The 55938-nt window shown below is 62.9% G+C and carries 57 protein-coding genes and 1 pseudogene (1 of these 58 only partly in view); 29 read left to right on the top strand and 29 right to left on the bottom strand.

Features of this window, described 5'->3' with window-relative positions; genetic code table 11:
- Both UP06_RS26980 and UP06_RS26975 read right to left on the bottom strand, forming a co-directional pair.
- Positions 1 to 1366, bottom strand: partial view of a molybdopterin-dependent oxidoreductase gene (locus UP06_RS26980; RefSeq protein ID WP_045006714.1) — the 5' portion only. Its footprint begins 1361 nt before the window's first position; only the first 1366 of its 2727 coding nucleotides appear in the window; its start codon is at positions 1364 to 1366; the stop codon falls past the left edge of the window.
- Positions 1363 to 2190 carry an FAD binding domain-containing protein gene (locus UP06_RS26975; protein ID WP_045006713.1) on the bottom strand — a complete coding sequence of 276 codons (828 nt, stop codon included), beginning with the start codon at positions 2188 to 2190 and terminating at the stop codon, positions 1363 to 1365. Before UP06_RS26975 ends, UP06_RS26980 begins: the two co-directional genes overlap by 4 nt.
- Positions 2191 to 2343: 153 nt before the next feature.
- Here UP06_RS26975 and UP06_RS26970 point away from each other — a divergent pair, with 153 nt between their 5' ends.
- Positions 2344 to 3693 (top strand): 8-oxoguanine deaminase, encoded by a 1350-nt coding sequence (locus UP06_RS26970; RefSeq protein ID WP_045006712.1) that lies wholly within the window; start codon positions 2344 to 2346, stop codon positions 3691 to 3693.
- A gap of 109 nt (positions 3694 to 3802) precedes the next feature.
- Here UP06_RS26970 and UP06_RS26965 read toward each other — a convergent pair whose 3' ends face one another.
- The 4 genes from UP06_RS26965 to UP06_RS26950 form a co-directional block, all read right to left on the bottom strand.
- Complete coding sequence (locus UP06_RS26965) at positions 3803 to 4879, bottom strand: BMP family ABC transporter substrate-binding protein (RefSeq protein ID WP_045006885.1); 1077 nt, start codon at positions 4877 to 4879, stop codon at positions 3803 to 3805.
- Between the two features lie 79 nt (positions 4880 to 4958).
- Positions 4959 to 5876, bottom strand: coding sequence for an ABC transporter permease (locus UP06_RS26960; protein WP_045006711.1), 918 nt, complete (start codon positions 5874 to 5876; stop codon positions 4959 to 4961).
- Entirely contained in the window at positions 5863 to 6954 is a 1092-nt protein-coding gene (locus UP06_RS26955; protein WP_045006710.1) for an ABC transporter permease, read from the bottom strand. The genes UP06_RS26960 and UP06_RS26955 overlap by 14 nt, the downstream gene beginning before the upstream one ends.
- On the bottom strand, positions 6938 to 8509 hold the full coding sequence (locus UP06_RS26950) for an ABC transporter ATP-binding protein (RefSeq protein ID WP_045006709.1): 1572 nt from the start codon (positions 8507 to 8509) through the stop codon (positions 6938 to 6940). Before UP06_RS26950 ends, UP06_RS26955 begins: the two co-directional genes overlap by 17 nt.
- 582 nt (positions 8510 to 9091) lie before the next feature.
- Here UP06_RS26950 and UP06_RS26945 point away from each other — a divergent pair.
- On the top strand, positions 9092 to 10198 hold the full coding sequence (locus tag UP06_RS26945) for a hypothetical protein (RefSeq protein WP_045006708.1): 1107 nt from the start codon (positions 9092 to 9094) through the stop codon (positions 10196 to 10198).
- Between the two features lie 175 nt (positions 10199 to 10373).
- Here UP06_RS26945 and UP06_RS26940 read toward each other — a convergent pair whose 3' ends face one another.
- The 6 genes from UP06_RS26940 to UP06_RS26915 form a co-directional block, all read right to left on the bottom strand.
- On the bottom strand, positions 10374 to 10859 hold the full coding sequence (locus UP06_RS26940; protein WP_045006707.1) for a nucleoside deaminase: 486 nt from the start codon (positions 10857 to 10859) through the stop codon (positions 10374 to 10376).
- Between the two features lie 70 nt (positions 10860 to 10929).
- Complete coding sequence (locus UP06_RS26935; RefSeq protein WP_045006706.1) at positions 10930 to 12462, bottom strand: ABC transporter ATP-binding protein; 1533 nt, start codon at positions 12460 to 12462, stop codon at positions 10930 to 10932.
- Entirely contained in the window at positions 12459 to 13142 is a 684-nt protein-coding gene (biuH, locus tag UP06_RS26930) for a biuret amidohydrolase (RefSeq protein WP_045006705.1), read from the bottom strand. The genes UP06_RS26935 and biuH overlap by 4 nt, the downstream gene beginning before the upstream one ends.
- Positions 13143 to 13153: 11 nt before the next feature.
- Positions 13154 to 14080 (bottom strand): ABC transporter permease, encoded by a 927-nt coding sequence (locus UP06_RS26925; protein WP_045006704.1) that lies wholly within the window; start codon positions 14078 to 14080, stop codon positions 13154 to 13156.
- 1 nt (position 14081) lies between these two features.
- Positions 14082 to 15194 carry an ABC transporter permease gene (locus UP06_RS26920; protein ID WP_045006703.1) on the bottom strand — a complete coding sequence of 371 codons (1113 nt, stop codon included), beginning with the start codon at positions 15192 to 15194 and terminating at the stop codon, positions 14082 to 14084.
- On the bottom strand, positions 15191 to 16303 hold the full coding sequence (locus tag UP06_RS26915) for a BMP family ABC transporter substrate-binding protein (RefSeq protein ID WP_045006702.1): 1113 nt from the start codon (positions 16301 to 16303) through the stop codon (positions 15191 to 15193). The genes UP06_RS26920 and UP06_RS26915 overlap by 4 nt, the downstream gene beginning before the upstream one ends.
- 404 nt (positions 16304 to 16707) lie before the next feature.
- Between UP06_RS26915 and UP06_RS26910 the strand changes: the two genes are divergently transcribed.
- Both UP06_RS26910 and UP06_RS26905 read left to right on the top strand, forming a co-directional pair.
- Positions 16708 to 17967 (top strand): allantoate amidohydrolase, encoded by a 1260-nt coding sequence (locus tag UP06_RS26910; RefSeq protein ID WP_045006884.1) that lies wholly within the window; start codon positions 16708 to 16710, stop codon positions 17965 to 17967.
- A gap of 98 nt (positions 17968 to 18065) precedes the next feature.
- Positions 18066 to 19439, top strand: a complete 1374-nt coding sequence (locus UP06_RS26905) for a hypothetical protein (protein WP_045006701.1) — start codon at positions 18066 to 18068, stop codon at positions 19437 to 19439.
- 10 nt (positions 19440 to 19449) lie between these two features.
- Here the strand turns inward: UP06_RS26905 and UP06_RS26900 are convergent, their stop codons facing one another.
- Both UP06_RS26900 and UP06_RS26895 read right to left on the bottom strand, forming a co-directional pair.
- A complete protein-coding gene (locus UP06_RS26900) occupies positions 19450 to 20769 on the bottom strand; it encodes a dicarboxylate/amino acid:cation symporter (protein WP_045006700.1) in 1320 nt (439 codons plus the stop codon).
- Between the two features lie 86 nt (positions 20770 to 20855).
- Positions 20856 to 21869: a formamidase gene (locus UP06_RS26895; protein ID WP_045006883.1), complete on the bottom strand. Its 1014-nt coding sequence runs from the start codon at positions 21867 to 21869 to the stop codon at positions 20856 to 20858.
- Between the two features lie 231 nt (positions 21870 to 22100).
- Here UP06_RS26895 and UP06_RS26890 point away from each other — a divergent pair, with 231 nt between their 5' ends.
- From UP06_RS26890 to UP06_RS26880, 3 genes are read left to right on the top strand one after another with little or no spacing between them, the layout of a single operon-like run.
- Complete coding sequence (locus tag UP06_RS26890; protein WP_045006699.1) at positions 22101 to 22763, top strand: TetR/AcrR family transcriptional regulator; 663 nt, start codon at positions 22101 to 22103, stop codon at positions 22761 to 22763.
- A gap of 13 nt (positions 22764 to 22776) precedes the next feature.
- Positions 22777 to 24642 (top strand): adenine deaminase, encoded by a 1866-nt coding sequence (locus UP06_RS26885; protein WP_045006698.1) that lies wholly within the window; start codon positions 22777 to 22779, stop codon positions 24640 to 24642.
- A 13-nt stretch (positions 24643 to 24655) separates the two neighbouring features.
- Positions 24656 to 26047, top strand: a complete 1392-nt coding sequence (locus tag UP06_RS26880) for an NCS2 family permease (RefSeq protein ID WP_045006697.1) — start codon at positions 24656 to 24658, stop codon at positions 26045 to 26047.
- Positions 26048 to 26055: 8 nt separating this feature from the next.
- Here the strand turns inward: UP06_RS26880 and UP06_RS26875 are convergent, their stop codons facing one another.
- Positions 26056 to 26277, bottom strand: a complete 222-nt coding sequence (locus tag UP06_RS26875; protein WP_045006696.1) for a hypothetical protein — start codon at positions 26275 to 26277, stop codon at positions 26056 to 26058.
- A gap of 351 nt (positions 26278 to 26628) precedes the next feature.
- Between UP06_RS26875 and UP06_RS26870 the strand changes: the two genes are divergently transcribed.
- Entirely contained in the window at positions 26629 to 26826 is a 198-nt protein-coding gene (locus tag UP06_RS26870) for a hypothetical protein (protein ID WP_045006695.1), read from the top strand.
- Between the two features lie 18 nt (positions 26827 to 26844).
- On the opposite strand, the gene UP06_RS26865 is transcribed toward UP06_RS26870, so the two are convergent.
- The 3 genes from UP06_RS26865 to UP06_RS26855 form a co-directional block, all read right to left on the bottom strand.
- On the bottom strand, positions 26845 to 28221 hold the full coding sequence (locus UP06_RS26865) for a vWA domain-containing protein (RefSeq protein ID WP_045006694.1): 1377 nt from the start codon (positions 28219 to 28221) through the stop codon (positions 26845 to 26847).
- Between the two features lie 5 nt (positions 28222 to 28226).
- Positions 28227 to 29174 (bottom strand): AAA family ATPase, encoded by a 948-nt coding sequence (locus UP06_RS26860; RefSeq protein ID WP_045006693.1) that lies wholly within the window; start codon positions 29172 to 29174, stop codon positions 28227 to 28229.
- Between the two features lie 146 nt (positions 29175 to 29320).
- On the bottom strand, positions 29321 to 29521 hold the full coding sequence (locus UP06_RS26855; RefSeq protein WP_045006692.1) for a hypothetical protein: 201 nt from the start codon (positions 29519 to 29521) through the stop codon (positions 29321 to 29323).
- A 225-nt stretch (positions 29522 to 29746) separates the two neighbouring features.
- Here UP06_RS26855 and UP06_RS26850 point away from each other — a divergent pair, with 225 nt between their 5' ends.
- A complete protein-coding gene (locus UP06_RS26850; RefSeq protein WP_045006691.1) occupies positions 29747 to 30721 on the top strand; it encodes a quinone oxidoreductase family protein in 975 nt (324 codons plus the stop codon).
- 137 nt (positions 30722 to 30858) lie between these two features.
- On the opposite strand, the gene UP06_RS26845 is transcribed toward UP06_RS26850, so the two are convergent.
- Positions 30859 to 31134 carry a hypothetical protein gene (locus tag UP06_RS26845; RefSeq protein WP_045006882.1) on the bottom strand — a complete coding sequence of 92 codons (276 nt, stop codon included), beginning with the start codon at positions 31132 to 31134 and terminating at the stop codon, positions 30859 to 30861.
- A gap of 106 nt (positions 31135 to 31240) precedes the next feature.
- Positions 31241 to 31849, bottom strand: a complete 609-nt coding sequence (locus UP06_RS26840) for a S24 family peptidase (protein WP_045006690.1) — start codon at positions 31847 to 31849, stop codon at positions 31241 to 31243.
- A 166-nt stretch (positions 31850 to 32015) separates the two neighbouring features.
- Here UP06_RS26840 and UP06_RS26835 point away from each other — a divergent pair, with 166 nt between their 5' ends.
- Entirely contained in the window at positions 32016 to 32549 is a 534-nt protein-coding gene (locus UP06_RS26835; RefSeq protein ID WP_045006689.1) for a GcrA family cell cycle regulator, read from the top strand.
- A gap of 54 nt (positions 32550 to 32603) precedes the next feature.
- A complete protein-coding gene (locus UP06_RS26830; protein ID WP_045006688.1) occupies positions 32604 to 33179 on the top strand; it encodes a hypothetical protein in 576 nt (191 codons plus the stop codon).
- Between the two features lie 47 nt (positions 33180 to 33226).
- On the opposite strand, the gene UP06_RS26825 is transcribed toward UP06_RS26830, so the two are convergent.
- A complete protein-coding gene (locus UP06_RS26825) occupies positions 33227 to 33583 on the bottom strand; it encodes a hypothetical protein (RefSeq protein ID WP_045006687.1) in 357 nt (118 codons plus the stop codon).
- Positions 33584 to 34072: 489 nt separating this feature from the next.
- Here UP06_RS26825 and UP06_RS26820 point away from each other — a divergent pair, with 489 nt between their 5' ends.
- Positions 34073 to 34258, top strand: a complete 186-nt coding sequence (locus tag UP06_RS26820; protein WP_045006686.1) for a hypothetical protein — start codon at positions 34073 to 34075, stop codon at positions 34256 to 34258.
- Between the two features lie 144 nt (positions 34259 to 34402).
- Positions 34403 to 34744, top strand: a complete 342-nt coding sequence (locus UP06_RS26815) for a phasin (RefSeq protein ID WP_045006685.1) — start codon at positions 34403 to 34405, stop codon at positions 34742 to 34744.
- A 191-nt stretch (positions 34745 to 34935) separates the two neighbouring features.
- Here the strand turns inward: UP06_RS26815 and UP06_RS26810 are convergent, their stop codons facing one another.
- Positions 34936 to 35766, bottom strand: coding sequence for an alpha/beta fold hydrolase (locus tag UP06_RS26810; protein WP_045006684.1), 831 nt, complete (start codon positions 35764 to 35766; stop codon positions 34936 to 34938).
- Positions 35767 to 35917: 151 nt separating this feature from the next.
- Positions 35918 to 37642, bottom strand: a complete 1725-nt coding sequence (locus UP06_RS26805) for a ShlB/FhaC/HecB family hemolysin secretion/activation protein (RefSeq protein ID WP_502691606.1) — start codon at positions 37640 to 37642, stop codon at positions 35918 to 35920.
- Positions 37643 to 37843: 201 nt separating this feature from the next.
- Between UP06_RS26805 and UP06_RS26800 the strand changes: the two genes are divergently transcribed.
- Together UP06_RS26800 and UP06_RS26795 are read left to right on the top strand one after the other, a co-directional pair.
- Entirely contained in the window at positions 37844 to 39058 is a 1215-nt protein-coding gene (locus UP06_RS26800; RefSeq protein WP_045006682.1) for a FecR family protein, read from the top strand.
- A gap of 64 nt (positions 39059 to 39122) precedes the next feature.
- Complete coding sequence (locus UP06_RS26795) at positions 39123 to 41861, top strand: EAL domain-containing protein (protein ID WP_045006681.1); 2739 nt, start codon at positions 39123 to 39125, stop codon at positions 41859 to 41861.
- Between the two features lie 3 nt (positions 41862 to 41864).
- On the opposite strand, the gene UP06_RS26790 is transcribed toward UP06_RS26795, so the two are convergent.
- Positions 41865 to 42125, bottom strand: a complete 261-nt coding sequence (locus tag UP06_RS26790; protein WP_045006680.1) for a hypothetical protein — start codon at positions 42123 to 42125, stop codon at positions 41865 to 41867.
- Between the two features lie 269 nt (positions 42126 to 42394).
- Here UP06_RS26790 and rocF point away from each other — a divergent pair, with 269 nt between their 5' ends.
- The 4 genes from rocF (at position 42395) to UP06_RS26770 (ending at position 45723) form a co-directional block, all read left to right on the top strand.
- Complete coding sequence (gene rocF, locus UP06_RS26785) at positions 42395 to 43372, top strand: arginase (RefSeq protein WP_045006679.1); 978 nt, start codon at positions 42395 to 42397, stop codon at positions 43370 to 43372.
- Positions 43373 to 43532: 160 nt separating this feature from the next.
- Positions 43533 to 44801, top strand: coding sequence for a sulfite dehydrogenase (gene soxC / locus UP06_RS26780; protein WP_045006678.1), 1269 nt, complete (start codon positions 43533 to 43535; stop codon positions 44799 to 44801).
- The gene (locus UP06_RS26775; RefSeq protein WP_045006677.1) at positions 44788 to 45330 is read left to right on the top strand and encodes a c-type cytochrome; all 543 of its coding nucleotides are present in this window, start codon (positions 44788 to 44790) and stop codon (positions 45328 to 45330) included. The genes soxC and UP06_RS26775 overlap by 14 nt, the downstream gene beginning before the upstream one ends.
- Positions 45331 to 45429: 99 nt before the next feature.
- A complete protein-coding gene (locus UP06_RS26770; RefSeq protein WP_045006676.1) occupies positions 45430 to 45723 on the top strand; it encodes a hypothetical protein in 294 nt (97 codons plus the stop codon).
- A gap of 3 nt (positions 45724 to 45726) precedes the next feature.
- On the opposite strand, the gene UP06_RS26765 is transcribed toward UP06_RS26770, so the two are convergent.
- Positions 45727 to 46941, bottom strand: coding sequence for a mandelate racemase/muconate lactonizing enzyme family protein (locus UP06_RS26765; RefSeq protein ID WP_045006675.1), 1215 nt, complete (start codon positions 46939 to 46941; stop codon positions 45727 to 45729).
- Between the two features lie 165 nt (positions 46942 to 47106).
- Between UP06_RS26765 and UP06_RS26760 the strand changes: the two genes are divergently transcribed.
- Complete coding sequence (locus UP06_RS26760) at positions 47107 to 47295, top strand: hypothetical protein (RefSeq protein ID WP_045006674.1); 189 nt, start codon at positions 47107 to 47109, stop codon at positions 47293 to 47295.
- 158 nt (positions 47296 to 47453) lie between these two features.
- Here UP06_RS26760 and UP06_RS26755 read toward each other — a convergent pair whose 3' ends face one another.
- Positions 47454 to 48701 (bottom strand): NRAMP family divalent metal transporter, encoded by a 1248-nt coding sequence (locus UP06_RS26755; RefSeq protein WP_045006673.1) that lies wholly within the window; start codon positions 48699 to 48701, stop codon positions 47454 to 47456.
- Between the two features lie 418 nt (positions 48702 to 49119).
- Between UP06_RS26755 and UP06_RS40225 the strand changes: the two genes are divergently transcribed.
- Together UP06_RS40225 and UP06_RS26750 are read left to right on the top strand one after the other, a co-directional pair.
- Positions 49120 to 49293 carry a DUF3606 domain-containing protein gene (locus tag UP06_RS40225; protein ID WP_082081624.1) on the top strand — a complete coding sequence of 58 codons (174 nt, stop codon included), beginning with the start codon at positions 49120 to 49122 and terminating at the stop codon, positions 49291 to 49293.
- 52 nt (positions 49294 to 49345) lie between these two features.
- On the top strand, positions 49346 to 49594 hold the full coding sequence (locus UP06_RS26750; protein WP_045006672.1) for a hypothetical protein: 249 nt from the start codon (positions 49346 to 49348) through the stop codon (positions 49592 to 49594).
- A gap of 63 nt (positions 49595 to 49657) precedes the next feature.
- Here UP06_RS26750 and UP06_RS26745 read toward each other — a convergent pair whose 3' ends face one another.
- Both UP06_RS26745 and UP06_RS26740 read right to left on the bottom strand, forming a co-directional pair.
- Entirely contained in the window at positions 49658 to 49843 is a 186-nt protein-coding gene (locus tag UP06_RS26745; protein ID WP_045006671.1) for a hypothetical protein, read from the bottom strand.
- A 219-nt stretch (positions 49844 to 50062) separates the two neighbouring features.
- Positions 50063 to 50656 carry a hypothetical protein gene (locus tag UP06_RS26740; RefSeq protein ID WP_045006670.1) on the bottom strand — a complete coding sequence of 198 codons (594 nt, stop codon included), beginning with the start codon at positions 50654 to 50656 and terminating at the stop codon, positions 50063 to 50065.
- 277 nt (positions 50657 to 50933) lie between these two features.
- On the opposite strand from UP06_RS26740, the gene UP06_RS26735 reads away from it, so the two are divergent.
- The 7 genes from UP06_RS26735 (at position 50934) to UP06_RS26705 (ending at position 55230) form a co-directional block, all read left to right on the top strand.
- The gene (locus tag UP06_RS26735) at positions 50934 to 51377 is read left to right on the top strand and encodes a hypothetical protein (protein ID WP_156163246.1); all 444 of its coding nucleotides are present in this window, start codon (positions 50934 to 50936) and stop codon (positions 51375 to 51377) included.
- A 214-nt stretch (positions 51378 to 51591) separates the two neighbouring features.
- Positions 51592 to 51852, top strand: a complete 261-nt coding sequence (locus UP06_RS26730; RefSeq protein WP_045006668.1) for a hypothetical protein — start codon at positions 51592 to 51594, stop codon at positions 51850 to 51852.
- Between the two features lie 115 nt (positions 51853 to 51967).
- Positions 51968 to 52366, top strand: a complete 399-nt coding sequence (locus tag UP06_RS26725) for a response regulator (protein WP_045006667.1) — start codon at positions 51968 to 51970, stop codon at positions 52364 to 52366.
- A gap of 291 nt (positions 52367 to 52657) precedes the next feature.
- On the top strand, positions 52658 to 53044 hold the full coding sequence (locus UP06_RS42210) for a response regulator (protein ID WP_245305552.1): 387 nt from the start codon (positions 52658 to 52660) through the stop codon (positions 53042 to 53044).
- A gap of 102 nt (positions 53045 to 53146) precedes the next feature.
- Positions 53147 to 53932 carry a sensor histidine kinase gene (locus tag UP06_RS42205; RefSeq protein ID WP_045006666.1) on the top strand — a complete coding sequence of 262 codons (786 nt, stop codon included), beginning with the start codon at positions 53147 to 53149 and terminating at the stop codon, positions 53930 to 53932.
- Positions 53933 to 54104: 172 nt separating this feature from the next.
- Complete coding sequence (locus UP06_RS40220) at positions 54105 to 54908, top strand: hypothetical protein (protein WP_245305551.1); 804 nt, start codon at positions 54105 to 54107, stop codon at positions 54906 to 54908.
- A 40-nt stretch (positions 54909 to 54948) separates the two neighbouring features.
- A complete protein-coding gene (locus tag UP06_RS26705) occupies positions 54949 to 55230 on the top strand; it encodes a hypothetical protein (protein ID WP_045006664.1) in 282 nt (93 codons plus the stop codon).
- A 72-nt stretch (positions 55231 to 55302) separates the two neighbouring features.
- Here UP06_RS26705 and UP06_RS26695 read toward each other — a convergent pair.
- Positions 55303 to 55814: pseudogene (locus tag UP06_RS26695) on the bottom strand (site-specific integrase).
- Positions 55815 to 55938 lie beyond the last annotated feature (124 nt).

Raw genomic sequence — 55938 nt, 5'->3', positions numbered from 1 at the left:
CGTCCGCATCGGCGCCGGCCTTGATGTGAACCCGCATCGGATGGCGCGTCGAGGTCGCGATGAACTGCTCCTCGCGGGTGAGCTCGAGCTTGACGGGGCGGCCGGTCTTTAGCGCGGCGAGCGCCAGGATGTCTTCGACGAACATCTCCTGCTTGCCGCCAAAGCCGCCGCCGACGCGCTCGCAGAACACGCGGACTTTGTCCATGGGGAGCTTGAAGATGTCGGATAGCGCACGACGGGTCAGGAACGGTACTTGCGTCGAGCAGCGGACGTTGAGCACGCCGGCGTCATCGAGCCAGGCGAGGCCGCCATGGGTCTCCAGTGCAGCATGCTGCACGCGGTGGCTGTGGAAGGTCGCCTCGTAGCTGACGGCGGATGTGGCGAGCGCCGACGCGACATCGCCGAACTCGCCATGCGTCTCTGCGACGAGGTTGCGCTGGGCGTCGGCGACACGATTTTCGGTGGTTCGGTCGGGATGAATGATCGGCGCGCCCGGCGCCATCGCCTGCTCGGGGTCGACCAGTGCGGGCAGGATTTCGTACGCAACCTTCAGTCGCCGGCACGCTTCCTCGGCTGCGGCTTCGCTCTCGGCGACGACGGCGGCGACCTTCTGTCCGATGAAGCGGACGACGTCGTCGAGGATGCGGGTGTCCTCCGGGTCCATCCAGTCCTTCTCGTGCCGCGCGGTCGAGATCAGCATTGATGGTGCATCATCATGCGTCAGTACCGCATGCACGCCGGGAACGGTCAGCGCCGCCGACTTGTCGATCGCGACGATCTTTGCGTGCGCATGCGGCGAACGGAGCAGCTTGATGTGCAGCAAGCGATCGATGGCAGTATCGAACGTGTAGCGCGCCTTGCCGCTCACGACGTCCGGACCTGCGGGCGCCGGCAAACTGCGGCCGAACGCTGCGCCGGCCTCGACGCTCTCCTCGACATTGGTCTTGCCGAGGATCGCGTCCTCGATCGCACGATAGCCGGTACAGCGGCAGATGTTGCCCTTCAGCGCCCCGCCAAGATCGGTGCGTTGTGCCTGGTTGAGCGAGGCGCAGGTGAGGATCATGCCGGCGGTGCAGAAGCCGCACTGGAACCCCTGTGCGTCGAGGAAGGCTTGCTGCATCGGATGCGCGCCGTTGTCGCCTCCAAGCCCCTCGATCGTGATGACGGCGCGACCTTCGGCGCGGAAGGCCGGGATCAGGCAGCTGTGCACCGGCTCGCCGTCGAGCAGCACCGTGCAGGCGCCGCAATCGCCGGCGTCGCAGCCTTTCTTCACGCCGAAATGGCCGAGCTCGCGCAGGAACGTGCGCAGGCATTGGCCTGCGCGCGGCTCTTGCGGAAAAATCGTACCGTTGATCTCGAGGCTCATGGTCGCGCCGTGTCCAGCAATTCGCCGCGGATCTCCTCGGCGAGCCGCAGCGTCATGTGCTTGCGCCAGAGTGGCTTGCCGTGGATGTCGGTATGGTACAGGTTGTCGGTGATCTGCTCCAAGATCGCCGCGCGAAGCGTGCTCGCGTCGGGCGCTTTTGGGAACAACAGTCGGATCGGGCGCACCGTCGAAGCGGTGACCGTCAGCGTCAGCGCACCATCGGCATCGAGGCTGCCGATCAGAAGTGCCGCCGAGCGGCCGACTGGCGCGAGCGAGATCTGGCGAAACGCCGAGCGTCGCTTCAACGACGCAATCGGAATATCGATCTGCCGCAGCAGGTCGCCTGAAGTCAGGCGGTTGCGTTGGTTACCGGTGACGAAGTCGACGACGGGAATCTTCTGCTCGCTGCCGGTTACCTTCCAGATGGTGCAGACGCCGTCGAGCGCTGACGTGAGCGAGATCATCGGTCCCGCCGGCAGCGACATGCAGAGATTGCCACCCACCGTTGCCGTCTTCCAGATCTTGAAGGAAGCGAGGAAGGCGCGGCAGCACTGACCGATCAGCGGTGCGGCGAGCCAGTCGGCCGGGCAGGCGAGCGCATCGAGTTGTGAGATCGTGCAGGTGGCGGCAATGATAAGATGGGTGTCCGTGATCGTCAGCGCCGGCCATTTCAGATCGGTGAGATCGATGAGCCTGGTCAGGTGAACTTGCGGCTCCGAGAACAGCCAGGTGCCGCCTGCGAGCCAAGCATCGCCTGACGTCCAAACGGGCAGTTGGGAGCGCGTTTGTGGATGGGCCACCGCTGTGATGGTATTCAAGTCCATGGCTGGGTAAACGCTTGCACCGAGTGATTTTCTCTGCGGGAAAGTCTTGCAAGACCAGCGCCAAGTGGCAACAACAAGTCGCAGCAATCGCGCGCTCGGGCTGGCCCCTGCCTTGCAGGCCTGTCGCCGGCGGATGTGAGGAGAAGCAGGCTCATGAGCAACGCAAAGCCGATCTGGATCAGGGATCCCCTGGCTATCCTCGCCGACGGTGCCGAGCGAGGAATCGTAGTGAAAGACGGTCGGATCATCGAGCTCGTGCCCGCCGGCGGCACGCCCGCGACTGCGGATGCCGCGGTGCTTGACGCGGGCGAGCATGTCGTGCTGCCTGGCCTCATCAACACGCATCATCATTTCTACCAGACCCTGACGCGGGCGCTGCCGGCGGCGATGGATCGCGAACTGTTTCCCTGGCTTCAGGCGCTCTATCCGATATGGGCGAAGCTGACGCCGGAGTCGCTTGAGCTCGGCGTCACCGTAGCGATGTCCGAGCTGCTGCTCTCGGGCTGCACGACGACGACGGATCATCACTACGTATTCCCGGCAGGGCTCGAGGAGTCCGTCGATATCGAAGTCGGGGTCGCAAAACGGCTCGGCGTACGGGTGCTGCTGACGCGTGGCTCGATGAACCTGTCGCAGCGCGACGGCGGCTTGCCGCCTGACAGCGTCGTGCAGGACGAGGACACGATTCTCGCCGACAGCGCGCGCGTGGTCGCAAAACATCACCAGCGCGGCGCGGATGCGATGGTGCAGATCGCGCTCGCGCCGTGCTCGCCGTTCTCGGTGACGACGTCCCTGATGCGCGCCACGGCCGATCTTGCCGACAAGCTCGACGTGCGGCTGCACACCCATCTCGCCGAGACCGAGGATGAGAACAAGTTCTGCCAGCAGATGTATGGCTGCCGTCCGCTCGATTATCTCGAGCAATGCGGTTGGCTCAACGCACGGACCTGGCTAGCCCACGGCATTTTCTTCAACGCCGACGAGATGAAGCGGCTCGGCAAGGCCAAGACCACTATCAGCCATTGCGCCTGTAGCAATCAGCTCCTGGCGTCCGGCTGCTGCCCGGTGTGCGAGATGGAAGAGGCCGGTGTCGGGATCGGCATCGGCGTGGACGGCTCAGCCTCGAACGACGGATCGAACCTGATGCAGGAGGTGCGGGCCGCCTTTCTGCTGCAACGAGCGCGCTACGGGGTGACGAAGGTCAGCCACAAGGACGCGTTGCGCTGGGCGACCAAGGGATCGGCGGCCTGTGCCGGCCGGCCGGAACTCGGCGAGATCGCCGTCGGCAAGGCCGCCGACCTTGCGCTGTTCAAGCTCGACGAACTGCGTTTCTCTGGCCATGGCGATCCGCTGGCCGCATTGGTGCTGTGCGGGGCGCATCGGGCCGATCGGGTGATGGTGGCGGGGAAATGGGCCGTGGTCGACGGCGCGATTCCGGGGCTGGACGTCCCGGACCTCATCCGGCGTCACAGTTCCGCGGCGCGGGCCATGCAGGCGGGATAATCCAGGCAGAATAGAAAGAGGGGGCGACCACAAGTGCCGGGTGCTTCTGGCCACCCCCTCCGAACCTCCTCCGGGAGGAGCAGGTGATTTTAGTAAAGCAAGAAGCGTGCTACTTGCCCGGCAGCTTGTCGTCGATGCCCTTGACGTAGAAATTCATGCCGAGGATCTGGCCGTCGGCAAGATTGGCGCCGCCCTTGCACTCGATTTCCTTGCCGTCCTGCCCAATGACCGGGCACTTGAACGGATGCAGCTTGCCGGCGGTGATCGCCGCCTGGGCATCCTCGGCGATTTTCTTCACGTCGTCAGGCATGTTGGTATACGGCGCCATCGCGAACATGTGGCTGTCGAGGCCGCCCCAGCTGTCCTCCGACTTCCAGCTGCCGTCGAGCTCGGCCTTGACGCGGGCGATGTAGTAGGGCGCCCAGGTGTCGAGGATCGAAGTCAGCTGGGTCTTCGGCCCGAATTTGATCATCTCGGAGTCCTGGCCGAAGGCGAACTTGCCGCGTTCGCTGGCGATCTGCATTGCCGCCGGCGAATCCGTGTGCTGCATGATGACGTCGGCGCCCTGATCGATCAGCGCCTTCGCCGCGTCGGCTTCCTTGCCCGGGTCGAACCAGGTGTTGGCCCAGATGATCTTGACCTTGATGTTCGGGTTGATGGTCTGCGCCGCTAGGATCGTCGCGTTGATGCCGGAGACGACCTCGGGAATCGGGAACGAGCCGATATAGCCGAGCACGCCGGACTTCGACATCTTGGCCGCGATCAGGCCCTGGATGTAGCGGCCCTGGTACCATTTGGCCGAATAGGTCGACATGTTCTTGTCGCGCTTGTAGCCGGTGGCGTGCTCGAAATGCACGTTCGGATATTTCTTGGCGACCTTCAGCGTCGGATCCATGTAGCCGAATGACGTCGTGAAGATCAGCTTGTTGCCGGCACGGACGAGCTGCTCGATGGAGCGCTCGGCGTCGGGACCCTCGGGCACGTTCTCGAGAAAGGTGGTCTCGATCTTGTCGCCGAGCTCCTTCACCAGCGCCTGTCGGGCGAGCTCGTGCTGATAGGTCCAGCCGAGATCGCCGACCGGGCCAAGGTAAATGAAGCCGACCTTCAGCTTGTCGGCGGCGGAGGCTGCACTGACGCTCCCGGCAAGCAAAAGCCCGGCAGCCAGCGCAAGAAGTGTTTTCCTCATCATCAATCTCCAAACAGTCGGGGATAGCTACGATCCGCAACATGCGCGCCCCATCGCGCACGCCGCGGAAATGAAAACTTTAACGGTCAGGCACGAATACGGTGCCGAGTGCGGCCGGCGCAGTCGAGCCGCCGGTGCGCGCACGGGAGAGCAGGACCAGAACGATGACAGTCGCGAGATAAGGCAGCGCCGACATGAACTGCGAGGGAATGCCGACGCCCCAGCCCTGCGCGTGCAATTGCAGGATCGTCACCGCGCCGAACAGGTAAGCGCCGATCACCAGCCGGCCCGGCCGCCACGACGCGAAAACGACGAGCGCCAGTGCGATCCAACCGCGGCCCGCGGTCATGCCGGGAATGAAGAACGGCGTATAGGCGAGCGGCAGATAAGCGCCGGCAAGCCCGGCGCAGGCGCCGCCGAACATCACGGCGAGCATCCTGATCTTCAGCACGGGATAGCCGAGCGCATGCGCGGAGACATGATTGTCACCGCACGCGCGCAGGATTAGTCCCGCACGCGTGCGATAAAGGAACCACCAGACGCCGATGATCAGCGCCAGCGAGAAGTAGACGAAGGCGTCCTCGCCGAACAGGATGCGCCCGATCAGCGGGATGTCGGTGAGGCCGGGAATATGGAGATGCGCCGCCGGCGTGATGCGCTCGCCGACGAAGCGTGCGCCGATCAGGCCGGAGAGACCGACGCCGAGAATGGTTAGCGCTAGGCCCGTCGCGACCTGATTGACGGCGAGCCCGAGTGCCATCAGCGCGAAGACCAACGACATCAGTGTTCCCGCGACGATGCCGAACAGCGCGCCGATGAAGATCGAGCCGGTTAGCCACGCGCCGCCAAAACCGCAGGCCGCGCCGACAATCATCATGCCCTCGACGCCGAGATTGAGCACGCCGGAGCGCTCGGTCACGAGCTCGCCGGTCGCCGCAATCAAGAGCGGCGTCGATGCGGCAAGCACCGACAGGATGATGGCTTCAACCAGTTCCACGGGCCACCTGACGGTTCGGGAACACCAGCTTGAAGCGGTAGAGGATGAGGGAATCGCAGGCGAGCACGTAGAACAGCAGAATGCCCTGGAAGACCTTGGTGACGTCCAACGGGATCTTCATTGCGATCTGCGCCTGTTCGCCGCCGATAAAGGTCAATGCGAGAAAAAGGCCTGCAATTAATATTCCAATCGGGTTCAACCGGCCGAGGAAGGCGACGATGATCGCGGTAAAACCGTAGCCGGGCGAGATGCCGGGCTGGAGGTGTCCGACGGGACCAGCGACCTCGATGATGCCGGCAAGACCCGCGAGCGCGCCCGAGATCGCGAAGGTCAGGAGGATCAACTGGTTGGAATTGAAACCGCCGAACCGCGCCGCGCGCGGTGCGGCACCGACCACGCGGATTTCAAATCCCTTGATGGTTCGCCCGAGTAGGATCGCTGCCGCCGCGACGACCAGCAGCACGATGATTGAGCCGAGATGGAGCCGGCCGCCTTCGATCAGAAGAGGGACCGTTGCCACCGGATCGAACTCGGCCGTGGTCGGGAAGTTGAAGCCGTTCGGATCGCGCCAAGGCCCGCGCACGAGATAATCGAGGAAGAGGTCGGCGACATAGACCAGCATCAGGCTGGTCAGGATTTCGCTGGCGCCGAACTTCACCTTGCAGATCGCCGGGATCAGCGCATAGAGCGCGCCTGCGGCTGCCGCGAGCACGAACATCGCCGGCAGCACCCAGGCACCGGCATCGGTGCCTTGCGTCTTCACCGCGATCCAGCTTCCGGCGACCGCACCGATTAGGAATTGTCCCTCGGCGCCGATGTTCCAGGCGTTGGCGAGATAGCAAAGCGACAGCCCGATCGCGATCATCACCAGCGGCGTCGCCTTGACCGCGATCTCCTGGAGCGAATAGCTGTCGGTGAGCGGTGCGATGAAATAGGCTTGCAGCGCGAGCAGCGGATTCTTGCCGAGGATCGCGAACAGGATCGTCATGGTGACGATCGTCAAGCCGATCGCGATCAGCGGCGAGACCAGCGCGATCGTGTTGGAGCGCTCGGCGCGCTTCTCAAGCACCAACTGCATGCGCGGCCTCCTTCGGCTCCAGGCTGCTGCCGCCCATCAACAGGCCGAGCTTTTCACGTGTTGCATCGCGCGTGGCGAGCGGCTCGGACAAATGGCCGTGGAACATCACGGCGATGCGGTCGGCGATTTCGGCGAGCTCGTCGAGATCCTGGCTGGTGACGAGCACGGCCGCGCCCGCGGTTGCCAGATCGAGCAGCGCCTGGCGGATGACGGCAGCAGCGCCGGCGTCGACGCCCCAGGTCGGCTGGCTCACCACCAGCACGGCCGGGTTGCGCAGGATCTCGCGGCCGACGATGAATTTTTGCAGATTGCCGCCGGAAAGGCTTGCCGCTTCCGGATCGCGCTTGGCCTTGCGGACGTCGAATGTTTCGGTGGCGCGGTCGACGGTCTTCAACGTGGCCGCGGTGTCGATGAAGCCGCGATGGACCATGCCGCTGGCGGCGTGTCCCGTGAGCAGCGCGTTCTCCGACAGCCTCATGCGTGGCGCTGTGCCGTGGCCGAGCCGCTCTTCGGGTACGAAGGCAGCGCCGAGCTTGCGCCGCTTGGTGATTGAGAGGTGGCCGGCGGCGATGCCTTCGATCACCACCGTGCCGGGGTCTTTCGAGAGCCGCTCGCCAGACAGCGCGGCGAACAGCTCGTCCTGGCCGTTGCCGGCAACGCCAGCGATACCCAGGATCTCGCCGCCCTTCAGCTCGAACGAGATATGCTCGAGCCGCACGCCGTGCGCCTCGTCCGGTGCGAGCGAGAGATCGTTGACGACCAGTCGCGGTATCGTGGTCTGCCTGCCGGCGGCAGCTTTCACTTCCTTGATCTCGCCGCCGACCATCATGCGCGCGAGCGAGGCAGCGGTCTCGAGCCGGGGATTGCAGGTGTCGACTTTCTTGCCACCGCGCAGAATTGTGGCGGTGTCGCAGAGGCGTTTCACCTCCTCGAGCTTGTGGCTGATGTAGAGAATGGCCCGGCCTTCGGCCTTGAGCCGCTCCAGCACGATGAAGAGCTGGTCGGCTTCCTGCGGTGTCAGGACGGCGGTGGGCTCGTCCAGGATCAGGAATTTCGGGTCCTGCATCAGCGCGCGGACGATCTCGATGCGCTGGCGCTCACCGACCGACAATTGCCAGACCTCACGTCTGGGATCGAGCGGAAGACCGTAGGTCTTCGACACCTGCTCCAGCCGGGCCGACATGTCCTTGAACGATTCCTTGCCGTCGAGGCCGAGCGCGACATTCTCGGCGACGGTGAGATTGTCGAACAGCGAGAAATGCTGGAACACCATGCCGATGCCGCGGCTGCGAGCTTCCGACGGACCTGACAGCACGATCGGCTCACCCTGCCAGCGGATATCGCCGGCGCTGGGCTGGATCAGTCCGTAGATCGCCTTGACCAGCGTCGACTTGCCGGCGCCGTTTTCGCCGAGCAGGGCGTGGATTTCCTTCGGCCAGATGTCGATGTCGATGGAATCGTTAGCGAGGAAATCCCCATAGCGTTTGCTGAGCCCGAGCGTTTGAAGCAGCGGGGACTCGCCGGAATGCAGGCCGTTAGGCGTCGGATCTAACATTCGCGGATACGCTTGCATGAGATGAAGTGCCTTAATTGTGGGCTAGTTTGAACCGTCGCGTAAGGTGTGAAAAAGCGTCATCCCTTGCTCAACGCTTCGGCAGGTACGCCGGCGTTGCGAGTCGCTGCTCTCGTCGGGCGACGATTGTCTCCAACCGTCCTTTCGACCGTCGTTGTGGCCGCGTCCTGCGAGCAACGGCTGTTGCAAATTTGTGACGGTTCAAACCAAATCGGAACTCGCTATGCAGAGTTGACGTGAAGTTGAGCAAAAGCAGCGCCACTGCTCGTATGCATCTCCGGACAGCGATGACGTCTTCAGTGACGATCGAGTCCGCGTTCTCCGCTCGGCGCGAAAGCCAAGCAAAATCAATCGGGAATGTCTGGCAATAACCAGGCTTGCTTTGCTGCTTGCCGACTGGGGCGAGACGCAGAAATCCTCAAAATTCCGCGGTGAAGTGCGGCTTGCTGCTGAAACATGCGGCACGCCTTGAAAAAAGTTGAGGCTTCTCACACCGGGAGTTCGGCGCAAGTGTCGCACCAAGGGACGTTCATTTTTACGTGTCCAAACTTGGGGGTATTCAGGATGTCGTTTCGTTTCAAAGCAATTGCAGCCGCGGCGCTGTCACTTGCTACGCTCGCCACCGGTGGCTTGGCGCAGGCAGCGGATTTGCCGGTCAAGGCTGCCAAGAAGGCTCCTGACCTCCCGTTCTTCCTTGTGATCGACGACCGTGTGTCGTTCTCCTGGATGCCGAAGGGCACCGACCCCGGCATGTGGAGCGTCCGCCCGGATGGCAGCATCAACGGCACCACCGCCAAGCAGGTCTACTCCTTCACCCACTTCGACCTGTGGGCCTACGGCACCAACTTCTTCACCATCTCGATGTTCAAGTCGGGTCATAATGATCCCGCCTCGCCTTGCTCCGCGCCGGGCGTGACCATCACCGGCGGCGCCGCGGACTGCGCGGGCGCAACCGAGATTTACGGCCTGTTCCGCTCGACCTTCGGCTGGAACGAGATCTTCAACACCAAGGCCTTCACCATGGGGCCGCTGCACAACATCTCGTTCGAAGTCGGTATGGATGCCAACACCGAGAACAACTTCCTCGCGCCCGCCAAGCGCGACGTCGTCGCCGGTCTCCAGTTCGCCTTCGACCTTCCCTACAAGGGCTATATCAACGTCGCTCCGTTGATGTACTGGGAGTTCTCGAACCACAACGCCTTCACCCAGTGCGGCTTGTTCGCGCCGGGCGTTGCGGGCGTGACCTGTAACTCCGACGGCAACGTCAGCTACAACCCGACCTGGGCCGTCGAAATCAACTACTACATGGACCTCGGCTTCCTGCCGCCGAACATGCAGTTCTGGTCGATCAGCGGCCGCGCTGGCTGGTACGGGCCGAAGGGTGACTCGAACGGTACGCCTGCACTCTCGGGCGTGGGCATCTTGAGCACCAAGTCCAAGACCGAGCTGAACAGCGAACCGATCCGCCTGACCTTCGACGCCTCGAAGGCGGTCTGGGGTGACAAGTACTCGCACTTCGTCGACCTCTGGGTTGCCTATCGCTACTGGCAGAACAAGTTCGGCCTCGACCACAACGCCATGGCTGGCGTCTGCACCATCGCCCCGACCGGCCAGAGCACCAAGAGCTGCACCGAGTCCACGGTTTACGGTGGTGTGACTGTGAAGTTCTGATCGGCTGACGGTCTCCAAGTTCGAATGGCGCCGCGCATGTCCCGCGCGGCGCCATTGGCGTTTGCGTAGGGTGGGCAAAGGCGCAACGCGCCGTGCCCACCATTTTCCCAGACGGTTGGCTATGGTGGGCACGCTTCGCTTTGCCCACCCTACGAAGTTGAGTTCTTGGGGCGAGTTACTTCGTCCACACGCCGTCGTGCAGCGCTGCGGCCTCTTCCTCGAGCAGCGGGCCGACAACCTCCGTCGGGCGCTGGCCGCTGGCAAAGACCTCGCGGCAGGGCAGGTCGAGGGTCGGGTTCTCCGGGTGATTGCCGGTGACGCCGCGCAGGCGGTGTTCGCTGAGGCCGTAGACCACGCGGCCGATGCCGGCCCAGTAGATCGCGCCGGCGCACATCGCGCAGGGCTCGGCGGAGGAATAGAGCGTCGCCTTCGCCAGCACCTCGCGGTCCAGCGTGCGGCAGGCCTGCGTGGCCGCCAGGCGTTCTGCATGCGCGGTGCCGTCATGATCCGGCATGTAGCCGTTCTCGGTCTCTATCAGCACCCGGCCACCCGCATCGACGACGATGCAGCCGAAGGGGTGGTTGCCGTGGGTGAGAGAACGGCGGGCGACCGCGAAGGAGAGGCGCAGAAAGTGTTCGTCGCGTTCGGATGCGCCGTTCATCGTTGCTCCTGGACCATGATCCGGAAAAGTGTGCAGCGGTTCTCCGAAAAGATCATGCTCAAACGATTCGTTAGTGGCCCGCCATGTGCCGGCCGACCACGGTGAGATCGGCCTCGCTGGTTCGTGCTTCATACACGAATTCGCCGTGGAACATCACCACCAGCCGATCGGAGAGTTCGAGCAATTCGTCGAGGTCTTCGCTGACCAGCAGCACGGCGGCGCCGCGGTTGCGCGCGGCCATGATCTCGGCGTGGATCTGCGCCACTGCCGCGAAGTCGAGCCCGAAGCAGGGATTGGCCGCGATCAGCACCTCGACGTCACCGCCGAGCTCACGTGCGAGCACCGCGCGCTGCACGTTGCCGCCCGAGAGCGCCGAGATCGGCGTATCCGGCGTGCGGGTTTTGATCTTGTACTGCCCGATCTTCTTCTTCGCATCATCGCGGAAGGCGCCGCGGTTGAGCCACCAGCCGCCGCTGGCGAAAGGCGCGCGGTCGAATTCGCGGAAGGCAATGTTGTCGGCAACGCTCATGCCGCCGACACAGGCGTTCTTCAGCGGTTCCTCGGGCAGGAGCGACATCTTGTGGCGACGCATCTCCTCGCGGCTGGCGCAATAGGCATCGCCGGCGACGCGGATTTCGCCGCTCTCGGATTCGCGCTGGCCCGCCAGCACCTCGACGAGCTGGCGCTGGCCGTTGCCGGAGACACCCGCGATGCCGACGATCTCGCCGGCGCGCACGGTGAGCGAGACGTCGTGCACGGCGATCGCGCCGGCATCGTCGAGCGCGCGGACCTTTGCCAGCTCCAGCCTGGCCTGACCGGCTTCACCGGTGCGTGGCGGCTGCACCGTCAGCTCCTCGGCGCCGATCATGGTGCGCGCCATCGCATCCGGCGTCAGCTCGGAAACCTTGCCGGCACCCGCAAGCTTGCCGCGGCGCAGGATGGTGACGTCATCGGCGAAGGCCATGACCTCGCGGAACTTGTGCGTGATCATCAGGATGGTCAGCTCGCCTTTGACGACCATGTCGCGGAGCATGCCGAGCACCTCGTCGGCCTCCGCCGGCGTCAGCACCGAGGTCGGTTCGTCCAGGATCAGGAAACGGCGCTTCAGATAGAGCTGCTTCAGGATCTCGCACTTCTGCCGTTCGCCGGCTGAGATGTCTGAGACCTTTGCGCTGAGCGGTACCTTGAAGGGCATCCGCGCCAGGAAGGACTCGAGCTCCTTCATTTCCTTTGACCAGTCCACCACGACCGGCACGTCGTCGCGGGCAAGTACGAGGTTCTCGGCGACCGTCATGGCCGGCACCAGCGTAAAGTGCTGGTAGACCATGCCGAGGCCGAGCGCGTGGGCGTCCTTTGGATTGGCGATCGCCTGCTCGCGATCGCCGATGATGATGTCGCCTTCGGTCGCGTGGTAATAGCCCATGATGCATTTGACCAGCGTCGACTTGCCGGCACCGTTCTCGCCGAGCAGCGCATGGAACGAGCCCGGCCGTACCTTCAGCTCGACATTGTCTAGCGCCAGGAAGTCGCCGAAGCGCATGGTCATGGCGATGGCGTTGACGCCGAAGGCGCCTGACGGCGGGAGAGGCTCGCCGACGATCACGAAATCGCTCCGATGAAGGCGTCGGAGGTCGAGACCGCGCCGAACACGCCGCCCTGCATCTTGATCATCTTCAGTGCGTGCTCGTGGTTGCTCTTGTCGGTCGCGCCGCAGCAATCGTGCAGCAGCACGCATTCGAAGCCGCGGTCGTTGGCCTCGCGCATGGTGGTGTGGACGCAGACATCGGTGGTGATGCCGGTCAGCACGATATTCTCGATGCCGCGCACGCGCAGGATCAATTCGAGGTCGGTGGCGCAGAACGAACCCTTGCCGGGCTTGTCGATGATGGGTTCGCCCGGCAGCGGCGCCAGCTCCTCGATGATGTCCCAGCCGGGCTCGCCGCGCACCAGGATGCGGCCGCAGGGGCCGGGATCGCCGATGCCGGCGCCGATCTGGCGCGAGCGCCAGCGCTTGTTGGCGGGCAGGTCGGAGAGATCGGGGCGATGGCCTTCGCGGGTATGGATGATGTGGAAGCCTTGGCTGCGCATCGCCGTCAGCAGTTTCTTGATCGGCTCGATCGGGGCCCGCGTCAGCGAGAGATCATAGCCCATCTTGTCGACATAGCCGCCGACGCCGCAGAAGTCGGTCTGCATGTCGATGATGATGAGCGCCGTGTTTTCAGGACGCAGATCACCGTTGTAGGGCCAGGCATAGGGCTCGGACTTGATGGTGCGCTCGGGCATGATTTCGCTCTCTAGCGGGTAATCGACAATTCGGCCGGGGCTCCGGTCAGCGTGCGTTTCGGCGAGCAGGTTATGATCATGATCGCCAGCGTCAGGATGTAGGGCGCGGCGTTGAAGAGGTGATAGCCGGAGGTGACGCCGACCGATTGCAGCGCCGGCCCGAGCGCGGCGGCGCCGCCGAAGGCCAGCGAGGCCCACAGGCACAGCAGGGGATCCCAGCGCGCGAAGATCACGAGCGCCACGGCGGTAATGCCCTGACCTGAGGACAGGCCCTCGTTCCAGCTACCGGGATAGAACAGCGACAGGAACGAGCCGCCGATGCCGGCAAGGAAGCCGCCGACCATGGTGGCACGCAGCCGGATCAGCAGCACGGAATGGCCCATCGCGCGTGCGGCGTCAGAGCTTTCGCCGGCGGTACGGATGAGAAGGCCCCAGCGCGTGGTGCGGAAGGCCCAATAGAGGATCGGCGCCAGCGCAACGCCGATCAGGAAGAGGACATTGACCCGCAGTGCTGCACGGACCTGCGAAATGTCGCTCCACCAGCCGAAATCGATCGCTGGCAGGCGTGGCGCGGTCGGCTCGATCAGTGGCTTTCCGAGATAGAAGGCGAGACCGGTACCGAACAGCATCAAGGCGATGCCGACCGCGACGTCGTTGACGCGCGGCAGCGAGCAGATGCCGGCATGCAATGCGCCGAGCAGCGCGCCGGTGATGCCGGCCGCGAGCACGCCGAGCCAGGGCGAGCCGGTGAGATAGGAGATGCCATAGGCGCTCATCGCGCCCATCACCAGCGTGCCTTCGAGGCCGAGATTGATCCGGCCTGAGCGCTCGGTGATGCATTCCCCCAAGCTCACGAACAGGAACGGGGTGGAGACGCGAATGGCGCCGCCGAGCACGGCAAGTGGGACGGTCCAGAGTCCGATCGATCCGTCTGCCATCTCAGGATTTTCCCTTCAGGAATCCGATGCGGCCGTAGAGCGCATCGCTGGCCAGCACGAAGACGAAGATGATGCCTTGGAGCACCAGCACGGATGCATCAGGCAGGCCCAGGCGGCGCTGCAACAGGCCGCCGCTGGCACTGATGCCGCCGAGCAGGATCGCGACGGGGATGATCGCGAGCGGATTCTGCCGCGCCAGGAAGGCGACGAGAATGCCGGTGAAGCCATAGCCCGCCGCGAGATTGGCGTTGGTGCGCCCCTGAACGGCAGCGACCTCGACCATGCCGGCAAGGCCAGCTGCGCCGCCGGCCAGGAAGCAGATCGTGAGGATGAGCTTGCTGACACCGAGACCGACGATCTTGGCCGCGCGGATGTTGCCGCCGGCAACCCGCGCGGCGAAGCCGAACACGGTGTGATAGATCAGGATGTAGGCGGCGATCGCGGCGATCAGGCCGAAGACCAGGCCCCAATGCACGTCGGTGCCGGGGATGGAGCCGATCATGTTGGCGGCGCCGATCTCGCGCGTCGACGGCTTGTTGAGGCTGGCCGGATCCCGCATCGCGCCTTCGACGAGATGGTTGAGGATCGCGAGCGCGATGTAGACCAGCAGAAGGCTCGAGATTGTTTCGTTGACGCCGCGATATTGTCGCAGCGCGCCTGCCAGCATGATCCACAAGCCGCCGCCGATCACGCCGGCGCAGACCATGGCGATCTGAACGATGAACGGTGGCATGCCCTGAAGCGCGAGCGCAGCGCTCGTCGCCGAGAGTGCGCCGATCAACAGCGCACCTTCGCCGCCGATGATGACCATGCCGAGCTGCGCCGGCAGCGCGGTGCAGAGTGCGGTGAGGATCAGGGGAGCCGCGCGCGTCAGCGTGTTCTGCCAGGAGAACCAGGTGCCGAAGGCGCCGTAGTACATATAAAAATAGAGATCGAGCGGATTCTTGCCGAACATCGCGACAAAGATGCCGAAGACCACGAGCGCGCCGGCCAGCGCCGCGCCCGGGATCAGGATGTACTCAATTGTCGCGCCGTGGCGCTGGAGGAAACCGGGATCGGCGGCCGGGGCAATTGCCCCGACCGTTTCAGTGGGATCCGCCGCTTCCGTTGTCACGAAGTCGCTCCGATCACGCCCTCGACGAGATAGTCCATCTTCTCCAGTTCGGGATCCTTCTGGCCCCGATCGGTGCCGGCTGGGATCACCGTCTTGCCCTTGTTGTCGACCAGTCCTCCCTTGAAGATGGCGTAGCCCTCGGCCGACAGGAACTTGGCCTTGACCTCGTCGGCGTGCTTGCGCGCCTCGGCGGAGACAGCCTCGCCATAGGGCGAGGTCTTGACGATCTCTTCCTTGAGGCCGCCGCGATAGAAATTCGGGATGGTTTCGCCGGCGGCGATCATCTTGACGAATTTCGGATAGAGCGCTTCCCAATTCCACTCGGCGCCGGTGAGATAGGCCTTCGGTGCCAGCGGCGACTGGTTGACGTGATAGCCGCAGACCATGGCGCCGCGGCGTGCCGCGTTCTCGACCATGGTCTTCGGTCCGTCGACGTGGCAGGTGAGCACATCGACGCCCTGGTCGATCAGGCTGTTGGTGGCCTCGGCTTCCTTGACTGGCATCGACCAGTCACCGGTGAAGATCACCTGCGTGGTGGCCTTTGGGTTGGCGAGCTTGGCGCCGAGCGCGAAGGCGTTGATGTTGCGCAGCACCTGCGGGATTGGTTTCGCCGCGACGAAGCCGAGCTTGCCGGTCTTGGAGCTGTAGCCCGCAATGATGCCCGAGATGTACTGAGCCTCATCGATGTAGCCGAAATAGCTGCCGGCGTTCTTCGGATCCTTGTCGCTCCACAGGCCACCGCAGTGCTCGAAGCGCAGCTTCGGGAACTTGTTGGCCATCTTGATCATGTGCGGATTGTAGTAACCGAACGAGGTCGGGAAGAGCAGGCTGGCGCCGTCGAGATTGATCATGGACTCGATGGTCTTCTCGACCGCATCGGTCTCCGGCACCTTCTCTTCCTCGACGACCTTGAGACCGGGAATCTTCTTCAGTGCCGCCGCGCCCTGCGCATGCGCCTGGTTGTAGCCGTAGTCATCGCGCGAGCCGACATAGATGAAGCCGATGGTGGTATCAGCCGCGAAAGCCGGGCGGGCGCCGGCCGCCGCGCCGAGGGTGAGGGCCGCGCCGCCTTGCAACACATGCCGTCGTGAAATCCTGCCAAAATCCATTGGTTGCTCCCTTGGCGGCTGCACCGCCGTGATTTCGCGGCTGCACCGGTCTGGCGGAGCCCGGAACAAGATGTCGCAAGCTTCGTGCCAGAGGCTAGGAAGTGTGCACATATCTATAAGTATTTGAATTATGTAAATTATATTCCGCGATCGAATCTTGATGAGGAAATCAGCAGATCAAATTTTGAGCAGTATCTTATCATTGTATGCAATGGAGTTAAGCAGCCTTAACCAGCACGCGTGTGCATTGCGATGCCCAGGCCGTCTGCCGCTTGGCGCATTCATGCTAACCAGTCGCTGATTTGGGACGGGCGCTAGCCGAGCGATTTTCGCTGGCACCGAACTTGTATCGATTGTCGTCACGATCGCCGCGCGCGGTCTCCAGGATGGAAAGCTCGACCGAGATGGGTGCTGCTACCGCCGTTCAAGATGCATCGCTCGGCAAGGAAATCGTTCGCCGCATCAACGAACTCGGTGCGATTTCGGAAGAGCCCGGCAAGCTTACCCGCATTTATCTCAGCAAGGAGCTGCGTACGGCTTCGGACCTCATCCTCGGCTGGATGCGCGAGGCCGGCATGAGCGCGCATCTCGACGCGATCGGCAATGTCTGCGGCCGTTACGAGGGCGAGCGGCCCGGGGCGCCTTGCCTGATGCTCGGCTCGCATTACGACACCGTGCGCGATGCCGGCAAATGGGACGGGCCGCTGGGCGTGATCACGGCGATCGCCTGCGTCGCCGATCTCAACCGCCGCGGCAAGCGCCTGCCGTTTGCCATCGAAGTCGTCGGCTTTGCCGACGAGGAGGGCGTGCGCTTCGCCTCGACGCTGATTGGCAGCCGCGCGCTGGCCGGCACCTTTGATGAGAGCGCTTTGAGTACGCGCGACCGCGACGGTGTCTCGATGCGCGATGCCCTCGTGCAGTTCGGCCTCGATCCTGATCATATCGGCGCAGCGGCGCGGGCTCGGCGCGAGCTGCTTGCCTATCTCGAATTGCACATCGAGCAGGGGCCGGTTCTCGAAGCACAGAATCTGCCGGTTGGCGTGGTCACAGCGATCGCGGGCGCGACGCGGCTTGCGGCGCGGCTGACCGGCATGGCCGGCCACGCCGGCACGGTGCCGATGGCGCTGCGCCGTGACGCGCTCGCCGGCGCGGCCGAGTGCATTGGCGCGATCGAGCAGTTCTGCCGGACCGACAAGGGCGGGCTGGTCGGCACTGTCGGCTACATTCAAGCGAGGCCCGGTGCGACCAATGTCATTCCAGGCGAGGTGTCGTTCACCATCGACATGCGCGCGCCGACCGACATGCATCGCAAGCGCGCGGTGGCCGATGTCGTCCGCCAGATCGAGGCGATCGCAAAGCGTCGGCAACTGGCGCTTCAGCTCGACGTCACCCATGAGAATCGCACCGCGCCTTGCGCGCCCTGGCTCAAGGAGCAGATCGCACAGGCGATCGCCGCGGAAGGTTTTGCTGTGTTCGAGCTGCCGAGCGGGGCGGGGCATGACGGCATGGCGATGATCGACATTGCCGACGTCGGCATGATTTTCGTGCGCTGCCGCGGCGGCATCAGCCATCACCCGGACGAGCACGTCGAGCTCGCCGACGCCGATGCCGGCGCACGGATGCTACTCAGGGTGATCGAGAATTTCAGGCCGCGGGAAGCGTAAGCCGGGCCCGCAAGTCACCGGGTAGAGATACGAATCAGGCAGGTCTAGAATAGTGACGGCTCACCGCCGCGATCACGAGACATCATTCGACGACGCACATGAACAGCGACATCCCTTTTTCATCCCATCGCGATAACCGGTTTTACCAGGGCTTGACGGCGACCTTCGTCGCCAACGCCCTTCAGGCGGTCAATTTTCTCGGCGATCGATTCCTGAGAAAGCCGCATCATGTATCGTCGGCCATCGAGGACCTTTACCGGCACTCGATGGACAGCGCTTTTTCGGTGACTGAGTCCTTTCTCGTCACGGGGGCGCCGCACGCATCCGCATATTACCCGCGCGACTTCGCCTGGTTCTATCCCGACGTCCTCGACCCCGCGACCATCATGGATGCGCAGGACGCGGTCCGGCGGGCCCGGCTGCTCGAAAAGAGCGTCCGTCTCTTGCTGGAGGCGGTTCGCGCCAACGTCGTCACGACGACCATCGTTCCGGCGGGACGCGGCCTGTATCTTGGCGTGAACTATTTCTCGCGCCCCTCGGATACGCTGCTCGGCATTCTTGCCGGTCTTCAGCAGATGATTTCTGCCGACCAGAGAGCGTCGTCCTATCTGGCGATGTCGCAATGCGCGCATGCCGGCCGTCTGTTGCTGGCCGAATATGGCGTCGACCTGAAACGGGCGATATTGCAGCTCGCCGGCGAACTCGAGCCGTTCGATCATGACGGCGCCAGGTATCTACTTTGCGATGTCAACGCGCCTCGTTCTGCGGCAACTGACACCCGGGCCGAGCGCAGGCGTTTTGTCACCAATGCCTGCGTCTACACGACATTTGCGTGGGGCGTGCAACTCGGTGTCGTCGACGAGAACGAGCTGAAGCGTCTGCTCGGGCGCGAACTCTCACAGTACAAGCAAGAGCTTCTCCGACTGTTCGGCAAGGACGGTTATGTCAGGCATTCCCTGGATGGCCCGACGGGGTCGCCGACATCGTCCATTGCCCTGGATTTCGTCAGCGTGCATCGCGGATTTTGGGATCTGAGCGAGGCTAGCGAGCGTGCGCTGTTCGCGGTCACGACGGATTTGGTCATCGCCGAGCCGCGGTTTCGCATACCCGGAACATCCCACTTTCTGGTGTCTGCGGATAATCCGCGCAACAAGATGATTCACAAGATTGCGGCGCCTGCCTACCAGGGTCGTTCTTCCTGGCCGACATTCAATGTCGAATTTGCCGATCGCATGCTGGACTTCGATGAATTCTCGGGGAGCGATACCTATCGTGCCTACGCCCAGGGAATATTGAAGGACATTCAAACATCGACCGAGGTCCACGGCGGATATCAGGAACTGTTGTCGGAACAGGGGCTGAAATATCGCACCTGGGCCTACAAGGGCGCCGTGGCGCACTCCTGGTTTCCGCGTTTCTTGTCCGTCTGGAGCAGGGCGTTTGGAACGCCCTTGCTCCATTGGAATGATTGACCCGCGAACGCTACCCCGCCGTCACGTCGACCAGCTCGCCGCCTTCGAGCACCTTGGCCGCCTTGGCGCGGTCGAGGTCGCCCTCCCAGGCGGCGACAACGACAGTCGCCACGCAATTGCCGATGAGGTTGCCCATGGCGCGGGCCATGCCGATGAACCAGTCGACCGAGAGCACCAGCACGAGGCCGATCGCGGGAATGCTCGGCACGGCGTTCAGTGTTGCAGCCAGGATCACGATCGCCGAGCCCGGCACGCCATGCGCGCCTTTCGACGTGATCAGGGACACGCCGAGCACCAGCAGGAGATCGCCGAACGACAGCGGCGTGTTGGTCGCCTGCGCGATGAACACGACGGCCAGCGTCAGGTAGATCGAGAAGGCGTCGAGATTGAAGGAATAGCCGGTCGGAATCACGAGTCCGACGACGGAATCCTTCACGCCCATCCGCTCCAGCTTCTTCATGATCTGCGGCAGCACGGCGTCGGAGGACGCGGTCGCGAGCACGATGGTCAGCTCTTCGCGCAGGTAGGAGAGGAACTTGAGGATGTTGATTCCGGCGAGCGCCATCACGCTGCCGAGCACGCCGAGCACGAAGATGCCGACCGAGACGTAGAACAGCATCACCAGTGAGACGAGCTGCTTCAGCGAGCCGATGCCGTATTTGCCGACGGTGTAGGCGACCGCGCCGAGCACGCCAAGTGGTGCGACGCGAACGATAAGCCCCATGACTCGGAACAGCACGGTCGAGGCGGCGTCGATGATCGAGGTGATGAGCTTGCCCTTCTCGCCCCCGACCAGCGCGAGGCCGACACCGAACAGGATCGCAAAGAACAGCACCTGGAGCACGTCGTTGCGCGACAGCGCATCGAACGAAGTGCTGGGGATCACGTTGAGCAAGAAAGCGCCGACGCCCGCGCCTTGCAGCTTGTGGGCGTTGTCGGCGTAGGTGTTGAGCGCCTTGGCATCCAGCGTCGACGTATCGATGTTCATGCCGTGGCCGGGGCCGAAGATGTAGGCGAGGATGAGCCCGACCACGAGCGCCACGGTGGTCATCACCTCAAAATAGAGGAGCGCCTTGACGCCGACCCGGCCGACCTTCTTGAGGTCGCCGGCGCCGGCAATGCCGTGCACGACGACGCAGAACACGATCGGCGCCACGATCATCGAGATCAGCTTCAGGAAGGCGTCGCTGAGGACCTTGAGGCTGATGGCGAAATCCGGCGTGGCTACGCCGAGAATGATGCCAAGGATCAGCGCTGCCAGAACCTGGACGAACAGCGAAGTGTAGAGCGGCTTGCGCTCGGCGGCCGGGGCCGCGGCAATGGTCGACATGGTGACTCCCCCGTTTCAACGACGTCCTGAACGGCAAAAAGGAGCAACAACCGTGCCAGAATGTCGCGGGATTTGCCGAAAATGGCCTATTCGGCCGCTTTCGCGGTCCTGCCGAACATCCGCGTCGGCGCCGGGAAGCCACAGGACGTCCCGTCGGTGACCTTGACCTGATCTTCCCACGGCAGGCGGAAGGTGCCGGCGACCATGTCCTGCATGAAGGTGTAGGGGCAGTCCATCGCGCCGCCCTTCACGGCGACATAGCCGCGGTGCCAGAGCTGGTAGATGTTGTTCTCGACGCCCCAATTGATGCGGGCCTCGCGCACCAGATCTGGCCGCACCTCGGCGGTGATGATCTCATCGGCGCGGCCATTGGTGCCGTGCGCGAGCACGCTTCCGTCGAAATTGACGATCATGCCTTCGCCCATGGAATCGAACGAGCCGTCAGAGCCGCACATGCAGACATTCGCGGTCACCATCAGGTTCTGGAACGAATTGGCCTGATTGGTGAAGCGCCAGGATTCGCGGATCGGCGCGGTATAGCCGGCGGTGCGGATCATGATCTCCGCGCCCTTGTAGGCGCATTCCCGCGCCATCTCCGGAAACATGCCGTCATGGCAGATGATCAGCGCGATCTTCGCGCCATTCGGCCCCTCGATTACGGGAATGCCGATGTCGCCAGGCTCCCACGGCTCGACCGGAATCCAGGGATGGAGCTTGCGGTAGTAGAGCTTGATCTCGCCGTGGTCGTCAATGATCAGGCCGGAATTGTAGGGATTGCCGTGCGGGTTGAACTCCATGATGGAGAAGCAGCCCCAGATCTTGTTGTCGGTGCAGGCTTTCTTGAACGCCGCGACCTCGGGCCCGTCGAGCCGGCACATGATCTCGGGGTTGGTGTCCATCGAGAGGCCGTGCAGCGAATATTCGGGGAACACCACCAGATCCATGGTGGAGAGATTGCGGCGGGCCTTGCCGACCATCCAGACGATGCGCTCGGTCTGCTTTGCGAGATCGGCCCGGGTCACGACGTTCGGCAGTTGCAACTGCACGAGCCCGATGACCACGCCCTCAGGCGATTTGTTCAATCCGCCAAGTCCGTTCATGATCTGCTCCCTTGCCGTCCGCGCGGCGCCGCTGCGCGCTATTCGTTCGCGGACGAGCAAATCCGATTTTGGCGGCATGCAAAAGTCCATTTTTCAGGCTGGCAGGCGAAGTCGACCGTGCCTGCGCGGACCGTCGGTCGTCCCCGAAGCATGCCGACGCCCATTGTTGCAGCGCCGCGTGCCTCAAGACTCGGCTTGACCATCCAAATCGTCTGGTGTCAGACTTATGACATGAGTACAGCAAAGCGACATATCGCCAGCCTTCGCGACGAATATGCCGAGATGACGCGGCAGCGCATCATTGCCGCCTTTGTCGAGACGCTGGAGGACGAGGCGGCTGACGACATCTCCATTGCCGCGGTGGCCAAGCGCGCGAAGGTGGCTGAACGAACCATTTATCGGCACTTCAAGACCCGCGCGGAGCTGTTTGCGGCGGCCGGCGAATGGATCGAAGACAATGTCTTCAGCTATATTCCCTTTACGTCGCCCGACGAGCTGCCGGATATCTTCCGCAAGCTGTGCAAGCGGTTCGATCGCCATCCACATCTGGCGCGCGCCATTGCGATGACGCGGGCGGGCCGGCGGGTGCGCGCCGGCTTCCGGCGGCACCTGATAGACCAGCATCACAAGGCGATGGCGCCGCTGGTGCGGCATCTCCCCGCGAAGGAAGTCCGCCAGGCAGAGGCGGTCGCGTCTTATCTCAACAATGTGCTGGCCTGGAATGCGATGCGCGAGGACTTTGGCATGTCCAGCGCCGAGATCGCCGACGCGATCGAGTGGGCGCTCACGACGCTCTTGAAGGACGTCCGTCAGCGCGATGCCGCTGCGGCCCGCAGCGGCAAGACCGGCAAATCGCCGCGCAAGCGAAGCACGGCTGCGAAAGAGCAGGCGTAGAGGGGGGAAGGCGATGAACGCGATACCCGACGATCTCCTGATCAACGCGCCCGACGAGGTTCTTATCCGTCAGGATCTGGTGCTGACGGCGCTCGGCCGCCGCCCGGCCGATCGTTCCTTGCGGGTCGGCAAGTTGCTCGACGTGCACAGCCGCACCTGGAGCGAGGACCAGGAGATTGTTTTCAAGGGCCGGCGCATCGCCTGGATCGGGCCTGCCGGCACTTATCCCGGCGAGGTCCGTGAACGCGTGCATCGGCCGGATCTTGCGGCCGTGCCAGGCTTCGGTGAAGTGCACAAGCATATCGAAAGCTCGCATCTGACGCCGGAATGGGAGGCGGCGCTGGTGCTGCCGCATGGCAATACCTGGACCTGCGAGGCGAGCCACGAATTCTCCAACGTCAACGGCGCACGCAATCTCGAATTCTGGTTCGAGGCACGCCGTCGCGGATCGCCGCTGAAGATCTTTCCGCAACCCGGCTCGGCGGTGCCGCCCACGGCCTATGAGTGGGGCGGCGGCTGGTATGGCCACGAGGAGCAGGCGAGCTTCATGAGCGAGAGCCTGATGGTCACTGGGCTCGACGAAGTGATGGACTGGCCGGCGGTCTGGAATCCCGACAATCCGTCCTACAAGCGGCTATGGGGCATGATCGAGGCCACGTTCGCGGCCCGCGGCGTCGTCGAAGGCCATGGCTCCGGTCTACGGGACCTGCCATCCATCAACGCCTTTGCGGCGGCCGGGCTCGCCTCCGACCATGAGGTACAGACGCCAGAGGAGACCTGGGACAAGCTCACCCGCGGTCTCTTCATCGAGTTGCGCGTCTACGCCATGGACGAGATCGTCAAATGGCTGCTCGCCAAGGGCTTGCAGGACTGGTCGCAGATCGCCTTCACCACCGACGACCGCAGCGCCAGCCATACGCTCGAGCTCGGCGCCAGCGATCACAACGCGCGGGTCGCGATCGAAGCCGGTCTCGCGCCGGAAGTCGCGATCCAGTGTCTCACCATCAATCCCGCGCGGCACATGCGCATCACGCCGTTCGTCGGCAGTCTCGCCCCTGGGCGTTTCGGCGATGTCGTGCTGCTCTCGGATGTCGCCAAGCTGACCATCGCCGAGGTCTGGGCCGATGGCGCGCAGGTGTCCGAAGGCAAACGCTACCTGGGCAAGGTTCCCGAAATCTCCTGGCCCGATTGGGCGACCAGGACGGTGAATGTAAAACGCGAGATCCAGTCCGAGGACTTCGAGCTGCCGGCCCAACCTGGTCGCACCACGATGAAGGCCGCGGTGATCCGCCCGTTCCATTGGCATCCGGAGTTCTACACCCTCGAACTGCCGGTGCGTGACGGCGCCGTGCAGCGCGATGAGAGCGAGGCCATCACCAAGTTTGCCATCGTCGATCGTTTCTCCGGCGACGGCCGGGTTGCAAAAATGTTCTGGCGCGGCTGTGGACCGCGCACGCCAGACACTGCGCTTGCCTGCTCGGTCGCACACGACAAGCACAACATCTGGGTGGTCGGCTCGTCCGACGCCGCGATGGCCAAGGCCGTGAACGCGCTGGTCGAACGTCAGGGCGGATGGGCTCTGGTGCGCGAAGGCGAGCTCGTCGCCACCGTGCGCTTCGAGGTTGGCGGATTGATGAGCTGTCGCTCGGCGCAGGCGCTCGATGCCGAGATGCAAGCGCTTTATGCAGAGGGCCGCAAAGTGGACTGGATGTATGAACCAACCTTCCGGCCGCGCTGGTATCCCGGATTTCCGGAGCGCCTGATGTTCGCGACGCTGACCTGCGCGCCCTGGAGTTGGGTGCTGGTGGCGCCGTGCGAGCAGGCGCCGCTTGGTTTCATCAATGTGCAGACCGGCGAAGCGCACCCGGTGGTCTGGTAGGGGGAGGACAGGGATGAACGAGATGACGAAGCCGCAAGCCGCCTCCGCAGAGCCGGCGCCGCACGCGGCCGCGGGACGGCTCGATCGCATCTTTTGCCTCACCGAGCGTGGCACCAGTGTCGGCCGCGAGGTGACGGCTGGCGCGACTACGTTCGCGGCGATGGCCTATATCATCGCCGTGAACCCGGCCATCATGTCCAATGCCGGAATGGATCGCGCGGATCTCGTCAGCGCCACGGCACTCGCCGCGATTCTGGGCTCGGTGATGATGGGGCTGTGGGCCAATCTGCCGCTCGCGGTCGCGCCGGCGATGGGATCGAACGTCATCTTCACCTATGTCATCGTCAAGCAAATGGGCGTGCCCTGGCAAGGTGCGCTCGCGATGGTCGCCTTCACCGGCGTGTTGTTTTTGATTCTCAGCCTGTCGAAGCTGCGCGAAAAAGTCGCGAAGGATGTTCCGGAAGCGCTGAAGATCGGTATCCAGGCGGCAGTCGGTACCCTGATCGTCTTCATTGCGCTACGGGGCGCCGGCTTCGTGGTCCAGAACCCGTCGACCTACATCGCTATGGGATCCCTGCGCAGCCCGCCTGTGCTGCTGACGCTGTTTGGCCTCCTGCTCACGCCGGTGCTGGTGGTGCGCCGGGCACCGGCGGCGCTGATCTTGTCGATCGCGTTGCTGACCTTGATCGGCTTCTTCGTTCCAGGCGCCAACGGCAAGATGGTGACGTCGGTGCCATCAGCCATCATGGCGTGGCCGCGCTGGCCGACCAGCACCTTCATGGCACTCGATGTCGGCTATCTCTTCAGCCATTTCGTCGTGGCGCTGCCGCTTCTGTTCTACTTCCTGTGCGCCGAATTCTTCTCGACGCTTGGCACGCTGATTGGCGTCACGGGGGCCGCCAATCTGCGCAAGCCCGACGGTTCGATCCCAAATGCCACCGCGGCGTTTGCTACCGATGCGACGGCATCCATCGTCGGTCCGCTGCTCGGCACCTCTGTCGTCACGGCCTACATCGAGTCCATCACCGGCGTGCAGGCCGGCGGACGCACCGGCCTGACCTCGCTGACCGTTGCTGGGTTCTTCTTCCTCGCACTTTTCTTCTGGCCCATCTTCGTCATCATCCCGCCACAAGCGACCGCACCCGCGCTGGTGCTCGTCGGTGTGTTGATGATGCAGGGGCTTGCCCGCATCGACATGACCGATCTCGTCAATGCGGTTCCGATCGTGCTGACGCTGCTCGTCACCGTGCTGACCAATAACCTCATCAACGGTATGGCTTTGGGCACACTGAGCCATATCGCCTTGGAAGTGACGGTCGGCCGGCGGTCGCAGATTCCGGCGATGGTGTGGGGACTCGGTGTCGTGTTCATCGCTTACGCGATCGTGATCGCTCAGATATTTTGATAGTCGCGCTACGCCGCGAGATCCAGCAATCTGCACGATCCGCGCACCAGCGCCTTTCGCCCGGCCGGTGTCATCGCGGGCACACCGTCAGTGACGACAACAAGGCCGAGCTTGACCAGGCTTTCGACGACATAAGCCTTCGAGAGGCGACCGTTCGACACCGGATTGCGAAGCGCGCGCAGCGTTTCCCACTGGTCCGGTGAAAGATCGAAGTCGAAATCGTTGCTCATGTTGCCTCAAGTGATAGTACCGTTCGTGCGCCCCTGTTAACGGCGCTGCATGAAGACCATGCGACGACAATGAGTCCGGAATCCGGTGAGCTGTTTAGAACGTCTCTTCACAAATTGCCGCACACCGTTGCGTCACAACAGTTAAGATCGCTCAGGCACGAATATCGTCCCGATCGCGGATCACTAATTGATGATTTGCTCTTGATCGTGCGACGTCGACTACCGCAATGCACGGGAAGCACCTCTGTCCCATTCTGCGTCGCAATATGCACAGAAATCTTGAGGCCAAGGGTTTCGGACTCTGTTACGCTGATTCCGGGGAATGGCTTCACACAACAGGAGTGTGAGTGCATGAACAGGCTGGTCGAAATTCGTAGTCAGGAATTCCTCTGCCGAGAGCGCGCCGCGCTGGATTCCGAGCGCCGGGTGTTCTGGCTTGCGCAAGCCGAGGCATGGGAACAGCGCGCGCTCGACGAAATCGCGTATCACTTTCGCGAGTGCAATCTCGCCAAGGGCGAGTTCGTTAAGACCGAGCTGAACGCCGCCTGACGCGATTGCGATCACTTCTTACTGATAGGTCGCCACGATATCGGACACCGCGCGCTCCAGCTGCTGCGCGGTCGCGCATTGACGCACCACGCTGCAAAATGTCGCGTAGCGCGGCATCTCGGAATCGCCAAAGCCCCAGGCGAGCCGTCCTTCGGGGTTGAGCCAGACCAGCCGCTTCGAGCGTTCGGAGATGCGGCGCAGGATGTCGGCGCGCGGGTCGAGATTGTTGCTGCGGGCATCGCCGAGCACGATCACTGTCGTCTGCGGCGTCAGCGTGCTCATGAACTCCTTCTCGAAATCGACCAGCGAAGAGCCGTAGTCGGACGAACCGAAGCCGACCTTGGACATGATCTCGGCCATGGCCTCTTCGGGCGATTTCGATTCCAGGATGTCGCTGACTTCAATCAGGTGCGACGAGAATGCGAAGGAGTGGACGTCGTCGACCACTTCGTGCAGCGAGTGGATCAGGAGCAGGAAGAAGTCGGAGACCTGTGCAACCGAGCCGGAGACGTCGCAGATCGCCACGATCCTGGGCCGGTCGCGGTGCTTGCGCTTCCACGCGGTGAGGAAGGGCACGCCGCCCCAGGCGGCGTTGCGGCGCAGCGTGCGGCGCACGTCGAGATGGCCGCGGCGCTGGCGCTTGCGCGGTTTCGAATAGCGCTCGCGCAGGCGCCGCGCGATCTGGCGGATCAGCGCGCGCATCTCCGCGACCTGACGCCGCTCGATGCGCGCGAGCGGGGCATTGCGCAGGATCTCGTTGCGGAGGTTTTCGGCCTCTTCGCGGGCATAAAGCGCAAGTCCCTGCGCGACGGTATCGCGCACCGCCTCGCGCAGCGCGTCGAGCGCGGCGCGCAGGCGCTCGGCGAGTGCCGGGTTGGTTACTGTCAGTTCGTCGAGATCGTCGCGCAGGCGCTGAAGGCCCATGGCGTCGAGGATTCGGCTGGCGAAGATTCCGCGCTGGGTCGAGTAGCGGATGTCGGACAGGGACGCGGCGCCCGCAGCGCCGGCGATCGCGGCGGCAATCGCGTTGCGATCCTGCGACAGCAGCATCTGGGCAAGCGAGCCTAGTTCCTCGGGCGGTGGACCTCCGCCCGCTTCGCTGGCCGCACCCGACGAGGGCGATTGGTCCGCATCCTGCGGACTATCGTCGCGGTCGGCCTCAGGCTGTTCCTGCCGCGGCTCCGGCTGGCTGAAGAACAGATCAAAGCAGTCGCCGAGCGCGAGTTTCTCGTCCTGCGACTTGGCGAGTGTCAGAAGAAGGGTATCGCGCAGGATGGCGCGGTCGGACACGCCGACCTCTGCGACCGCGCGCATCGCATCGATGCTTTCAGCAGGCGAAACATGGACGCCGGCGCCGCGCGCCGCCCGAAAGAAACGATGGATATTCTCGCGCATCGGCGTCAACCGAAGACGTTGGATCGCGCTGACTTGGCAATGAAGGTCGTAATCTGGGGCGACGCGGCTTCGATGTCAGCCTCGTATTTCAGCAGCACGTTGAGCGTATCCTTGACGATCTCGGTGTCGAGCTCGGAGGCCTGCAAGAGCACCAGCACACGCGCCCAATCGATGGTCTCGCTGACCGAGGGCAGCTTTTTCAGATCCAGCGAACGGATCTCGTGGATGAAGCCGACCATCTGCCGGCGCAGCGTCTGCGAAATGTTCGGCACGCGGCTCTCGACGATGCGCTCCTCCAGCCGCTGCTCGGGGAAGCCGATATGCAGATGCAGGCAGCGCCGCTTCAGGGCGTCGCCAAGATCGCGTTCGCTGTTGGAGGTGAGGATCACTGTCGGCGGGGTGATCGCCGAGATGGTGCCGAGCTCTGGGATCGTCACCTGGAAGTCGGACAGGATTTCCAGCAGCAGCGATTCAAATTCAGCATCCGACTTGTCGATCTCGTCGATCAGGAGCACGCAGCCGCCCGGCTGCTCTAGCGCCTGGAGCAGGGGGCGCGGCTCGACGAACTCCTTGGAGAAGAACACGTCGCCGAAATCGTGGAGCTGATTGAGTGCATCGTGCAGCGTCTGCGCGCCGCCAAGGACTTCGCCGAGCTTGTCCTTCAGGATCTGGGTGTAGAGAAGCTGCTTGGCATATTTCCACTCGTAAAGCGCCTTGGCTTCGTCGAGGCCTTCGTAGCATTGCAGGCGGATCATCTCCATGCCACGCCAGGCGGCAATCGCCTTGGCAAGCTCGGTCTTGCCGACGCCCGCGGGGCCTTCGACCAGGATCGGCTTCTCGATTTGTTGCGACAAATAGACGGCGGTCGCGATCTGCCGGCTCGCGATATAGCCTTGCGCGGCGAGGCCGCTCTCCACTGCCTCGATCGCTGTCGAGGGCTTCTGATCAGCCACGAAAGGGCGCTCCCAAAGGTCTTGCTTGAGGCCTGTTCTGCCTGCGTTCCTGGCAAAGAACAAGCCTCGTCTGGGACGGGCCTGACCCGCGCGAACGGTCGCTTTTTCCGTTCAGCGCAAATACTTAAGCGATGACCGATGTGCGGTCAGTGCTGCAGCAGCTCCGGCTTCCGGATGGTCTGTCTGACCTCGGCGCCGCAATCGACGCATTCATAGACGAAGTCGATTTTGGCAAGGCTCCAATGCGGCTCGACCTCGCGCACGTACATCGGCAGGAACCCCATACAGGTGGGGCAAATCACAGGCGCGATTTCGATATCCTGATGATGCTGTACATAAGCTGGCATCTCGGCTCTCCTTCGCAGGCGACCACCAATCCCCGCGCAGAGGCTACTGCCGGTGGCGCCAGCGCCGTCATCAACTCTTTCGAACAGAGGCGGAACGGCGCGGGTTTGTCGTTCGCTGTGACATTCTTGTTACGTCTCTGTACTGTAACGGGCGGACCAAATGCCTATTTCACAGGCCGATCCGGTTTCTCGGACCTTCACTGCAACGATAAGGGAGCAAAGCCCATGACGCATGCCATTCGTTTTCACAAGACCGGCGGTCCGGAAGTCCTGGTGTGGGAGGAGGTCAGCGTCGGCAAGCCCGGACCTGGCGAAGCGCGTATCCGTCACACCGCCGTCGGTCTCAACTTCGTCGACATCTATAACCGCTCGGGTGTGTATCCGGCGCAATTGCCGAGTGGGCTCGGCAGCGAGGCGGCGGGTGTCGTCGAGGAGGTTGGGCCCGGTGTCACCGACGTGAAGCCGGGCGATCGCGTCGCCTATGGCGCTTCACCGCTCGGCGCCTATTCCGAGGCACGGCTAATCCCCGCCGACCGGCTGCTCAAGTTGCCTGACGGTGTCGACGACAAGACTGCGGCGGCGATGATGCTCAAGGGGCTCACCACCCAATATCTGATCCGGCAGACCTATCGGGTGAAAGCCGGCGACACCATCCTGCTACATGCGGCAGCCGGCGGCGTCGGCCTGATCTTGAGCCAGTGGGCCAAGCATCTCGGTGCGACCGTGATCGGCACGGTGAGCAGCGACGAGAAGGCAAAGCTCGCCAAGGCACATGGCTGCGACCACGTCATCATCTACAGCCGCGAGGATTTCGTGAAGCGCGTCGATGAGATTACCGGCGGGAAGAAGGTGCCGGTTGTTTATGATTCCGTGGGCAAGGATACGTTCCTGAAGTCGCTGGATTGCCTCGCGCCGCTCGGCGTCGCTGCATTGTTCGGCGCGTCCTCGGGCGCTGTCGAGCCGCTCAATCTCGGCCTGCTGGCGCAGAAGGGCTCGCTCTACGTCACCCGTCCGACGCTGTTCACCTATGCTGCCAAGCGCGAGAGCCTTGTCGCGATGGCGGGTGAGCTGTTCGACGTCGTCAAGTCCGGCGCAGTCAAGATCGAGGTGCACCAGACCTATCCGCTGAAGGACGCCGCCAAGGCGCACGCCGATCTTGCCGCGCGCAAGACCACGGGATCGACTGTTCTCACGGTGTGATCTCCGGCCGGACGGTGGCGCAGGCTCACGAGAGCGTTTTCGAGCGAAGTGGATGCCGATTCGCCTAAAGAAAACGCGTCAAAACAAAAATCCAAAGCCCAGTTCCGATCCTATCGGAACTGGGCTTTGGGCCTGCGTCACGTCCGTTCATGCTTGCGCAGGTCGTGGGCATGATCGAGATGGGTCGCCTGGAGATCGACTTCGTCAGGCGGGATTTGGGGGAGGGCGGCCTCAGTCAGGACTGCCTCGGTCACATCCTCGACCGAACTCTCTACGATCTCGTGGATGAACGAGATGTTCTGATATTCACCCGAGGCCACGCGGGAGATGACCTCGCGTCGGGTGATTTCGGGGTCAACGATCGCCTCGCGGCCGCGCCGCCCGTAGTCGATCATCACGACGAAATACTGCATGAAACGATCCTGCCGCGCCATATGGTCGGAGCGCGGCAGAGTATTTCCGAAAAACGGAATTAAGTCACGATCGATTTTCAAAAATCAGAAATCGGCGCCGACGCGCCTACCTGTTTTTCTTTCGGGGACGGGCCGACTTGGCGCGCAGGCGCTCGAGCTGGCCCTTGGGCATCGAGAGGCAAATCTCCCCGACCCAGTCGAGCTTGACGCCGACGATCGGCTTGGCGTTGAAGCTGTTGAGATTGACGACGGAGGGAGATTTACCTCGCTCGATGGTCTTCAGATAGCGCTCGCCGGTCTTGAGCCGGACCACGGCCTCTTCGCCGTAGAAGCTTGACAGCGGATGGCGCTGGTCCTTGTAGACCACGATCACGTCGCCGCTCTCGTATTTGGGCAGCATCGAATCGCCGACGATCTCGAAGGCGACAGTCTCTTCCATGATCGGGAAGGGCAGCGCGATGTCGCCGAGCCCCTCCGGAGGAACCTGCTCGAAATCCGGCTCGATCACGGCGCCGGCGCCGACACGGCCCATGATCGGCGCGAGGTTCAGCTCAAGATATTCCATGATTGGAACGATTTCCGAGGCTTTCACCAGGCGTTCGCCACCAAGGATTTCCGACACCGCACCCGGGCGCACGCCCATCGCTGCGGCCAGCCCGCCCTTGCTCTTGCCCGTCTTCTCCAGGCCTCGCTCGATCATTGCAGCGTCCAACATCGTGATTCCCTCGATTGTCCATCGTCTCGCCTCTTGTAATCCGAAATTCGGAATTGATGCAATTATGAATATCAGAATTCGCGCTTGACTTTTGCTTCGGAATACCGGAATATTTGTCCTGCCTCCGGATCGTGCGATCGGCGGAGGCGCATCACAGGACAGCAGCATGGAACCGGGCCATTGGTCGTCGGAGCACTCCGACGCGCTTCGCGACTATTTTCTCACAGGGATGTCTTATGCGGAGATCGGAAGGGAGATTAACGCAAGGTTTGGAACGGCTTACTCGCGCAATGCAGTAGTCGGCCGCGCCAAGCGGCTCGGGCTCGCCGCGCCGGTACGGATGATGAGTCCGTCGATCGTGCCGTCCTTACCTGGTGAGCCCGGTCTGCTCTCGACGCGCCGTGCAGCATTGCCGTACCTGAACCTGCCGCCGCAATCGGCGCTGAAGCCGGCCAAACCGGTCAAGTTGCGCTGCGTCGGTGTCCGGCCGCGCTTGATCCCGCTCGTCGAGCTCGAACGAGATGACTGCCGCTATCCCTATGGCGGCGACAAGGAAGGCGAGGAGATCGCCTTCTGCGGCCATCCGCGGCTGCCCGGCTCAAGCTATTGCGCGCCGCATGCGCGCGTGACCCGCAGTCCCGGACCCGCTTCGGGCCGCGCCGCCGGCGGCGTCGCGCTGAGGCTGGTCTCCGCTGCCTGATGGGCGCGCGGCCCAGCCATTCATTCCAACGTCAGTTTCGCAAGGAGTCTCCGAGTGGCACGTGTCAGACGTAACATGTCCTACAAATTGGCCAAGCTTCACGACCGGCGGTCGCGGGACCTGCCGTTCAATGCCGCGGTGGCGGAGGTTGAGGTCGACAATCCCCTGGCGCTCGATCCGGACGAGAAGATCGTGGCCATGCGGTCGATCCGCAACGATCCGCTCGGCCGGCTGCATTCGCATCACCAGATCGACGAGGCGCAATATCGGGGCGGTCGCGCCTACCAGAACGACTGGGAGAGGGCGGAGCGTGGGCCTCAGGCGGCGGATCCAACCCGCGAATATGTCGACGGCGCACGCTCCCGCGAGCCCGTCACCGAGAGCCAGCGCCAGGCGGTGCTGCGACTGAACCGAATCGAGCGCGAACTCGGCACCGACGGTGCGGTGCTGGTGCATGACGTGCTGGTACTCGGCCTGACCATGGATCAGATCGGGCAGTGCCGCGCCGTCCGCACCCAGCGCTGGAACGATTATTTCGCCCGGCGCTTTCGCGAATGCCTCGACCGGCTGGCGCTGATCTACGGTTTTGCGACGGAGGCCTCGGTGCAGCGCTCAGGGCTGCGTCGATGACATGAGTACGCCGGCGATCTTCGTCGCCGGCGTGCCGCCGCGGTCCCTTACGGATGCGGCATGACCTGGTAGGGAGTGGTGTAGGGCTCGACGCGGAGCGAGGCGTTGGCGAGCAGCCCGATCTTGGCGGTCGGCGCCTGCTGCAATTCGCCGTTCTGGCCACGATGCACGTTGTACTGCCAGACGGTGAGATCGCCTTTCTGCGCCAGCGCATGCGCAACCGCGCTTGCATCACTGCCGCCGAGCGCCTGGAGCTCCTCGGGCGACAAACCGATGATGATCTCGTCCTTGACGGTGACGATCTTGAACAGGTTCATCTTGGTCTCCTGCGCCCATGCGCCTTGTATGGAGAGGGTGAGAAGCGCAACCGCGGCGCCCTTGATGAGATCGCAGCGAGAAAGCATGCCGTCGTCCTTTGGTGCTGACGCGCGCCCGAATCGAAGTGTCCATCAGCCATGGCGCCCGTGATCTGCGTGGCCGTTACGCACCCGCTTGGTCGCAGGATATTGAACCGCGGTTCATGTGACGGGAACGATACAACCGCTGAGGTCGGACTCAACGATTACGTGTATCCGTTGAAAAAGCGCTAGTCCGCGCTGCCAATCTCCGTTCACATCGGAAACAACGCGAAACGCTGTGCTAATTGACAGCGGTCCTGAGTGATGCTGCTTCTTGACGCAGGCGGGTGACGGCTGCGCATATTCCTGTTATCCGGAATTGCCGTGGTGCGATGCCGACGAAGCATCGCTAAGTCATACGGTTTGGCTTGCCCGAAGGGTTGTTCCTTGGCATAATTGCAACTTCTCGGGTCGGGCCGAGTCCGTCCAGGGTCCAGTTCTCGTTCTGGACCCCGACGTCCGACCACGAAGGCCGATCGGTGTCATAGGTGCGAGATGAAAAACCTCAATTTCGCGGCTGAACTGCATCTCAAGCTTGGCGCGCCCGCGAACAGTACCGTCGAAAGTCTGCGCTTGCTGCGCGCCTTTCTCAAGCTCGCGCCCCGGCAGCGCTTTGAGGTCATCAAGCTCGTCGAAGACCTCGTCACCGACGAAACCCTCCCCGAACATCCGTTGTCTTGAGCCGGACTGCGCGCCCGCATTACACTTTGTCCATCTTTCCGGCCGAAGAGGGACCGCCCGGTGGCGGCCGTGACCGGCGTCTGGCCGCTGGAAGGCGGTGCGACAAGTGTGATAATCATGGGAAAAAGAGGGAGGAGTGCGACCATGATCGAACCGAAGCTCGAAGTTCCGGCCGAACTGCGCGACCTGGCCGAAAAGACGATTGACCAGGCGGAGAAGGCATTCGGCATGTTTTTCGATGCCGCCACCAAGTCCGTGTCGTCGGTCCCGGGGGCCGGCGCGGACGTGTCCAAGCAGGCGCTCGCTTTCACCGAGCAGAACATGAAGGCGGCATTCGAGCACGCGCGCAAGCTCGTGCACGCAACCGACCTTCAGGAAGCCATGCGGATCCAGTCCGAATTCCTGCGCAGCCAGTTCACCAACGCCGGGGATCACATGCGCCAGATGACCGGCAACTTCATGCAGCCGGGGAAGGGCAAGTCCTGAGTATGCAAGGCGCAGCCGTCTGCTTACAAATTGATCTTGCACGGCGGTGCGATGCGCATTTCAATTCCGGTGCAGGTCCATGATGGGCCACCGGATGATCTCATTCGCCGTCCATCATCCTTTCTGCTGATCCCTGTCGGTTCGTCCGGCAGGGATTTGCATTTTGCGGAGTGGGCGCAAAGCGTTCCCGGCTAGTAATCGCCGGGGTTCATGATCATCGGGCTCGTCGTATCGGCCGGCGCGAGCGAGCTACTGGCGCTGTCGCGCAGGAAGCGATCGAGTGTCGCCTGGATCTTCTCCTTGACCGAGTCGGGCCCGCGATCGCTCATCTCGGTGTGCTGCGCACCGGTATGGACGATGTCGATGCCGCGCGCCTTGGCCTGTTCCGGTGTCGGCAGCACGCCGGGATCGGTCACGAAGTTCGGGTCCTTTGAGCGGAATGACAGGATCTTCATGCGGTCGCTGAGCACGAACGGTACCCGGAGATTGTCGAGCGTGATCACCTTCGACACCAGCTCGGGATGCTGACGGGCAACATACATGGAGACGTCGCCGCCGTTGGAATGACCGACCAGTGTGATGTGATCGTAGTCGGCGTTCTCCTGCCGCCCCTTCAGCTCGTTCAGCACGAAGAGAATATTGGCCTCGCAACGGATATAGACTTCGCGCCGGCCGACATAGGGCTGGCCGACATGAGTCATCAACGGCGGATCGCTCGGCAAGTCCTGCTGGATGCTGGCGACGAGATAGCCACGCGCGGCGATGACGTTGGCGAGGAAGGAATACTCGGTGGCCTTGACCGTATTGCCGTTGCTGATGATGGCGATCGGAAGCTTCCAGAGGCCGAGATTGGCCTTGGTCTCGTAGTCGCGCCGCACCGCGATCTCGACCGAGATCGGCCGCTGGCGCGCGGCGTCGTACAAGGTTACCACCTCGTGACGGATCGCGAACTTGCTCACGACGATGTACTGGCCCGCCCCAAGGACGCAGAGAAAAGCCAGAATTGCGAACACCCTCTTCATGGTTCCGTCTCAATCACTTTTGACTGAAGATGGTCATTAGGAACTCCCGGATCGAGCGATCGTGAGCATCCTACGGGATTAAATTTAGGCAAGTCTGTGAGCAGGGTCCCATAAAGGGCCACATGCGGGCGCGCAGCGCCGAGCCGGACGGCTAGAGGCAGTTGGCCTTGCCGCGTTCCGGACAGAGCCGGAAGGCGCTCGAGAGCGTGAACAGGAAGCGCGGGCTGCGGCGCTCATTGTCCGGCGCCCGGTAGCTCAGCGGCACGGCGACGCCGAAATCGGCCTGGACATCATCCCAGAGGAAGAACCGCACGCCGGCGCCTGCTGACGTCAGCGACAGGCCGTCGCTCAGGCGATAGCCGTCGTTCCAGACTGCGCCGGCGTCGCCGAAGGCGTAGAGCTGGTAGCCGCTCCAGTAGCGGAAATTGAGTTTCTGGTCGAAGCGCAGCTCGAGCGAGCCGGCAAGACCGTTGTCGCCACTAATCTCCGCTGCTCCGTAGCCGCGGCCGAAGGCTGCGCCGCCGAGATAGAATTGCTGCGAGGTGAACAGCGGGCGCGACGCCGTCTGGCTCGCCGCGGAAAACTTGAGCGACCAGGCCTCGTTGAGCGTCTGATAGCGTGTGAACCAGAGGTTCAGCACCGAAAAGTTCGAGGAGGCGCCGTCGCGCGACAGTAGATCGTCATTGAATTGTGAGGCGCCGAAGACGTCGAGGCCCTGGCGATAGGTCAGTGTCGCGAAGTTGGTACCGCCGAAGCGATCCTGGAGCCGGTAGTCGGCGGTCAGGCTCGCGGTCCGGATATGGTCGTTGTACCAGGGGCCGTAAAGGTCATGCTCAGAGACGTTGCTGAACGTCCCAGCCAGCGTCAGCGTCAGGGCCGACCATTGCGACATGAACGGCACGGTGCTGGCGCGCACCTCGAAGGCCTCTGTCGTGGTGATGTCGCTGTCGAGGCGCCGCGCATCGCCCGGCCGGACCGCGCTGTAGAGCACGGAAGCACCAAGGCGCACGCCGTCGACTCCGACCGGGGCGTCATAGGACAGCCGAGCGAAGCCGAGCTCACGCGGGTCGTTGGCAATGGTCGACAGGTTGACCGCAAGCGTATCGCCGGGCGTCAGGTAGGAGTTGAACGCGCCCGTCGCATAGGTCTGCCACGGGCCGACCGAGGATGATCCGAGATTGTCCAAACCGAACGACGTGAAAACGTGCCACGTCTTCAAATAGACGGTGAGGCGGAAGCGGCCGGTTGGACCCCCGATCTCTTCCAGTGCGGTATCGGTGATCCGGACGCCCGGCCTGCCGTTGATGAGGAACAGCTGGCGTTCAAGCGTCGCCAGACGGGACGGCTGCTCGGCGAGAACCGGCCCGAGCATTGGTCTCACGCCGAACTGCTCGGCGCCATCGCCCTTCAAGTCGGCCTGCACGACCGCGCCTTCGATCACGCGGATCTGGACGCGGCCATCGGCGATGTCTTGCGGTGGCACAATCGCCCGGCTCAGATGGAAGCCGTCGGCGCGGTAGAGGTCGCTGATCGCACCGGCGATCGCAGCGAGGTCGGCTTGCGAGACCTTCTTGCCGAGATAGGGCTGATAAACCGCGGCGATGCGATCGCCCGGGATGGCGTGAGCGCCGCTGACGTTGACGCCGCGTAGGACGAATTGCGGCTTGGTATCGCCGCCGGTGTTCGGCTGGCCGATCGTCGGCAGCTTGACCGGGGGGCGGCTCAGCGTTTCCTGATCGGACTGGTTTTCAAAATACTTCTCGGGCTGGCGCGGATCGAATCCGGGCTGGTTCGCCTGTTGCGCGAGTGCTTGCGGAATTCCCGTAAATGTTGGTCCGAGAAGGACGAACGCGGCAGCGAGATACCGTCCCGCCATGGCTCGCGAGGGCCGCGCTCCGTAGTTCAACTGAGGAGCCCGCCGGAGCAGGTAAGGAATCGTTAGCCGCATGATTTTTCATAGTTTTTTATGGTCAATGAAAGGTTAATGCGGCCGCCCGACTTACTGGTTCCGGCTAATTCTATCTTGAGTGATTCCGACTAGCCTCATCTGCGGCTGTAACGCGGACTGAGGATCGTCATGCTCGGCAGAGTTGGAATGCGGTGCGCCTTCGTGGCGGCGCTGATCCTGGGAACGTCTTCCGGCGCGTCCGCCGCAGATGAGGGCGTCTGGTCGGTAAGCAAGGCGTCGGGCGAGGTGTGGGTTGCAACCGACGGCGCACAGCAGGCGTCGTTGAACCAGGAGGAAGCGCTCAAGCCCGGCGATACCATTCGCACCGGGCGCAACGGTCGGGTGCTGCTCGTCCGCGGCGAGGAAACGATCCTGATCTCGCCCAACTCGGTGGTCGGCCTGCCGGCCGAGAAGAAGGAGGGCCTTTCGACCACCATCATTCAGCAGGCCGGTTCGATCCTGCTCGAGGTCGAGAAGCGCAACGTCAAGCATTTCGAGGTCGAGACGCCCTATCTGGCCGCCGTGGTCAAGGGGACGCAGTTCAGCGTCACCGTGAATGCGGGTAGCACCAAGGTCGGCGTGCTCCGCGGCCAGGTCGAAGTCTCCGATTTCAAGACAGGCCAGGTCGCCCAGGTGATGCCGGGGCAGGCGGCCACGGCCTTTGAGCACGGCAAGCCGGGTCTCAGCCTGAGCGGCGCCGGTACGTTCAATCCGATCGAGCAGGGCAAGCCGCGCGCGTCGACGATCGAGCGGATCCCCGTGCCGAAATCCGGACTGTCGACGCCGCGCGATGCGACGAACGGCCATGCGATTCACGCGCTGGGTCCGATCGACAAGGGGATCAAGGCAGCCGGCGCATCGACGCAATCGCATCAGGCGGCTGGAGGCCCGGCGCCCAAGGCCGGCGTCGTGCGCATCTCGAGTTCGCTCGGCGAGGTCAAGCTGAACTTCCACAAGGTCACGAATGGTCTCGCCCATGGAGCGGTCGTGCCGGGCCGGGTGCGTAACGCGAACGCCAGCACCAGCACAGCCACGGTGTGGAGTGACAGCTCGACGAGCACCACGACCTCAGCCTCCAACAGCTCGGCCGTAACAGCGGTCACCGTGAGCAGTAGTACTTCCGCCGCCAGCGCGACCACGACGTCATCAAGCACGACGACCACAGTTGCGACCACCGCCGGCTCGACCAAAGACGCGTCCAGCGGAAGCTCGGGGAGCGGAAGCAGCGGAACCGGCGCGACCGGCAACGGGAGCGGCGGCACCGGCAATAGCGGTAATGGCAATAGCGGAAATGGAAACGACGGCAACAACGGTCACCACTACGGTTGGTACAAGCATCACTAGGGACTGTGCCGTGGCCATAAGGGGGAGCACGTAGCGGCATTCGCCGCCCGTGCAGGGGAGCAAGGTGAAACGTTATCGACCGCATATTCTTGTCGTGATCGCGCTTGCGGTCGTGCTGTCCACGGGATGGCATGGCGCGCTCCGCAATGCGCTCACCGATCTGCGGTTTGCGTGGCAGTCGCGTGCGGCAAGCGGCAACGTCGTCGTGGTGGCCATCGACGCGCCCTCGATCGACCAGATCGGGGTGTGGCCCTGGCCGCGCCGGCTGCACGCGGAGCTGCTGCATCGGCTCGAAGGTGCAGGCGCGCAGGAGGTGGCTTTCGACGTCGATTTCAGCACGCCGTCTGATCCCTCTTCCGACGAGGCCTTCGTCAGGGCGCTTCGAGAGGTCGGCGGCTCGACGATCCTTCCCTCCTTCAAGCAGCCGGCCGGCGGTGCGGTTCACATCAATCGCCCGCTGAAGCCGCTCAGCAATCAGTCTTGGCCGGCCGTCGTCAACGTCGCGGTCGAATCCGACGGCCTCGTTCGCCGTTATCCGTTCGGGGAGAAGCTCGGCGACGCCGTGATGCCATCGATGGCCGTGGTGTTGGCTGGGCAGGACGTCAATCAGCGGCCGCCTTTCCTGATTGATTTCGGCATCCGCGCGGCTTCCATTCCGAGTGTCTCTTATGCCGACGTGCTCCGCGGCGATGCCGCGACCCTGGACAGGCTGAGAGACAAGAAGGTCATCGTCGGGGCTACCGCGCTCGAGCTCGGCGACCGCTTCAGCGTTCCAAATGGCGGCATCGTCTCCGGGCCCGTCCTCCAGGCGCTCGCGACCGAATCGATCCTTCAGCACCGGACGCTGCGCTGGACCTCCGATGCCGGCATGATGCTCGGCCTCGGCTTGATCTGCCTCTTGATGATGTATTCGTGGCGCCGCGTCGCGCCGGGTCTGCGGGTCGCGGTCCTGGTCGCAGCAGGGGCCAGCGTCGAACTGGTTGCGGTCCTGGTGCAGGCAAGATGGCCGCTGGTCATCGACACATCGCTAATCCACATCGCCATCATCGCCTACCTGACGGCGATTGCGCTCGACGAGATCGACTTCCGCAGGCTCTTGGGACGCATCGCTGAGAGCCGCTTTCACCGCATCGCGATGTCGCTCGGTGACGGCCTGGTCTGCACCGACGAGGATCATCGCATCACGGTGTGGAATCCGGGCGCCAGTGCGATCTTCGGTTATATGCCAGCCGAGATAATCGGTCGCCCGTTCGAAAGCCTGTGTGCGGTGCCGGTCGACGGCCACGCGAGGCGTTTCTCCATGCGCGACGCTGCGCGCCAGGCGCTGCTGGTTCCGGGTGGCGCGGTTGTCGTCGAGTTCGAGGGACGGCGCAAGAACGGCGAAACCTTTTCCGTCGAGGCGAGCTTTTCGGGCTGGCAGGGTGCGGATGGCTTCCAGTACGGTGCGATCCTGCGCGATATCTCTGTGCGCAAGCGCGAGGCGGAACGCGTCAGATATCTCGCAGAATATGATGCGCTGACCGGGCTTGCCAACCGCAACACGCTGCATGCAGGCCTTGCCAGTCTGATCGCCGCGGCGGAACGGCGATCTTCCGAGGTCGCGCTGCTCGTGCTCGGGCTCGATGGCTTCCAGCAGATCAACGACATGCTTGGGCATGCGGCCGGCGATCTCGTGTTGCGGGCCGTCGCTGCGCGCCTGAAGGTAGAGGCCGGCAAGGCCGCGATCGTCGCGCGGCTCAGCGGCGACGAATTCGCCATCGCGCTTGATTGCGCATGTGCCGGCGAGCCGGTTGCAGAGTTTGCCGAGCGGGTCGCGCGGGCGTTCGAAACGCCGCTTGTGACCGGCACGCGCCAGCACCGCGTCAGGATCAGCATCGGCGTCGCCGTCTGTCCGGAAGGCGGGCGCAGCGCTGATGATCTCCTCAGCAACGGCCATCTCGCGCTGAGCCGCGCGAAGGCGACGCGGCGCGGCGGCCATGTGATCTTCGAGAGTGCCATCAGGCAAGAGCTCGAGAACCGGCTGACGCTGGAGAGCGAGCTTGCGCTCGCCGCGGACCGCGGCGAGTTCGAATTGTTCTACCAGCCCCAGGTTCGTCTCGTCGACGGCAGCATGGTCGGAGCCGAGGCGCTCATCCGCTGGCGGCACCCGGCGCGCGGCTATGTGTCGCCCGGAGAGTTCATGCCCGTGGTCAACACCTCGGCGCTGTCCGAGCGGATCGCGAATTGGGTGATGGAGACCGCCTGCCGGCAGGCGCGCGCGTGGGAATTGTCCGGTTACATCGTGCGCGTCGCGATCAACCTGTCGCCGTCGCAGCTCCACTCCGGCGATCTCGCCCATTCGGTTGCGGTGCTGCTCGCGGCGACCGGGCTCACGCCGTCGCTGCTCGAGCTCGAGGTCACCGAAGACATCCTGCTACACGACGAAGGCCGCGTGCTCGACATGTTCAAGCGGATCCAGGAACTCGGCGTCCGCGTCCTGTTCGACGACTTTGGCACGGGCTATGCGAGCTTGAGCTATCTGAAGAAGTTTCCGCTCGATGGACTCAAGATCGATCGCTCATTCGTGCTCGACCTGCTCGCGGATTCCGATGACGCTGCCATCGTCAGCTCGACCATTGGCCTCAGCAAGCAGCTTGGTCTTACGGTCGTAGCCGAAGGTATCGAGAATCGCGCCACCGCCGACTTTCTGGTGAGCATGGGGTGCGAGGAAGGGCAGGGCTATTTCTTCGGCCGCCCAATGCCTGTGGACGCGTTCGAAAAGCAATTCCTGGCGGCTGAGCGCGAATCCGTTAGCGCTGCTTGACCCCTAGCGCCGGCGCGCAACCGCGATACCAAACAGGAAAGCGACGAAAAGGCTGGCCAGCGGCGCCTCCCGCGTGATCGCGGCGACGGTCGAGAGCGGTCGTCCGGGCTTTCGCGCTTCCTCGATCGCATAGGTAAGACGATCGACGGCGGCGCGCAGGCCTCCCGCGACCTCACCGATCGTGTGAGAGACGTCGGTCGCGGCATCAATGGCACGCTCGGCCATGCCGGGCTGGTGCGGGGGCTGCGGAATTTCCGTGCTCAAGTTGGTGAACTCCGCTCCAGATGAGGTGAATGAGGCCGGCACCTTTGGCTATCCGCGCGAGCGCTAGTTTTGAATAGCGGGCCCGAAGACCTTTGGCTATCCGCGACGGGCGCCGTGGTGAAACGGCGGGTGCCGGCCTTGCAGTGGAAATGCGGCGCGCGGGCTTTTGTTCCGGGTTGCAGGCCCGCGCCATGTCTTTTCCCCCGTGAAACGACGGATGCGAATCTCTGTTAGGTTGGCGCAGTCCTTGCTGATCTCGGGAGATTGCCGTGACCGATCGGACCACAACGGATCGCGCCCGGCGCATCGCTTTGCTCGGCGCGCCCATCGACATGGGGGCCTCGCAACGCGGTACCCTCATGGGCCCCGCGGCGCTGCGCACCGCCGGTCTTGCGACGCTGATCGAGAGCCTCGACGTCGATGTCGTCGACTACGGTGATCTCTCCGTGGCCGAGCTTAGCGACCTCGCCGACAGGCCGCCGGAGAAAGCCAACCATTACCGTGAAATCCAGCGCTGGACGCGCGTGCTCAGTCGCCGCGGTTACGAGATCGCCAAGACCGGCGCGACCCCGATCTTCCTCGGCGGGGATCACACGCTGTCGATGGGCTCGGTCAATGCGATGGCGCGGCATTGGCAGGAGCGCGGACGCGAGCTGTTCGTGCTCTGGCTGGACGCGCATGCCGACTACAACACGCCGGAGACGACGATCACGGCAAACATGCACGGCATGTCGGCAGCGTTCCTCTGCGGCGAGCCCGGCCTCGATGGGCTCCTGGGTGACGATCCGCGGGCCCCGATCAATCCTGACAGGCTCGACCTGTTTGGCACGCGTTCGATCGACAAGCTCGAAAAGGAGTTGATGCGCGCGCGCCGGATCCGGGTTGCTGACATGCGTCAGATCGACGAGTTCGGCGTCGCCGTGCTCATCCGCCGCGTCATCGAGCGCGTCAAGGCGAGCGAGGGCGTGCTGCATGTCAGCTTCGATGTCGATTTCCTCGACCCTTGTGTCGCGCCGGGCGTCGGTACCACGGTGCCGGGCGGAGCGACCTATCGCGAGGCGCACCTGATCATGGAACTGCTGCACGATTCTGGCCTGGTGGGGTCGGTGGACATCGTCGAGCTCAATCCGTTCCTGGACGAGCGGGGCCGGACGGCGCGAACCGCGGTCGAGCTGATCGGCAGCCTGTTCGGCCAGCAGATCGCCGATCGGCCGACGCCCAGCAACGCAATCGCACCCGGCGAGTGAAGCGCGAGCCGTTTGTGCACTGCAAAGAAGGGAACTGCTGTCGCGGCCGGTGGATTTAGATCAGTCGTGATCGAAATCGCCTGCTTTTGAAATACCAGCGAATTGCAAATGCGCTTCGCGAAAGGTTTCATGCGGGCCGAGCTTCAGCCGAGGGTCCGTCATGAGCAGCACATTCGATGCCGACGAAAAATCATCCAGGACCACACGCCGTCGTTTCCTGCAAAGTGGCACTGTAGCGGTCGGAGGAGCCGTCCTTGGCGCCGGCACTGCTGCTGCAGAAACGGATAACCTTCCGCCCAACATTCCCGACTGGATGAAGGCGCCGGGCGAGCCAATGGGAAGCCAGCCTTACGGGACGCCGTCGCCGTTCGAGAACGGTGTCGTCAAGAACATCTCGCAAAACCTCAAGCAGTACATTTCCGCATCCGGTCGGACGCCATTGCAGGAGCTCGACGGCATCATCACGCCGAATGGCCTGTTCTACGAGCGGCATCATGGTGGCGTTCCGACCATCGATCCGGCGCAGCACCGGCTGATGCTGCACGGCCTCGTCGAGCATCCGCTGATCTTCACCATGGATGATCTGCGGCGCTTCCCGTCGGAGTCGCGCATCCACTTTCTCGAATGTTCCGGCAATCCCGGTTACAGCAAGCCCTACGGCAAAACGGCGTCAGACCTCGTGGGTCTGCTAAGCTGCGCGGAATGGACGGGCGTGAGCCTGAAGCTGGTGCTCCAGGAGGCGGGGCTGAAGCCGGAGGCCAAATGGGTCGTTGCTGAAGGCGCCGATGCCGCAGCGTTGACTCGCAGCATTCCGATCGAAAAATGTCTCGATGACGCGATGCTGGTCTATAGCCAGAACGGCGAGCGGTTACGGCCGCAGCAGGGCTATCCGCTGCGGCTATTCCTGCCGGGCTTCGAAGGCAATATGAGCGTGAAGTGGTTGCGGCGTCTGCACGTGGCGGCAGAGCCTGCCTACTCGCGCGAAGAGACCTCGAAATATACCGACCTCCTGCCGGACGGCACGGCGCGCGAGTTTTCCTTCTACATGGAGGCGAAGTCGATCATCACGCGTCCTTCGGGTGGTCAGCGCCTGAGTGCACCCGGCTTCCACGAGATCACCGGCATCGCCTGGAGCGGACATGGCAAGATCACGCGCGTCGAAATATCCGTCGATGACGGCAAGACCTGGCAGGACGCACGATTGCAGGAGCCAGTGCTGACGCGTGCCTTGACGCGCTTCCGGCTGCCTTGGCAATGGGACGGCAAGCCCGCCGTAATCCAGAGCCGTGCGATCGATGAGACCGGCTACGTGCAGCCAACGCTCGCAGAACTGCTTGCGGTGCGCGGCGAGAATTATTTCTACCACAACAACGCGATCTGGCCCTGGCGCATCGCGGCTGACGGCGAGGTAACCAATGCGCTTGCGTGAGACTTGCGGCATCCTCCTGGCAATTCTTCTGTGCGCCTCAGCGAGCGTCGTGCGGGCACAAAGCCCGTACGGCATCAGACGGCCCGCAACGGCAGCCGAGATCGCGGGCTGGAATATCGATATCGGGCCCGATGGCAGCAATCTGCCGGAGGGGCACGGTACGGTCAGCCAAGGACGCGCCGTGTTCGCTCAGCAATGCGCTTCTTGCCATGGCGAGAAGGGCGAGGGCGGCCTCGGTGATCGTCTCGTCGGCGGGCAGGGAACGATCGACACGCCCAAGCCGATCCGCACTGTCGGCAGCTACTGGCCTTATGCGACGACGCTGTTCGATTACATTCGCCGCGCCATGCCGCAGAATGCGCCGCAGTCGCTCAGCAATGACGACGTGTACGCGGTGTCGGCGTACATCCTGAGCTTGAACGGATTGGTCGCAGCCGATGCGGCGCTGGATGCGAAATCGCTCGCGGCCATCAGAATGCCGAACCGCGACAGGTTTGTCGGCGATGCGCGTCCCGACGTGAAGCATTGAGGGGCAGGCCTCTGGTTCCGGCGCATTGGCTCGGAACTTGCTTAAGCAAGGGCGGAACTCGTCCGGGCACAAGTGAGTTAACCCGCGAGAGGAAAAAGTATGGATCATTCGATGACAGATCGTTTCCCGAACTCCATCTCCATCGCGCTTCGTCATCCAGGCGTGATCGCGCTGATCGTGGCCGCCGTGACGATTGCTGCGATGCTGCTCGTCGACCACGGACCGTGGAGCCGCGCCAAGGCGCAGCCGGCTCATGTTGCGATGTATGCAAACACAGGCGACGCCGCGCACGCCGCTGGCGCGAAGGTGCTTCCCACCGAGCCGAAATCGCCGGTCGAGCCCGAGCGGCCGGGACCGAAGACGTCTCCGACCGTCAATCCGGTGACGCCATAGGCGTCAGCTCTTGCGGCCGTAGTTGAGTAGCCCGCCGCTCGCTTTCGGCGGATGCGCGCGAAGAGCCTCCTCGTTCGGCTCGGTGCCCCAACCGGGGCGGTCTGGAATGATCAGATGGCCGTTCTGGATTTCAGGCTCATGCGTGAACAGCTCCTGGTCCCACGCCAAACGATCGATGTCGATTTCCATGATGCGCAAGTTGGGGACGGCGGCGCAGAAATGCGCGTTCATCAACGAGCAGAGGTGGCCGTAAAAATTATGCGGCGCGACGTTGACCTCAAAGGCTTCCGCTGCTGAGGCGATCTTCATTGATTGCCACACGCCGTTCCACGGCGTGTCGATGATCGCGACGTCCATCGCCTGCTCGCGGAAATAGGGCAGGAATTCGCGCAGGCCCAATAGCGTTTCGCAGGACGAGATCGGATGCGGGCTCTGCCTGCGGATATAGCCGAGCGCTTCCGGATTGAAGCTGTCGATCTCGATCCAGAACATGTCGAGGTCGGCGATGGTGCGCAGGATCTTCAGATAGCCTTCGGTCTTTGCGTTGAAGTTGCAGTCGAGCAGGATGTCGACGTCGGGGCCGGCGCCGTCGCGGATCGCTTCTAGATGCATGCGCAGATCGCGCAGGATCTTCCGGTCGACATTGATCTCGGGTGCAAAGGGCGAGCCGAAGCCGGGTCGCCATCCGGTTGGCTTGCCGTCGTCATATGAGAAGATATTGGTCTTGAGCGCGGTGAACTTCTTCTCGCGCACCTCGCGTCCCATGGCCTTGACGCCGTCAAGACTTTCGATCGGTGGCTTGTACCAGGAGGGATGATTGATCCGCCACGTCGCGCAGTGCGACCAGTAGACCCGGACGCGGTCGCGGATCTTGCCGCCGAGCAGCTCGTAGCAGGGCACGCCGAGGCACTTCGCCTTGGCATCGAGCAGCGCATTCTCGATCGCCCCGAGGGCTTGCGCCACGACGCCACCGGCAGCGGGGCGGGTCGCCGCGAACAGCTCGGCAAAAATGCGCTCGTGCTGGAAGACGTTCTGGCCGACGACGCGGGCAGAAAGGCGCTGGATCGCCGCACCGACGCCGGGCGACCCAAACCCCTCGTCGAACTCGCTCCAGCCGACGATGCCATCTTCGGTCGTCACCTTGACGAAGTGGTAGTTTCTCCAGCCGGCGTCGCAGGCGAGGATCTCGAGACTTGATGCTTTCGATGATTTTGTCATGTCGCTCCCTGTCGCCCGGCCGGGCGTTGTTGCTCTTGTGGCCCGGTCGCAAGCCCGGACCCAGCCACAATTGTTAGGCTAACGACAGACCGGCGTGAAGCCCGCGGAGGGGGCGCCCGGCGCGCAGTTTCGGCGTTTTCGGCAGTAATAGCTGTGAAATCTGCCATGATCTTGCCTGGGATCGTCTCGAAATTGCACGAGGCTCTGACGTTTTTGGCCACAATCGGGATCGACGCTGTGGTCATGAAATTCATGGCCATGATTTGGATTCTGGCGCTGCTCACGATGAGTGGAGCGGCCATTTCCGATCAGCTTTTGACGGCCGATCAGCACGTCGCGCAAGGGGTGAAGTAGGCGCGGCGGGCGAAGGCACTTTGTGTTTTGCGGTTTGTCTTTGGGGGACGACAGCGATGCTTTCGGTAGACCAGTTCTTGCGCTTCATCAGCGTGCCGGCCGTGCTTGCGGCCTTCATTATCGCATCGCAAATCTCGGCGGCGCTGTCGCCGGTCTGATCAGCCGATCACGAACGATCCGAACAGCGCGAGCACGGCAAGCGCCATCAGCGCGGTGCCGAGCCAACCCAGCGCGACGAGCCATGACCGCGCCTTGAAGCGGCCCATGATCTTCTCGTTCGAGACGATCAGCATCATCATCGCCATGATGGGGACGGCGACGATGCCGTTGAGCACGGCGCTCCACACTAGCATGTGGATCGCGCTGATGCCGGTGAAGCCGAGGCCGAAGCCGATGATGGTTGCGGCCGCGATGATGGTGTAGAAGCCGATCGCTTTCTCGGGCCTTGCCTCCAGCGTGGCGCGCCAGCCGAAAATTTCAGCAACGCCATAAGCCGCCGAGCCCGCCAGCACCGGGATCGCCAGCAGGCCCGTGCCAATGATGCCGAGCGCAAACAGCGCGAAGGTGAAGTCGCCGGCGAGCGGCCGCAGCGCCTCGGCCGCCTCCGTCGCCGAATTGATGTTGGTGACGCCGTTGGCGTTCAGCACCGCGGCCGTGGTCAGGATGATGAAGAAGGCGATGCCGTTCGACAGCAGCATGCCGAACGTGGTGTCGATCTTGATGCGCGCGAGCTCGGGATCGCCGCCGCGCTTCGTCTCCTCGCGCAGCGGCCGGTCGCGCTTGCCCTGATTCATCTCCTCGACCTCCTGGGAGGCCTGCCAGAAGAAGAGGTAGGGACTGATGGTGGTGCCGAGCACGGCGACCACCATCATGAAATAATCGGCGTTGACGGTTGCCTTCGGCCATACGGCTGCGAGCAGCGCCGTGCCCCACGGGATTTTCACGGTGAAGGCGGTCGCGACATAGGCGAACAGCGTCAGCGTCAGGAATTTCAGCACCGGCGCATAGCGGCGATAGGGCAGGAAGACCTGGAGGATGGTCGAGCCGGCCGCGAAGATCAGCGCATGCTCGTGGTTGAGCCCGCCGATGACCAGCGACAGCGCCTCTGCCATCGCGGCGATGTCGGCGGCGATATTGAAGGTGTTGGCGGCAACGAGCAGCGCCACGAGCCCCAGCACCAGCCAGCGCGGCGCAAGCTCCATCACGTTGGCGGCAAGCCCCTTGCCGGTGACCCGTCCGATCTGCGCGCTCACGAGCTGAATGGCGATCATGAACGGCGTGGTGAGGAAGACCGTCCACAGCAGCCCGTAGCCGAATTGCGCGCCGGCCTGCGAATAGGTGGCGATGCCCGACGGATCGTCGTCGGCTGCACCCGTGATGAGGCCTGGCCCCAGCCGCTGCAGCATCGTTGGCGCGGACTTCGTCGGTGCGACGACGCTGTCATGCTTCGAGGCGGGGCGCTTTGATCGGTTCGACAGGGCTCACCTTCCGGAATTTCGAATTCAAAGCCTAAGCGCCATCATATGCGGAAAGTTCCATCGCCGGCCAGCGATGTGCCGCGTGGCGAGCCGATGCTTCGCCGTTGCTTTGACTCGTCGGGCAAAACACCTGTAGGGATGTACCATTCCAAAGATCGCCATTCCCAAGATCGCCATGGCGAAAATCGTCGAGCCCGCACCGTCACCGCCCGCGAGCTTTTCTGTTGCTTGTGTCTGGCGCCCTTTCAAAACAAACCCGTGACCGAGTGTTTGTCCCGAGCGGGTCCGCCTAGGAACAGCGTGGCCATGGCGGCGTTTCCCCGTTTCGAGAACGAGGACATCGCCAATGGACAATCTGACGAAGCGCGAGCAGCCCGACCGCAGCAAGATCAACATGCACGAGGCTTTCGAGGTCAAGCACTGGACTCACGCGCTCGGCGTGTCCAGGGAGCAGCTGCAAAAGGCCGTCGACAAGGTCGGCAATTCGGCTGCCGCCGTCCGCAAGGAGCTGGCGAGGTAGCCGCGGGAACGAGTGAACCGCAGGCGCGTTTTCCGCTCTGGAGGAAACACCGATGAAAGCAGCGACACTGACTTTGGCCATCCTGTTTGCGCTCCCGGCCGGCTACGCGTCGGCCCACAGCGCCAGGCACACCCATCACCATGGCTGGTTTGGTTCGATGAACATGATGCACGGCCCGGGACGGGCGGCAGCCCGAAACGATCCGAACGGGACGGCCAGCGGACCGACAAGCGTCAGCGGCACCGGCTCGTCGAAGTTCGGCGGGCAGATTCCGGGATCCAGCGGCGCGGCCCGACAGTAAGCTTCGGACGTGCAACTCTTCAAACGGCCCGGCGTCCGTCGCGGATGTCGGGCATTCTGCGTTCTATTTCATGCTGACGAACATGCCCCAGGCGGCGGCGAGCGCCGCGCCCGTGAAGACGACCACCGGGTTGTCGCAGAACGTGCTGCCATAGCTGCACACGTTCGAGCCGAACTGGCCGAGCTCATGATGGCTCGCGGAGTAGAATAGTCCTGACAGCCCGAGCAACCCGGCAGCGACGTAGTACATCGCGCATCTCTCCTCAGAACGCGTGCGGGTGAGCATGGCGCGGAGAGATTTCATTCCGCCGAATCCGATTTATTGCATTTAAGTAAAGTTCTTGAGCTGTCGGTAAATACCGACAGAGGCAACGTCGAGATGATCCCGCAAATCCGCCGCGGCAGCCCGCTTCTGACCCACGTCACACGGAGGCGCGCAAACCTCTGGCACGGGAGCCCTTCCGTCAAATCATTTCGGTGCCGGCACGGCATCGACCGGGGCGCCGTCGGACGGCGTCCAGCGCACTCGGCCATTGTGGGCTGAGAGGTCGAGGCCTCCGGCGGTGCCGTAAAGGACCAGATGGCCGGAGCCGGTGGTGTCGATGGCGAACACGCTGCGTGGAAGCTTGTCGGCATTGGACAGGCTGAGCGAAGGGTCGGACTTTTCGTTCAGCGATAGCGTTGCGCGAGAGACTTGCTGCGGGTCCAGCAGCGACACGGAGGGGCCGGCGGCGCCAACCCACGCCATCAGGCGAACCTTCTTGTTGGCGTCGAGGAGCGCGAGGCTGGGAAGGCCGTCGCGGTCAGCGCTGAATTGGGCGACGATGTCGCCTTTGGCGCTCTGCACCGCGAAGCTTTCGGCGATGATCGATTTCGCGTTGATCCCTGTGGGTTTATCGAGATGCATGAAAATCGGGACGGCGGCCAGAACTGCGAGCCCCGGAATCGTCCATTGAAGCCCTTTCAATTTTCGTTCCGCCCGCTCGAGGCGCGAGTTCAGCTGCTCGATCGTTGGTTGAGCCTGCTCGTGGGCTGGCGCTGTGGGCGTTTGCGGGTTGGTCATGTGGTCACCCTAGGGGCATGAAAGGTTTGGACCTGCCCGTGAAGCGGACCGGCGCCCTCATGCGGCTCGCAGATTGCCAGCAATTGGATGACCTTGACAGCCCGTTAGAGGTAGCTTTGCAGCGCGGCATACCGACTGAGCGGCGTAGATGGAGTGCGCTTCTGACCCCATTGCAGACATTTGGGGGACCACATTTTACGTCGAAGTTCTGACCGCTCAGAACATTTGACGAAGCGCCTCGCTATCAGGTCTCGCCCAGTATCGAGCCTACTGAAATTTGCAACCAGTTAAGGAAGCGGTGGTAATCCAATCCAATGCACTTAACCGTTGTATCGATTGTAGCTTCTTTGGGGTGGTCGCGCCTCTGATCGCGTTCTTCGTCATCGTAATCCGGGGGTGGCGAAAGTCGCAGACCGAAGAAGCGCAACGAGCGTCACTGGACAAGCTTAAGCAACTAAAGCTGCCAGACTTGACGCTCTTTCTCAAACGGCTTGCCGCTGGTGCGATCATCGCGGCGCTCACTATTGTCACACCGATCGGGCTGTTTGTGCTCATCCTATTTTTTCCTACCATTTCCTGTCATGGAGGAGGTTCGGGAGGAAATTGCGGCGAGGGTTATTTGGCTTCGATTCCACTAGCTTTGCTTACCATCCCACTCGACCTCGTGGCGGCGTTCTTCGTTTGCAAAATCCTAGCCAACGCTTTCTGGCCAAAACGATAGCCGGACCGTGTTTGAGCAACAGTGGACCGCCTCTTTCTCCGTCTGCTCCTGGGCTCTTAGCCGACGCCGCCTCCCGCGAACGAAATAGCGGCGTGGTCATCCCGACGAAACACGCCTGAAACCAGATCGTTTTGAACTCCGCCGGCCTTCCGCCCGACCAAAGGATCGACATACGGCCTGGTCCTGGATCAGTCCTTGCTGAACGGATGTTTGCATGACCCCCGCTCTCGATCTCGGCTATCGCCTCGTTGCGCTCGGGGCGTGCGTCTTTTGCGCCCGCAAGACCTGGTATGGCTATGTCGAGCGAAAGATCCTGTTCGTCAGCGATGATTGGTGGGACTGGTCGAGGTGGTCGCGGCAGGTGTATGACCGGGACACCATGCCGATCCGGTACTGGATGCAAATGGGCGGCTCGGCCTTCGGCTCGGTGCTGTGCCTCGTGGGTGCGATCGTCGGGTGGCAGCAGAACAGCTGAGCCTTCGTGGTCCTGTTTTTGTTTATGTGCACTTTTGTTCACGTCCTCCGGAACGATGATCTCCTGACCGCGTGTACCCCCTGCTGTCCCTGTGGCGGCGCAAGCGGGGTCACAAATGGCAAACCAATTGCTGATCATGGTCGTCGAAGACGACCCGGATGTTCGAAACGTCGTCGAGGATTGCCTGAGCGAGGGAGGTTTTGAAACCGTCATCGCTTCGTCCGGCGAGAGCGCCATCGAGCTGCTTGATGCAGCCGAAGGCAAATACCGGGCGCTTGTCACGGACATCAATATGCGTTCCGGAAAGGTCGACGGGTGGCAGGTCGCGCGACACGCCAGAGAAATCGACCCCAATTTTCCCATCGTCTACATGAGCGGAAGGGACGTCGACGAGTGGGCGTCACAGGGCGTCCCCAACAGCATCATGCTGGCGAAACCATTCGCGCCCGCGCAGCTTGTTACCGCCGTTTCCAACCTCTTGAACGCCGCGCCGCCGGCCTCCCCGGCGGGGTGAAGGCCCCCCATTCGCAGAGCGCTCGGCCCGGAGCGGACGTCTTCGAGTTGGCAAGCCGAGGTCGGCTGGTGACCCATCTCGGACATTGGCAGCCTTACTCCCGGCGCTCAGCCCTGCTGATCTGACGGCGTCAAGCGCGGGCTGTCATTCGACTATTGTTAAGGCAATTGGGATCAAAAGGGCCGTAAGATGCTTATCCCGCTGTTGCCAGTCGTTCTGAGCTACCCTTTCTGAGCCAGCCGGTTTGAGCAAGGCTGATTTCCTCCACCTAACCTTTGAAAGCGGCCCGTCATGATGGCCCTTGATCATTCGCCTGTTCCCGCGGTCGTTCTCGTCGTCGAGGACGACATGCTGCTTCGCATGCGCGCGGTCGATATGGTGGAAGACGCCGGTTACATCTCGGTCGAGGCGGTCGATGCCGACCAGGCTGTCACAATCCTGGAATCCAGATCCGACATCGTGTTGCTGTTCACCGACATCCAGATGCCCGGCAGCATGGACGGCCTCGGACTTGCGCACTCCGTGCATGCGCGCTGGCCGCCGATCAAGATCATCCTGGTGTCCGGCCAGTTGAAGCTGGCTAGCATCGATATTCCCGCCAACAGCCGCTTTTTTGGCAAGCCGCTGGAGGCAAAGGTCATGATAGCCCAGATCCAGAGCATGATCGGCCACGCCTGACGCCGGCGTTATCAGGCGAAAACGGCGATAATCACCCTCTCGTGCAGCCATGTCGTCTCAATTGATAGGAGCGGAACCCAACGTATGGTGCTACGGTAAGGAATGTTTGAGATTGATCATCAGCGAAACCAGCACCAATTGAGTGCGGGAGAAGTCCCTCCGCAGGAATTTCTGGCGGCGGAGAACGTCAGCCTTAGGCTGCTGTTGGCGCAGGCTGAAATCAACGCCCAGGAGCTGCTCGATCAAGCCGGCATCGACGCCCGCGAGCGCGAGGCGGCCGACAAGCTGCAGAAGCTTATCCTCGAGGAGCTGCACCACCGCATCAAGAATACGTTGGCGACCGTCAGTGCCATTGCCTCCCAAAGCTTGCGCAACGTGGCGGGCGCCGAACATGCGCAGCACGCGATCGAAGGCCGGCTGCTGGCGCTGGGGCGGGCTCATGACCTCTTGTTGCAGGCACGCTGGACCAGCGCCGATCTAGAAAAGATCGTGCGCGGCGCGACCGAAGCCTTCGATAATCCCGATGTGCCGAAATTCGCGATTGCGGGACCTGACGTCCGGATGACATCAGGAGCCGTGATCGCGATTGCGATGACCCTCAACGAACTCTGCACCAACACCACGAAATTTGGGGCATTGTCGGTGCCCGCCGGCCGCATCGACATCGCCTGGACGCTCGATCCCGGGACGCAGCGCCTGCATCTGAAATGGACCGAGAAGAACGGCCCCGCGGTTCGGGCTCCGGATAAGCGCAGTTTCGGAACGCGGCTGATCGAGACGCTCGGCAATCAACTCAAGGGCGACGTGCAGTTGACGTACGAGCCCAGCGGCTTCGTGTACGCGCTCGATGTGCCACTGGCATCCTTAACATCGATAGCGAGTAAATAGCCTAACGCAGGGTCTCCATATAGACGGATGATCGGACGTGGGCGGCTGATCGGCCATGTCGCCTTCTGGCCCGTAGGCGAAGATGGAGGCGGCGTTCAGCACGAGCATAGTCGGGCCCAGACCGGACATCGCGCACACGCGGACAAACCGACGCTCGTGACCCACAACAGACTTGGTCGATTTGTCCGATTTGAACGAAGCTCTTAATATTGCCGAAGGGCCGCAGGCGATAGTGGTGGACGACAGCAGCATCATCGGAACCCAACGCAAGATTGCCATGATACGTGTCGCCCTAACCGCGACGGCAGCACTCTTCTCGTGCGCAACAGCCTTAGCTGATCCACCGACATTTTCCTTGTCAGATCGTCCATCGCAAGACGGTCGATGCATCGGCGATAAGGGCGTCGGTGATCTGGATCGGTCGGAACGGGCATGTTTAGAACAGGTCGGCGACCTCGGCCGCCGCGTAGGACCGGGGCTGCAATTGAAATTCCGCAACGGGCTGGCGCGGGTCTACCTCAATGAAGACGCCAAATGTCAGGCCCCCAAAGCAGAGGGCTGCGTCAAATATCGACTGACCGGATATTTTCCCAAGCATGATCTGTTGCTGATCGAAGTAGGCTATTGGGAGGGTGGGAGTTGGCTTCTGGTGCACGTCGATAGCGGCAAGACATCGGAGATCGTTGCGCCCCCGCACTATTCACCGGGCAAGCTTTGGCTCGTCTCCGTCGCTTCGGGCGTCGGGCCTTCGGGACCGCCTGACGGAATTGATATTGTCCCGGCCACGTCCGATCCCTCTCTCAAGGAATGGCACTACAGGAGCCCGGATGATGATCAATGGCTTTATGAGTTTGCAGGCTGGGAGGGCGATGATCATGTCGAGCTGGTGGCGACATCAACTGAGACACCAACGAAGCGCGTAACCGCTTTCGTCGAGCGCCGGAACGGCGATTGGCATCTTGCAGGGCCAAAATAGACACCTACCACCGCAATCGCGTGGGAAGGAATAAAAAGTCATGACCGATACCGAGAAGAAGCTCTTGATAGCGCTCGTCGCCATGGTTCACCAACATCTGCACGAGCATGGCGATGAAGTTGACAATCTCGCGGAGTCCGCCGGAGAGCGGGCAATCCAAGTACTTGCGGACTTTGGACTGATGGAAATAGTGAATACCCGCTTTGGGCGGTGGACAGAAGCGGGCAAAAATTTCTCTGAAGAAATCGGGTATGTGAGTCGCGCGCCAGCCGACTATCCGGGCTCGGTCAGATTGGTTGGAAGGTCCGATCCAGATGACTGACCTGCCATGTCCGCCTCTGGCCCGGAGCAGTCTGTGAGGGCAGCGCAGAGCACGTCTGCTCTGCCCCCGAAGTCAGACGTCAACTTGTTCTGCTATCGCGAGGGCATCGTCGACCTCGATGCCGAGATACCGGACGGTACTTTCGATCTTGGTGTGCCCCAGTAGCAGCTGCACGGCTCGCAGGTTGCCGGTTCGGCGGTCGATCAAGGTCGCTTTAGTTCGACGAAGAGAATGCGTCCCGAACAGATGCGGGTCCAGTAATCGTCAATTGCCTGCCGGGTCGATTCCGTCAGCTCAAATTTTACCGGCCGGCCGGTCTTCCTTTGTCGGACGGTCGCGCGGTCGGCCGAATATCCGCCCGGCGCAACATCATCAACTTTCAAGGCTACGACGTCGCAGCCGCGCAGTTTGCTATCGATGGCGACGTTGAACATTGCCAAATCGCGCGTTCGGCCCTCGACCTGGAGCTTCGTTCGGATTGACCAAACGTGCTTGGGACGGTGCGGCGGCTTTGCGCCGATGATCTTGCCCTTGTTCCAAGGATCGTGTTTCGAAACGGCAGGGATGGTTGGGACATCGGCCATGGCGGACCTCCTCAGGTAGTGAGGCGGTCATTTTTAGCCCGCAGGCCTTCCAAACCCGCGTCCGCTTTGAGACGATTGAAGACGTACTTAGGTCCAATTTGAGCGAAGCGAGGGCAGCCTTTGA

The organism is Bradyrhizobium sp. LTSP857 (genome assembly GCF_000938285.1).
GTDB lineage: Bacteria > Pseudomonadota > Alphaproteobacteria > Rhizobiales > Xanthobacteraceae > Bradyrhizobium.
Note: the sequence above shows the minus strand (reverse complement) of the source record. Positions and strands in the feature narration are given on the sequence as shown.

Bases quoted from the DNA above. Each gene is read 5' to 3' on its own strand.
- UP06_RS26975 (WP_045006713.1), bottom strand. From the start codon at position 2,190: ATGGACTTGAATACCATCACAGCGGTGGCCCATCCACAAACGCGCTCC.
- UP06_RS26970 (WP_045006712.1), top strand. From the start codon at position 2,344: ATGAGCAACGCAAAGCCGATCTGGATCAGGGATCCCCTGGCTATCCTC.
- UP06_RS26965 (WP_045006885.1), bottom strand. From the start codon at position 4,879: ATGAGGAAAACACTTCTTGCGCTGGCTGCCGGGCTTTTGCTTGCCGGG.
- UP06_RS26955 (WP_045006710.1), bottom strand. From the start codon at position 6,954: ATGCAGTTGGTGCTTGAGAAGCGCGCCGAGCGCTCCAACACGATCGCG.
- UP06_RS26950 (WP_045006709.1), bottom strand. From the start codon at position 8,509: ATGTTAGATCCGACGCCTAACGGCCTGCATTCCGGCGAGTCCCCGCTG.
- UP06_RS26945 (WP_045006708.1), top strand. From the start codon at position 9,092: ATGTCGTTTCGTTTCAAAGCAATTGCAGCCGCGGCGCTGTCACTTGCT.
- UP06_RS26940 (WP_045006707.1), bottom strand. From the start codon at position 10,859: ATGAACGGCGCATCCGAACGCGACGAACACTTTCTGCGCCTCTCCTTC.
- biuH (WP_045006705.1), bottom strand. From the start codon at position 13,142: ATGCCCGAGCGCACCATCAAGTCCGAGCCCTATGCCTGGCCCTACAAC.
- UP06_RS26925 (WP_045006704.1), bottom strand. From the start codon at position 14,080: ATGGCAGACGGATCGATCGGACTCTGGACCGTCCCACTTGCCGTGCTC.
- UP06_RS26915 (WP_045006702.1), bottom strand. From the start codon at position 16,303: ATGGATTTTGGCAGGATTTCACGACGGCATGTGTTGCAAGGCGGCGCG.
- UP06_RS26910 (WP_045006884.1), top strand. From the start codon at position 16,708: ATGGGTGCTGCTACCGCCGTTCAAGATGCATCGCTCGGCAAGGAAATC.
- UP06_RS26905 (WP_045006701.1), top strand. From the start codon at position 18,066: ATGAACAGCGACATCCCTTTTTCATCCCATCGCGATAACCGGTTTTAC.
- UP06_RS26900 (WP_045006700.1), bottom strand. From the start codon at position 20,769: ATGTCGACCATTGCCGCGGCCCCGGCCGCCGAGCGCAAGCCGCTCTAC.
- UP06_RS26895 (WP_045006883.1), bottom strand. From the start codon at position 21,869: ATGAACGGACTTGGCGGATTGAACAAATCGCCTGAGGGCGTGGTCATC.
- UP06_RS26890 (WP_045006699.1), top strand. From the start codon at position 22,101: ATGAGTACAGCAAAGCGACATATCGCCAGCCTTCGCGACGAATATGCC.
- UP06_RS26885 (WP_045006698.1), top strand. From the start codon at position 22,777: ATGAACGCGATACCCGACGATCTCCTGATCAACGCGCCCGACGAGGTT.
- UP06_RS26880 (WP_045006697.1), top strand. From the start codon at position 24,656: ATGAACGAGATGACGAAGCCGCAAGCCGCCTCCGCAGAGCCGGCGCCG.
- UP06_RS26875 (WP_045006696.1), bottom strand. From the start codon at position 26,277: ATGAGCAACGATTTCGACTTCGATCTTTCACCGGACCAGTGGGAAACG.
- UP06_RS26870 (WP_045006695.1), top strand. From the start codon at position 26,629: ATGAACAGGCTGGTCGAAATTCGTAGTCAGGAATTCCTCTGCCGAGAG.
- UP06_RS26865 (WP_045006694.1), bottom strand. From the start codon at position 28,221: ATGCGCGAGAATATCCATCGTTTCTTTCGGGCGGCGCGCGGCGCCGGC.
- UP06_RS26855 (WP_045006692.1), bottom strand. From the start codon at position 29,521: ATGCCAGCTTATGTACAGCATCATCAGGATATCGAAATCGCGCCTGTG.
- UP06_RS26850 (WP_045006691.1), top strand. From the start codon at position 29,747: ATGACGCATGCCATTCGTTTTCACAAGACCGGCGGTCCGGAAGTCCTG.
- UP06_RS26845 (WP_045006882.1), bottom strand. From the start codon at position 31,134: ATGCAGTATTTCGTCGTGATGATCGACTACGGGCGGCGCGGCCGCGAG.
- UP06_RS26840 (WP_045006690.1), bottom strand. From the start codon at position 31,849: ATGTTGGACGCTGCAATGATCGAGCGAGGCCTGGAGAAGACGGGCAAG.
- UP06_RS26835 (WP_045006689.1), top strand. From the start codon at position 32,016: ATGGAACCGGGCCATTGGTCGTCGGAGCACTCCGACGCGCTTCGCGAC.
- UP06_RS26825 (WP_045006687.1), bottom strand. From the start codon at position 33,583: ATGCTTTCTCGCTGCGATCTCATCAAGGGCGCCGCGGTTGCGCTTCTC.
- UP06_RS26820 (WP_045006686.1), top strand. From the start codon at position 34,073: ATGAAAAACCTCAATTTCGCGGCTGAACTGCATCTCAAGCTTGGCGCG.
- UP06_RS26815 (WP_045006685.1), top strand. From the start codon at position 34,403: ATGATCGAACCGAAGCTCGAAGTTCCGGCCGAACTGCGCGACCTGGCC.
- UP06_RS26810 (WP_045006684.1), bottom strand. From the start codon at position 35,766: ATGAAGAGGGTGTTCGCAATTCTGGCTTTTCTCTGCGTCCTTGGGGCG.
- UP06_RS26805 (WP_502691606.1), bottom strand. From the start codon at position 37,642: ATGGCGGGACGGTATCTCGCTGCCGCGTTCGTCCTTCTCGGACCAACA.
- UP06_RS26800 (WP_045006682.1), top strand. From the start codon at position 37,844: ATGCTCGGCAGAGTTGGAATGCGGTGCGCCTTCGTGGCGGCGCTGATC.
- soxC (WP_045006678.1), top strand. From the start codon at position 43,533: ATGAGCAGCACATTCGATGCCGACGAAAAATCATCCAGGACCACACGC.
- UP06_RS26775 (WP_045006677.1), top strand. From the start codon at position 44,788: ATGCGCTTGCGTGAGACTTGCGGCATCCTCCTGGCAATTCTTCTGTGC.
- UP06_RS26770 (WP_045006676.1), top strand. From the start codon at position 45,430: ATGGATCATTCGATGACAGATCGTTTCCCGAACTCCATCTCCATCGCG.
- UP06_RS26765 (WP_045006675.1), bottom strand. From the start codon at position 46,941: ATGACAAAATCATCGAAAGCATCAAGTCTCGAGATCCTCGCCTGCGAC.
- UP06_RS26760 (WP_045006674.1), top strand. From the start codon at position 47,107: ATGATCTTGCCTGGGATCGTCTCGAAATTGCACGAGGCTCTGACGTTT.
- UP06_RS26755 (WP_045006673.1), bottom strand. From the start codon at position 48,701: ATGCTGCAGCGGCTGGGGCCAGGCCTCATCACGGGTGCAGCCGACGAC.
- UP06_RS40225 (WP_082081624.1), top strand. From the start codon at position 49,120: ATGGACAATCTGACGAAGCGCGAGCAGCCCGACCGCAGCAAGATCAAC.
- UP06_RS26750 (WP_045006672.1), top strand. From the start codon at position 49,346: ATGAAAGCAGCGACACTGACTTTGGCCATCCTGTTTGCGCTCCCGGCC.
- UP06_RS26745 (WP_045006671.1), bottom strand. From the start codon at position 49,843: ATGTACTACGTCGCTGCCGGGTTGCTCGGGCTGTCAGGACTATTCTAC.
- UP06_RS26740 (WP_045006670.1), bottom strand. From the start codon at position 50,656: ATGACCAACCCGCAAACGCCCACAGCGCCAGCCCACGAGCAGGCTCAA.
- UP06_RS26730 (WP_045006668.1), top strand. From the start codon at position 51,592: ATGACCCCCGCTCTCGATCTCGGCTATCGCCTCGTTGCGCTCGGGGCG.
- UP06_RS26725 (WP_045006667.1), top strand. From the start codon at position 51,968: ATGGCAAACCAATTGCTGATCATGGTCGTCGAAGACGACCCGGATGTT.
- UP06_RS42210 (WP_245305552.1), top strand. From the start codon at position 52,658: ATGATGGCCCTTGATCATTCGCCTGTTCCCGCGGTCGTTCTCGTCGTC.
- UP06_RS42205 (WP_045006666.1), top strand. From the start codon at position 53,147: ATGTTTGAGATTGATCATCAGCGAAACCAGCACCAATTGAGTGCGGGA.
- UP06_RS26705 (WP_045006664.1), top strand. From the start codon at position 54,949: ATGACCGATACCGAGAAGAAGCTCTTGATAGCGCTCGTCGCCATGGTT.